The following is a 57,671-nucleotide window of genomic DNA, read 5'->3' on the forward strand; positions in this document are numbered from 1 at the left end:
CACGCTCTACAAAGGCTGGAAAAAAGCAGTAAAACGCTCATTTGATTGGGAGAAGTGAAATTGATTTTAGAAAAACAACAGGAAGGCACAATGCTAAGTTGTGCCTTCCTGTTGTTTTTTTATCAGACCGAAAACAAAATCTCGTCTTGCATTGCTTTGTCATACTTTTCTTTATCAAATCTGTATAAGAATGGAGATTTGAATGCACCACCTGTGCGTTTTTCGGGGAGTTTTTCGAGAATATCATAACTAAGCATCAGCTTCTGAAAATTGCGACGGTCGAGCTGTTTGCCTAAAATAGTTTCGTACAAACGTTGTAGCTCAGGCATTGTAAATTTCTCAGGAAGCAGGTTATAGCCTATTGGCTGATAGCTTAATTGTCGCCTTAGTGCTTTTAGTGCCCGTTCAATCATTTCGTTATGGTCGAAAAGTAACTCAGGTATAGCCGATATTTCCCACCATTTGCATTCATCGGTATACCAATCTGGGGTAGTTACAGCTTGTTCAAAGTCTGCTAATGCCATATAACCCATTGAAACATTGCGTTTCATGTATTTTTCATCATAAAAATCGTCACCAAAAAGCTGCTCTAGTTTTTCTCGTAGGCCTTGAGACGGAGTATTTTTATAGCGATCATTACCCCCAAATGTGTAAAACTGTTGTAAAAATATTTCTTTCAACCCTGTTCTTTCTTGAAGGATACGCACAACGGCATCATCGGCCGACTCTTCCAGATAAATTCGTCCTCCGGGCAAGCTCCACCACTCTGTTCCTTTCCACTTCAAAAGTAAAACTTTCAATTCTCCTTCATGAAAACCGAAAATAACACAGTCAATAGAAACTTCTTTCAGGGTTTTTTCAAGGTATGTAATAAATCTCGGATCCATATATGTTGTGCCTATTAAGAATAGCAAAATTAAAATAAATCTTTGTGTTTTTTGTACACAATGAAATTTTTTATATTATTGCGTAGTTTTTACACATTAAAGAACCTAATTGTTTTATTATGAAAAAAATCCTTTCCTTTCTGAGTTAAGAGTTTCCTTCCCTATTATACTTTCAAGGCATAAAATGCCTTAATAACTAACAATTTATCTTACTTTTTTTAACTATGAAAACACTAGTCAAAGGTCTTCTGATAGGGCTTTTACCTTTGTCACTATTAGCACAGGTACCCGAAGAAAACCGCTTTCAGAAAGTAGTGCTTACAGAAAACCTCAACGAGCCTCTTGAGTTAGCTGTCTTGCCCGACGAAAGAGTGCTATTTATTGAGCGTCACGGCTTGGTAAAAATGTATAGCCCTCTTACAAAGAAAACGACAGTTATTGCATCAATTCCGGTAAGTACTAAATACAATATTGCCGACGGAGGCCAACCAGAGGCAGAAGATGGGCTATTAGGGCTTAACATAGACCCTGATTTTGCCAAAAACCATTGGGTGTATCTGTATTATTCTCCGGCAGGCACTGAGCCTAAAAATATACTGGCTCGTTTTGAGCTCAAAGGGAACGCATTAGACCTTAACAGCAAAAAAGTTTTATTGGAGATTCCGACCCAAAGAGACCAATGTTGCCATACAGGTGGCTCAATAGATTGGGACTCGGCAGGTAATCTTTACTTGTCTACTGGTGATAACACAAGCCCGAGGGCATCAGACGGTTATGCTCCTATCGACGAAAGACCGGGTATGAGTCCGTTTGATGCGCAAAAATCATCTTCTAACACTAATGATTTAAGAGGCAAAATCGTCCGTATTCATCCTGAGCCAAATGGCACCTATACCATTCCAGAGGGTAATTTATTCCCGAAAGGCATGGCAAAAACCCGTCCTGAAATTTATACGATGGGCCATAGAAACCCTTATCGTATTTCGGTCGATAAAAAGAATGGTTTCTTGTATTGGGGAGATGTAGGCCCCGATGCAGGCAAAGATTCAACAGGCTTAGGGCCTGCGGCAGAAGATGAGTTCGGACAAGCTCGCAAAGCGGGTAATTTTGGCTGGCCTTATTTTGTCGGAGACAACAAAGCCTACTGGGACTTTGATTTTGCTACCAAAAAATCAGGAGAGAAGTTTAATCCTGAAAAGCCAATAAACAACTCACCAAACAATACTGGTTTGCAAGAGCTGCCGCCTGCTGAAAAGGCTTTCATCTGGTATCCTGCGGCCGAATCGAAGAAATTTCCTTTACTAGGCGCTGGTGGGCGTAGTGCTATGGCTGGGCCAGTATATCATAAAGAGCTTTTCCAGAACGCCAAAAGGGCTTTCCCTGACTACTACGACAACAAGTTGTTTATTTATGAATGGATGCGTGACTGGATAATTGCCGTGACCATGAATGATAAGGGCGATTATGTAAAAATGGAACGTTTTCTACCTAACCTGAAACTAGAGCACCCAATCGATATGGCATTTGGCCCTAATGGCGACTTATACATGATAGAATACGGTCAAGGCTGGTTTGTAGGCAATCCTGAATCGAAAATAATACGAATTGAATATAACGGCGGCAATCGTAAACCACTGGTAGTAGCTAAAGTTGATAAACAAGCAGGTGCATTGCCTCTGTCAGTTCAGTTTTCGTCGGAAGGCACAAAAGATTATGACAACGACGAACTGAAGTATGAATGGAAACTAAGCTCACAGGCTGGAGGTACGCCTGTTGTTCTTAATGAACCTAGTCCTAGTTATACCTTCAAGAAATTAGGCACTTACAAGGCCGTTCTGACGGTAACTGATGCCCAAGGCTTAAAAGACTCAAAAGAACTGACTGTAAAGGTCGGAAACGAGCCTCCGCAGGTTTCTCTTGAATTGACAGCAGGAAATCAAACGTTCTTTTTCCCTGATAAAGAAGTTGCCTATGAGGTAAAAGTATCAGATAAAGAAGATGGAAGTTTAGAAAACAAGCGTATTCCGGCCTCAAAGGTAAAAATCACCGCTACTTATCAAGACGCTGAAGATGCGCCACAAAGTCTGCAAGGTCATCAGGCAGCTCCTGTTACTTTTACAGCAGGCAAGAACCTGATTGACAAAAGCGATTGTAAAGCCTGCCATTTTCAGGATAAAAAATCAATAGGCCCAGCATTTACTGAGGTTGCCAAAAAATACAAATCTAATAGTAATGCTGTTGCGTTGCTTTCAGACAAAATCATCAAAGGCGGAGCAGGTGTATGGGGCGATGTAGCCATGTCGGCACATCCGAATATAGGTTTGCCTGAGGCTGGTCAGATGGTGCAGTATATCCTGAGCCTTGGTGATAAGAAAACCCCTCCTGCGCTTTTACCTCCTAAAGGTAGCGTAACTACTAAAATACCAGCGGGTGGCGATCCAAATAAAGGTATTTACAAGCTATTGGCATCGTATACCGACAAAGGGGCAAACGGTTTACCTGCGCAAACAGTTGAACGCTTGTTGGTACTGAAAAATCCTACTTTACTATTGGGCAATGCTGAAGAGACTTCAAAAAACACAATGAAGTTTAAAATGGGCGAAACAAACCTTCTGATTGTGATGGGTGCAAATACTTATGCCGCTGCCAAGAAAATTGACCTGACAAATATAAAAACGCTTAGCTTTATAGTAGCAGCGCCTAAACAACAATTAAACTCGCAAGGTGGTATTGTAGAAGTGCACACAGGCTCACCTGATGGCCCACTATTAGGGCAAACCGAGTTTATTGAGCCAAGCGATGATGCTAGCGCTTTTACAGGCGGAAAACCTCCGAAGCCTTATAAAGTTAGTATTGCGCCTATCAATGGATTCCATGATTTATATTTTGTTTTCAAAAACGATAAAGCAAAAGGCGCTTTATTTGTACCATTTTCAGTAACTTTTGAACCATAATCTTATTCACTCATAATATTAATTCTATGAACACCCGTCGTGAATTTCTTAGCCAATTAGGACTTGCTACTGCTGGTCTTGGCTTATCTGCTTTAGTTCCAGAATCTCTTTTTGCGGCAGAAGCTGCCAAAAAATTTACATTTGAAATATCGCTTGCCGAATTCTCTTTTGCCTCCGAATTATTTACAGGTAAAATGAAAAACATGGATTTTCCTGCAAGAGCCAAAAATGAATTTGGTGTTTCGGTGTTAGAATATGTATCAGGCTTTTTCAACAATAAACACACCGACCAAACTTATTTGAAAGAGCTTAAGCAACGTTGCGATGATTTAGGCATGAAAAACCACCTGATTATGGTTGATGGTGAAAATATTGCTTCACTTGATGCAGCCAAACGCCAGAAGGCCGCTGAGGCGCACCACGCTTGGATTGATGCCGCTAAATATCTAGGTTGCTCGTCTATTCGTGTGAACTTAGGTGATGCCATGTCGGCATTATCTGGTAAAGGCGAAGAAGGCACTATGGAAGAAGTTGGCAAAGCTGCTGCAGATGGTTACCAGAAAGTATGCGAGTACGCAGGCACAGTAGGTTTGAATGTTATTGTAGAAAATCACTTTGGCTACTCAACAGACCCTGACTGGCTGGTGGGCGTAATGAAACAGGTAAAAGCCAAAAACAAAGGTTTCTTGCCTGATTTTGGTAATTTCTGTGCTGAAAGAAGCAAACCTGCCTCGATGGATTTGAAAGGTATTATGGCCACTAAATGTGTAAAAGAACATGATAAGTACGAAGGTACCAAAAAGATGATGCCTTATACAAAAGGTATAAGTGCCAAAACACATAAGTTTGATGCCAACGGGAATGACATTGATACTGATTTCATAAAGATGTTTAAAATCATCAAAGCTTCAGGCTGGACCGGCGGGTATGTTGGTATAGAATACGAAGGTGGCTTAATGAGAGATTTAGGCGGCGATACCAGCTATTTACCAAATGCCGAGGGTATTATGGCTACTAAAAAATTATTAGAAAGAGTACAGAAAGAATTAGCTTAATTGTCAGGAATCTTTCTTTATTTACAGCCATTATCTTCTAAAAAGGTAATGGCTATTTTTTTAACTGAAAAACTGAAATGTTTCAGCCATATTTACTGTTTCATAATAGATACCTCTGCAAAACGCAATTTATTATATTATAGAACGTTTTTTTGCAAATACAACATCATTTATACGCATCACAACCCTATTTTCAGATGACAAAAATACTTTTATCTGCTACCTTATTTTTTGTTTCTTATTTTACTTTCGCTCAGGGTATTTCGTGGGAGCCAACCATAGAAGGAGCTTTTGCTAAAGCTAAAGCACAGAACAAACCTGTTTTTGTAGAGTGTTATCATCCCAACTGCCCAATCTGTATGAGCTTAGAGCCTACTTTAAAAAACGCCGAAGTGGGTAAATTCTACAACCAGAATTTTATTAATTACAAACTAAACCTGAGCGATGCCAAACAGGTGAAGTTTTTAGACAAAAAGAGAATCCACCTACCAGGCTTCCCTTTGTTTTTGTATTTCGATAAAAACCAGAATATCCAACACCATACCGACCCTATTAATACACCCAAAGATTTGGTTGAGCATGGTAAAGCCGCTCTTAACCCTAATATTCAGTCGGGTACTGCCTGGAAACGATACCAAGCTGGTAGTCGTGATGTTAGTATGCTATCGAGTCTGGCTTATTTGTTTCGTATTACACAAGATACAAGCCGCAATATTAAAATTGCAAACGACCTATATGCTGCGTATCCTAAAAACAAGCTTGGTTCAATAGAAAGCTGGGAAATTACAAAAAAATGCCTGATGGATATAGATAATGGTTTTGCCGAATACTGGTTAAGAAATATAGCAACAGCACGCAAATACGAAACCGAAAAAGGCCATGCAGGTAATGAAGCCAATGCGCTAGGTATGCTTGTACAAATGGCAATTTATAGCCCTAAAGCAAGTAAATATTCGTTGGCTAAAGTAAATAAACTTAAGCAATATATGGGCGTGATAGGCGCCGGGCAATACGTAACAAGTAACACCTGGCAGATTGAAGCACAAGCTCTGATTCGTGAACAAGGGCAAGATAAAGCTATGACCTTTGTGCAGAATCTTGTGAGCCAAACCTCACAGCCGCAGATGTTAATCTATTATGTTACTTTCTTCAATACAAATTTCCCTGATGGTAAATATGCGGCACAAGTGCGCAATTGGGTAAAAACAGCCGAGCCTCAATTAAAAGCACCGCTTGATATTGCCAATGCCAAATACGAGTCGGCACGTTTGTACAAAAAAGCAGGCGATGCCGCCAAAGCTAAACAAGAATTAGCCCTAGCTAAAACAAACCTTGCAAGTGCAAGAGCTAAAATCACAGATGCCAACGGTAAAAAAGTAGTTGAAAACATTGGCAACAGCATTAATAAATTGGCCAGCGAGCTGAACTAAAAATAATTCTAAACAACTTCAAAGCAAAAGCCGCAGAAACGTATTTCTGCGGCTTTTTATATTTAACTCTAAGAATTAATTATTTCTTTGGAGCTGCTGGCGTTGCTGCTGGAGTATTAGCTGCTGCTGTTTTAGATGGAGGAGTAACACCTAATTTTTTAAATACTAAATCAGAGATGTTATCTGCATCTGGAGCAACTAACAAAATTGGTGTAGTTCCTGGGCCAGCATCCGTATTGAATACATAAACATAGCCGTTTTCTTTAGCTACATCTTTGATAGTTTTATCAATTTTGTCTAATACCGGAGCCAACAATTGTTGTTGTTTTTGTTGCAATGCAGTTTCAGAATTTTGTTGGAATTCCTGAATTGCATTTTGTCCGTTTTGTAATTCTTTCTCACGGTCAGCTTTGATTACCGGCGACATAGTAGCTACATTTTTTTGATAATCTTCATATTTTTTCTGAAAATCACCTACTTTGTCTTGCAACAATTTGTCATATTGTGCTTTTTCGGTTTTCAATTTGTTCTCTATATCCTTAGCGTCTGGTAGGTTGTTAAGAATGAAATCAACATTGGTATATCCTATTTTTTGTTGAGCATTCGCAGTAATACCGACAAACATTAAAGCCACAATAAAAGAGGCAAAAAACTTTGTTTTCATTTTGTTACTAATTTTTTGGTTTGGTTACTTGGTTATTTTGAGTTTTATCTTCCTTTAACGAAATTCCTAACGACTCCATCACATAATCGGTATAATCATGGCGGGGGTCTGTATAAATCATGCTTATATCTGAGGCTTTGTCAAAAATAAACATCAATTGTTTCTGGCGTGCTACCTTTGCACAGGCTTTGTAAATATCGTCCATGATAGGCTTCATTATTTCCTTTTTCTTAGCAAATAACATCCCATTCATGCCAAAAACTTTATTATTCAACTCTTTTACTTCTTTCTCTTTATCTTCAAGGGCTTTCAGCCTTTCACGTTTCATTTCAGCAGTTAATAGTATTTCTTCCTGTTGAAATTGCTGGCGCATTTTTTCTAAATCTGTATACCTGGTTTGTATATCCTGCACCCATTTTTCTGAATACTTTTCCATCTCTTCCTGAGCCTTTTTATAATCCGGCATTTTACTTGTAATAAACTCCGAATCAATGTACCCAAACTTTTGCGCAAATGACTGCACAGAAAAGAGTGTCAAAAATAGCAAAATTATTGTCTTTTTCATTCAAAAATAATTATGAATGGATAATATTGGTTAATATTTTTATCCGTTGGTCAAATACTAACGTGTTTTCAGGTGCTTAATTGCCTTATTAACGCAAGATACACAAAGCCCGTATAATATTAACAGATTTTAACAAAAGCTATTTTATCTGATTTGCTGACCGATACTAAATGTAAACGATTTCAAACCACGATTAGGTATTCCCGGAATCGGGTCAAAGCCCTGTCCGAAGTCAAGTCCTAGCAAACCAAATGCAGGCATGAAGATTCTTGCACCTACCCCTGCCGTACGACGTAGCTTGAAAGGGTTAATGTCTTTATAGCTACCCCAGCTATTACCAGCCTCGGCAAATACTTGCAAGAAGATAGTAGCCTGTGGGTTCAATGACACCGGATAACGGATTTCGGCAGTGTACTTGCTATAAGCCAAACCACCCAAACGGCTCAAAGTAATCTCACCTTTTCTGAATCTCTCAGCTTCATCCATTGATAATTCGTGAACTACACCTTCGTCATATCCACGTAGCCCGATTAGGTCAGCACCAACGTTCATGGCATTTTGCATACCTAAACCTGCCCCCCCTAATATAAAACGGCCAAACGGGCTATATGCTGAGCTAGCACTGTATTTACCCAAGAAACCTAAGTTTGCTTTGGCGTGTAATACAAACTTACCTACAATTGGCGTGTACCAGTCGCCATCAAACATCCACTTGTGGCCTTCAATCCATTTGAATCTATCGGCAGCGGGAGCCCCTCTAAGTATCGAGTATGGAGGGTTAAAAGTAGCTGTTAAAGTAAACTGAGAACCCGAACGTGTAAACTGTGGATTATCAAGGTAATATCTCGAGATTGAGGTAATCAACGAAAGGTCGTTGGCTACACCCTTCTGGAAACCAGGGATGAAGTAACTATTATCAACGTTATATCTTTGGTATGATAAGGAAGCATTGAAGCTAAAATTTCTATCAGGCCAGTTCAAACGCTTACCGTATGTAACTGATGCCCCTGTATTTTTGAAATATCCGTTATAGATACTACTAGCACCACCATACATAGCAAGCAATGCAGAGTTAGAACCATATTGGCGCTCTAAGGCTCTCTGATATGCTCTGTTGTCAGAAGATGTATGGAATATACTAACCGTAAATGAATTTGGTTTTTTACCACCCAACCAAGGCTCAGTAAATGATATTGAATAGGTTTGGTAGAATCGACCACTGGCTTGCAAACGTAACGCTAATTTTTGTCCGTCTCCAGCTGGTAATGGTCTCCATTTTGATAAATTAGTGATATTTTTGGCCGAAAAGTTATTAAACACAACCCCAAAAGTACCAACAAAACCTTGCAAACCACCCCAACCACCAGATAACTCGATGTTATCACTTGGTTTTTCTTCTACATTATATTCAATATCTACAGTACCATCAGCTTGTGGAATTGGTTTTGGCTCAATCTTCTGAGGGTCAAAATAGTTCATTCTGGCCAATATCTGCTGCGACTCAATCAACTCTGTCTTACTGAATTTCTGACCCGGACGAGTCAAAAGCTCTCTCATCACAACGTGGTCGCTGGTTTTGGTATTACCATTTAATATAATGCGGTTGATAGTAGCTTGCTTACCTTCCATTATACGCATTTCAATATCAATAGAGTCTCCGTCAACAGCTACCTCAACAGGTGTACAGTTAAAGAATAAGTAGCCATCATCCATATAAGCCGAGCTCACGTCTCCTTGCGGAATACCGTTGATTCTTTTGTTCAACTCTTCCGGATTATAAATGTCGCCTTTCTCAATAGCCAATATTCTTTGCAGGTCTTCGGTTTTACGAAGGTAGTTACCTGTCCAGGTAATGTTACGATAATAAAAACGGTGACCTTCGTTAATTCTCATTACTATCTTCAAATTCTTACCATCAGGCGAGAAAGTAGAGTCAAAAGTAATCTGAGCATCACGATACCCTTTCTTGTTATAGTATTCTATAAGTTTCTCTTTATCTTCTTCAAATTTCTTAGGTACAAACTTTGAAGGAGTAAAGATTCTTAAAGGAGCTTTTATTTTAGTGCTTTTCAGTTTTGCCAGCACTCGCCAATCAGGCATTTCTTCAACGCCTTGTAGCTCAATATCGTTAATCTTTACTTTGTTTTTCTTATCAACATTTATAATCAAAGCTGCATTATTGGCACGAATAGTATCCAATACTTGTTTGATTTGGACACTTGTATTCAAGAAACCCTTATCAACGTATATTTTCTTGATAGTCAACTGAATGTTTTTAATCAAAGCATCGGTGATAACCTTACCCTTATTTGATTTTACTTTGTCGTTTACGGTTTCAATTTCTCCTTTACGTAGGCCCTTAAAAGTAAACTTGTTCAGACGTGGACGCTCGCGCAGGTTAATATCCAGTTCTACTTTATCGCCGTCTATTTTTGTGATATTTATAGCCGCCTCTTCAATGATACCTTGCTCCATTAATCGACGGATAGCCGTGCTGATTCTTTCGCCCGGAATAGAGACTTTATCGTTTACACTTAAACCCGAAACCGAAATAAGTGTGTTAGGGTCAAGGAATTTGATGCCACTTACGGTAATTTTCGAAATAGTATATTCTTGTGGCCTCTCGTAAGACACAATACTATTTGCGGCTTGGTCGGCCCGCCCTACACCAATTCTTAATTGAGCAAATACTCCTGCAGAAGAAAATAGGAGTGCAATGAAAAGGATGCTTTTTCTGATTCTGGTAGTGTTTCTCCCGAAAGAGGGTTGGTTAAACTGCGACTTTTTACTTATAAAAATCATTATCATATATTTTATACCTCTTTAAGGGTAGAAGGTAATTGCTCACTCGTTTTTCCGAAGCGTCTTTCACGCTGTTGATATTCATAAATAGCCTCGAACAAATGGTGTCGACGAAACTCAGGCCAATATAAGTCGTCCATAAAATACAATTCGGCATAAGCTATTTGCCAGAGTAGATAATTACTTATCCGGTGATCTCCACCCGTGCGAATCATAAGGTCTACATCCGGGGCGTCTTCTGTAGCTAAAAATTTAGCAAATACATCTTCTGTTATCTCGTCAATAGCCAATGCTCCTGATTTTATCTCTTGAGCAATTTTTTTGGTTGCCTGTACAATTTCCCATTTGCCGCTATAACTCAAGGCAAGGGTCAAGGTAAGGCCAGTATTATGCTTTGTTAACTCGATTGAGTCTAATAATTTTTTTCGTGCAGATTTGGGTAGCGATTCAATGTCACCGATAGCTTTCAGGCGCACATTGTTTTTGTTTAAATCGGGTACTTCTTCACCAATTGTTTTAATAAGCAACTGCATTATGCCATCTACTTCGAGCTTGGGACGATTCCAGTTCTCGGTCGAGAAAGTGTACATTGTCAGGTATTTAACCCCCAATTCTACACAGCCTTCAACAGTATCACGAACCGATTTAATACCATGATGATGGCCAAATATGCGCAACGCTCCTTGTTTTTTAGCCCAGCGCCCATTACCATCCATTATAACGGCTATATGTTTGGGTAAATTGCTTAAATTAATGTTTTCTTTCACTTGAAAAACAATTATCAATTGGTGAATATTAATCAACAATTATGTTAATTAATAAAAAGGATTGCAAAGTTAGGAAAAAAGAACTTTGTTTGATAAGTTTTTACAGATTTGTAGACTTTTGTTATAATTTTTTAACAAAAAACAGCAGAATCTTTCGCAGATATACTCAAAATAGATTAATTATCTTCTGGGCGGGCAATGAACTTTGTAGAATAAATAGCTAATTGAGATATTTGTATAATAATACATGTCTTTAGCTCTGGTACCCGGCACCTGTCTTTTAAGGTTTAGTAATACTCCCGGGTCAATACTGGCAGGTGGAGTTCCACTATCATACTTACCATCTTTATTATATCCTAAACCATCCAGAAAGTCGTCATTAATCCACCTTGTGCCAAACTCCATTCCCCAATTCCAACGGGGACTCAATTCTTTCTTGAAACCAATCCCTAAAATCCATGAGTTCACTCTTGTATCGCTACTGCCTGATGTATAACTAACAGTAGGCGGATTAGGTGGAGTACTATAGGTCAACTCTTTAATCCTATAGTTGGTGCTTCGCATAGTATAAGCTCCTCCAGCAAACACATAGGGCGACCAGTTGTTTACAATCCGAGAGGCTGTAGTTCTAAAATTCATGAAGTTATATTCTATCTGCCCTCCAAACTCCATTATATTAGCGGTAAAGCTAAATCCTCTACTCTTATGATAGGGGTCACCCATTGCCTCATCATTTCCATGAATTTTTCCTATTACAGCATTGGCTTTTAATGAGAGCGAGCGGCTGTAGTTTAGTCTGACAAATGCATTTGCACCCGGGCCTACAACAAAGGGTTTGAATTTAGGCATTACATCGCCTTTATAGTTCATTCCACCTACTCCGGCACCAACTTCCCACATCTGAGCGTGTAATTCAGGTATTGCTCCAATAAGCAGAATCAGAAAAAGGCTTTTTTTCACTGATAAAATCAACTTAAACTAAATGATAGATTTATTATTAAAGGTATTATTTAATTGGTGGGCACTTAATACCGCTACCTCCGATGTTATAACTAAGCGTAAACTGTGTTACGATGTAACTATCCCAAGTAGCTCCACCTCTTGGCTTTCCAGCACCAAAACCTACGTATTTTTCACCATCAAGGCTTGGTGAAGGAGTTGTACTAGCACCTGCGTAACCATATCTGGCAATTATATCCTGAAAGATTTGTACACGGCTCTGTCCGGTTCTTGCAGCAATATCTTCGTCAGCCCTATTCGAAAAACGCAAACCATCCGGATTGCTTGTTCTCATGGCAACCGGACTAGGGTAATTAGCTCTACCAACGTCATCTAAATAATCAAACGGTGTTATTCTTAAACCTCCTTCAATATTTAAATCTAATTTCTCAGTAAGTTTCACTTTTAGACCTAAACTAATCGGAAATACAACCTGCAAAAGAGAATAAGGTTTAGGTGCTGCAGCATCTATAGTCTGCCCTGATGTTTGTAGTTCTTTAAGAGGTACGTACTTGGTCACAGCATCTCCTACGCCAATACTATCTCTGGCTTGGGGCTGATGTCCATAAAAACCTATTCCAAGCGTTGCAAAAGGCATTACCTTTCTTCGGCCTTGCTGTCCTTTACCTGTTTGCGGTAAAAGATTAAATATACCAGAAAGGGCAAACTCTTTAATATCGTTTCTGAAATGCAGATTTCTTAAAAAATTTCCATGATACTTGTCAAGATTTCTTTTTGCATAAGTAAAATCATCACCAACGATTCTAGCCCAAGTAAAACTTGCTCTTGCGGCAAATTGTGGCGAAAACTGGCGTGTATAATTAATTGTCCCGTTCCACTGCACATTGGTATACAAAGCATAATAAAATGTTTTATAAGGTGATAAGTCACCGAAATAATGCGAAGTGCCACCACCAATACTAATATAAGAGTATTGGTTTAGCTTATTTTTCTTACTAAAAACCCCTCCCTGGGCAAAGTTTTCTTCCGTAATCAAAAGCACAAAAGAAAAACACAGTAAACCTTTTAATAATGCTTTTTGTATATTTAAGAATCTCATATGGAATAGCAATGTTTATCTGAATTGTTTAACGTAAGATTAAAAGAATTATTATCAGTTACGGGCATCAACCCCCCATTTTAGTTTACTTCTTAGTGTATTTAAAAAATTATTGCCGTCTACTCTTATCATTCTTGCCTTAAATTTCTCTTTCTTTACCGTGATAATTGCTTCTTCGTCAGAGGCTATAATTTTTGCTCTTGAGTCCATCGAAACAAGGCAATTATTACTTCTACTTTCTACTTTCAACGAAATAATGCTATCGTCTGATACAATCATGGGTCTTACAAATAGATTGTGCGGACAAATAGGTGTAATGATAAAATTGGCCGAATGTGGCATTACCAATGGCCCTCCACAACTTAACGAATATCCTGTTGAACCCGTAGCTGTTGCCACCATAAGGCCATCAGCCCAATAAGTATTCAGAAACTCTCCGTTTATGTAAGCATGTACCACAATCATTGAAGAAGTATCTGTTTTGGTGATGGCTACTTCATTTAAGGCAAAATTCATGCCCTCTTCAAACAACTCGGTTTCAGATGTTGCGGCAAGCATGGTTCGTTCGTCAATATCATATCGGCCTTCTACCAACTGAGCTATTGAGGCTTCTATTTGCTCGTACGAAACAGCGGCTAAAAAGCCCAACCTACCAAAATTAAAACCAAGAATCGGAATTTCTCTTTTGCCTACGTGTGAGAGTGTTTCAAGAAAAGTGCCATCTCCGCCAAGACTAAATGCAATATCAGCATTAAAAATCTCCTGAGACGTAGTGTAGACATTTTTACAGTTTAGCTGAATACCCGATTGCAGCAAAACACGTTTGAAGGATTCTGATAGTTGAACTTCAACTTTATATCTGTCTAATTCATCAAAAACCTGCTGTACATAAGGTACAGACTCCACATTGAATTTTCGTCCGTGAATGGCGATTTTCATTTGGAAAGTATATTAAGTGCTATAAATCATAGCAAATGAAGTGCAAAGATGTTAATTATCTGTAACATCTGAAATTTTTATACAAAGCTATGATTATTTTCTCAATTCGGGAAAGTTTCGTTGTCTAACAAAAACTTTCCCGAATTGCCATAAAGTAGTTGTTTCCTGTAAATGACAATACTATAATTCAAATCCCTCGCCCTGCGCAGGTATCAGTATCTCATTAAAACCTGCTAGCAACAAACGATTTTTAAAAGCTAACTGATTAGGAAGCTCACCATGTACTAAAAATAGCTTTTTTACATCTGTGGCTTTCTGGCATCCTAAATAAGCTAATAGCTCAACGTAATCGGCATGTGCCGAAAACGAATCCATTACTTCTATTTTGGCATTCACTTTATGTACTTCGCCAAATATCTTCACGGTTTCAGGTTGTGCTTTCAAAACAGCACCTAATGTTTCGGGTGAGCAATAGCCAACCAACAATATAGTATTGTTGGGGTTTTCAACATTATTGGCTATATGGTGCTTGACACGCCCTGCCTCTGCCATACCCGATGCCGATATAATAATACAAGGCCCTTTGCGAGAATTTAAAGCCTTAGATTGATTCACATCGCTTATATAATGTAGATTATCAAAGCCAAAGGCATCGCCATCGTGCTTGATATAGGCCAGAATTTCAGGATTAAAACATTCTTCATTGTCTTTCATGGCCATAGTCGCTTTTACCGAAAGCGGACTATCTACATAAACAGGTATTTTAGGCAGCCTGCCCTCGCTGGCTAGTTGGTCTAGCGCATATACCAGCTCTTGTGTACGGTCAACGGCAAAAGCAGGAATGATGAGTTTCCCTTGGCGCACTACACAGGTATCATGTACCACCTGTAATAGATGAGCTTTCATATCAATCTCTGGCTCATGCAAACGGTTTCCGTAGGTTGACTCGCAAATAATATAGTTAGCCTGCGGGAATGCCTCCGGGCTACGCAGTATTTTATCGTTAGGGCGCCCAACATCGCCCGTAAAGAATAAGGTTTTTATACCTGTTTCTTCTTCAAAAGTCAGATATATGCCTGCGCTTCCGAGAATATGACCCGTATCGTAATATTCAGCAGTTACACCCGGTTCTAATTCAAAAGACTCATGATACTTTACAGTTTCAAATAAGGCCAGCGCATTTTTTACATCTTCTTCGCCATATAATAGTTCCAGAAGCGGCTCACCTCGTTTTTTTCTTCTCTCATTTACACGCTCAAGGTCTTTTTCCTGGATATAGGCCGAATCGTACAACATGATATTGCACAAATCTTTGGTAGCATGCGTAGAAAATATTTTACCCGAAAACCCCTTCTTTACTAATCTTGGTACTAACCCTGTATGGTCTATATGGGCATGGCTCAGTATCAGAATATCTATTTCTTTAGGGTCAAAACCAAATTGCAGGTTTAGTTCAGAAGTGTTAATGCCTTGAAATAAACCACAATCGAGCAAAATCTTTGTTCCTTTTTGGGTGGTAATGAGGTGTTTGCTTCCGGTTACACGCTGCGCTGCGCCGTAGAATTGAATTTTCATGAGTCCTTTTCAAATAATATTTTACGATAGATAAAACATTCATGCTAAATAAATAAGGCAAATACTACTATGCATGAAGGTATTTAGGTTTAAATAACTTCATTTTGACAAATGTATTTAGAAATATTTTTACTTACAGATTTGCCTGCTAATTTTGACGAAAATTTAAGAATTAGGCAACAAATTTAATCCATTAATTTTCTATAAAATGTTTCGTCTCGATAATAAAGTAGCCATCGTAACCGGAGGTGCAAGCGGCATAGGCCTTTCGATTTCCAGACTTTTTGCTAAACAAGGAGCAGCAGTACATATATTTGAATTGAACGTTGACCAGGCAGAGCGTGAGGCAGACCTCATAAATGCCAATGGTGGAGAAGCGTATTTCCATAAAGTTGATGTATCAAATCAGAAAGAAGTAAAAAAAGCAATTGATAAAATTGCTAAAGAAAATACCATTGATATTCTGGTAAACAATGCCGGAATTGCCCATATTGGCACTGTTGAAACTACGAGCGAAGAAGATTTCGACAAAGTGTTTAAAGTGAATGTTAAAGGTACTTATAACTGTTTGCAGGCGGTTATTCCGTATTTCAAAAATAAAGGCGGGGTTATTCTGAATATTGCTTCTATTGCTGCCACGGTTGGGATTCCGGACAGATTTGCTTATTCGATGAGCAAAGGCGCAATTTATACCATGACCCTACAAGTAGCAAAAGACTACCTAAAACATAATATCCGTTGTAATAGTATTTCTCCGGCTCGTGTACACACACCATTTGTTGATGGTTTCCTGAAAAAAACGTATCCGGGAAAAGAAAAAGAAATGTTTGATAAACTTTCAAAAACTCAACCAATAGGCCGTATGGCTAAACCCGAAGAAATCGGCTCATTGGCGGTTTATCTCTGTTCTGACGAAGCAGGTTTTATTACCGGCTGCGATTATCTGATTGACGGAGGATTTGTAAAACTCAACAATTAAGAGTATGTTTATTAAGGTTCAAGAGATAAACGTTCTTTAATTTTTTACAATATAATTTTCAAAGGAGCACAAAGAGGCTGTCTCAAAAGTTTTTTGTACCAAATAATATTTGGAAAAGACCCCACCCTAACCCTCCCCAACAATGGGGAGGGGACAAAAAAGCCCCTCTCCCCACAGTTGGGGAGAGGGGTTGGGGAGTGGGGTCAGTGTCTTGCCAAATAATATTTTGTGCTATTTTCTTTTGAGACGGCCTCACAGCCAGGCATTCTAAAGAACTTTTATTTTGTGAATCCTAATAAACCAATGCTAACATTTGAATAACCTAAAAGACCGCTACTCAATAAGTTTTTATTGAAAAATATTCAAATTTTATCTCGATGCAAAAAGTAGATTTTTTAGTGATAGGATCCGGTATTGCGGGCTTAAGTTTTGCACTTAAAGCAGCTGCTAAAGGAAAAGTTTTAGTGTTGACTAAGGTAAACGCTGACGAAACCAACACAAAATATGCCCAAGGTGGTATAGCTGCTGTTTTTGACGCCGAAACCGACTCTTTCGAAAAACATATTAACGATACACTGATTGCCGGAGACGGCTTATGTGACCGCAAAACTGTAGAAATTGTGGTAACCGAAGGCCCCGACCGTATTCAGGAATTGATAGACTATGGCACCAATTTCGATAAACATGGCTCAGAATATGATCTGACTCGTGAAGGAGGCCACTCTGAAAAGAGGATTCTACACTATAAAGACATTACAGGCAAAGAGATTGAGCGAGCCTTATTGGAAGAAGTAAGCAAAAACCCTAATATTGAGATTCTGACGCATTATTATGCTGTTGAAATTATTACGCAACACCATTTGGGTATACAGGTAACACGCGAAACCAACGATATTACCTGCTTTGGTGTATATGCACTGAATGTGCACACAGGCCATGTTGAAACCATTCTATCAAAAATTACACTGATGGCTACAGGTGGTGCGGGCAATATTTACTCTGCAACAACAAACCCTGTAATTGCAACCGGCGATGGTATTGCGATGGCATATAGAGCCAAAGGCCGAGTAAGAGACATGGAAATGATTCAGTTTCACCCAACCTCACTCTATAATCCGGGCGAGTATCCTAGTTTCTTGATTACAGAGGCTGTAAGGGGCGAAGGCGGTGTATTGAAAAATAAGCGGGGCGAAGAGTTTATGCAAAACTATGACCCTAGAGGCTCGCTTGCTCCACGTGACATAGTGGCCCGTTCGATTGATGCCGAAATGAAAAAATCGGGTGAAGACCATGTATATCTTGATATTTCGTTCAAGCCTAAAGAACTTATATTACAACATTTCCCTAATATCTATGAGAAATGCCTAAGCATTGGGCTTGATATTACCAAAGATATGATTCCCGTTGTACCTGCAGCCCATTACTTATGTGGAGGTATATTGGTTGATGAGTATGGGCTTTCAACTATTCATCGTTTGTATGCTTGCGGTGAGTGTTCGTCTACTGGTTTGCATGGTGCCAACCGTTTGGCTTCAAACTCATTGTTGGAAGCGGCGGTTTTTGGACACCGTATCGCTATTCAGGCCGTTGAAGAAGTAGACAAAATAAGATTCCAGGAAAATGTGCCTGACTGGGACGAATTCGGCACTGAACAATCGAACGAAGAGATTCTGGTTACGCACAATTTACGTGAGTTACAACGCATGATGTCAGACTACGTAGGTATCGTTCGCTCCGATTTCCGTCTCGAACGAGCATTACGCAGGCTGAAACTTATTAAAGACGAAACAGAAGAATTTTATAAGAAAACAAAACTTTCGGTTAAACTCTGTGAATTACGTAACCTTGTTCAATGCGCCGAGTTGGTAATTCGTTGCGCCATGAAACGCAAAGAAAGCAGAGGCTTGCACTATACAACCGATTACCCATATAAATTGGGCGGTAAACCTGAGAATTCGGTACTGTAGATACTGGTAAGTGTATCAGAATTTGAGTATATTTGGTTTCTATTCAACAAAGTTGTTTAGTTAAACAACTTTAATTATAAACTACTGTATTCAATTCTATGAAACTCTTACTTCTTATTTTACCCGTGGCTGTGTTTGCACAGGCACCGCCAAATGTTGAAAGTACTTTAGAGACAATCAACATAAAATCTGGCAAACGAACGGTGATACTTAAGGAAAAACGCCATTTTGAAGCTCCCAACTGGTCGAGAGATGGCAAATACTTTATTATCAACTCAAAAGGTTTATTAGAGAAAATTTCGACTAGCGGCGAAAAACTCGGTATTATCAATACCGACTTCGCTAATCGGTGCAATAACGACCACGGCATCAGTTTTGATGGCAAGATGCTTATCATCAGCCACAACGATAACCGTATGAAAAATACCTCAGGAGGGAATTCACGTATCTTTACGCTTCCTATAGAGGGCGGCACACCCACACTTATTACCGAAAATGCGCCATCTTACTGGCATGGCATTTCGCCTGACGGACAAACCTTAGTTTATTGTGCCTCCAGAAACGGAGAATTTGATGTATACAGCATACCTGTAACTGGCGGAGAAGAGAAAAGGTTGACCAATGCTCCCAGCCTGGACGACGGGCCTGAGTATTCGTACGATGGTAAATATATCTATTTCAATTCGCATCGCACAGGCAAAATGCATATTTACCGTATGAAACCCGATGGCAGCGAGCAAGAACAATTAACCAACGATGAGTACAGCAATTGGTTTGCTCACCCCTCGCCCAATGGCAAATGGATTGTCTTTATTACTTATATAGAAGACCAGAAAGCGAATCACCCTTTTGGTAAAGATGTTAAGCTTCGCCTGATGGATTTAAAAACCCGCAAAATTAAAGACTTAACTGATGTGTTTTTTGGAGGTCAAGGCACTATCAATGTACCAAGCTGGTCGCCCGATAGTAAACAACTGGCTTTTGTAACTTACCATATCGACAAATAATCTATTTAAATCATATTCTAATGGCCGAAAATCAATCTCGTCGTTCGTTTATCCAAAACCTGGGTGTCGGTCTTGGCACTACGGCGGCAGCATTTGCTGTTCCATCGCTTGTAAGTATTCCTGAGTCTAAATCTAAGCCTAAACATGAAGGTAAAAAACTAGGCATTGCATTGGTTGGTTTAGGAAGCTACGCAAAAAATCAGCTAGCTGTGGGTTTAGAGCAAACACCCAATTGTTATCTGGCTGGTATTGTAACGGGCACGCCAGCCAAAGCTGAAGAGTGGATGAAGAAATACAACATTCCTAAAAAGAATGTGTATAACTACCAGAATTTCGACCAGATAGCTGACAACAAAGATATTGATATTATATACGTGGTATTGCCAAACTCTATGCACCACGAATACGTAATAAGAGCAGCTAAGGCCGGCAAGCACGTAATGTGCGAAAAACCGCTGGCCAATACCCCAAAAGAATGTGAAGAAATGATAAAAGCCTGTAAAGATGCAGGCGTGCAGCTTGGTGTGGGGTATCGAATGCACTTTGAGCCTTTTACAAAAGAGGTAATCAGAATGAGCCGTGAGAAAGTTTTTGGTGATGTAAGGTTTATCCAGACAAATTTCGGCTTCAGAATCGGCGACCCGACACAATGGCGCTTGAAAAAAGCAATGGCTGGTGGTGGCCCACTAATGGATGTTGGCGTTTATTGTGTGCAAGGTGCACGTTACATAACGGGCAGAGAACCGCTTGCCGTAACGGCTCAATTTGGCCCGATTACAGATCCAGAACGTTTCAAAGATGTAGAAGAGTCGCTCTCATGGCAATTTGATTTCCCTGATGCTGTTACGGTAAATGGTTTTACTTCTTATAAAACCAATATTGAGCAATTGTTTACAACCTACGACAAAGGCTTTATTCATTTAAGCCCTGCTTATAGTTATGGGCCAATTAAAGGCCGCACTAGCCAAGGAGAACTGAATCTGCCTATTGTGCACCACCAAGCCAACATGCTAGAAGCCATTGTGCGTGAGTTTCAGGAAACCAAGTTATTTCCAAGCCATATTTCGGGCGAAGAAGGTTTGAAAGATATGAAAATTCTATCGGCTATTTATGAAGCGGCTCAAACTGGTAAGAAGATTAGTTTAGTGTAGTCTTCAATAAAACCTTATAACAAAAATCGTTGGCTTGGTAGTCAACGATTTTTGTATTTATATACCGCTTTGTTACTTATTATTAAAGCTTAGGCGCAGCAGGCTTATTAGGTGAATCAAAAGTATTTGCTCCTTTTACCTTCACTTTTCTGCGATACACCTTATCAACACAAGTAATATACATAATATCAAAATTCGGCCCACCGAAACATACATTTGACACTTGTCCTTTAGTTTTAGGTACCGGCAAAATAGCATTTACACGGCCTGTCTGGTCTAGTACTTGTATGCCTGTAAGCGTAGTAACATATATTCTGCCGTCTTTATCACATTTCAGCCCATCAGACCACGCATTTTCGTCTACGTCTCTCACATGCAGCCAACCATATCTTTGTTTATGGGCTAATGCACCATCAGCTTGAATCTGATATACCCACACCCAATGCGAAGCCGATTCGGTTACATATAACTGTGTCTGGTCGGGCGATAAGGTTAAGCCGTTAGCAAACTTTAATCCTTGATCTACTTCTACTTTTTCGCCATTGGGTTTTATCAGATACAATTTACTAGGATTGCTTACTCCATTTGGCGCAGTGAAATAGATGTTGCCATTTTTGGCAACCACAATATCGTTTCCCGTTTGGTCGTCCGCTACAACTGTTTCTTTTCCTGTTGGGTCATAGCTGATAATCTGCTTTGCACCACCTGCTACTACATAGCGTTTTCCGTCTGGGCTGAATGCCGTACCGCTGGCTTTTTTTGCATCTAAATCAAGTACCGTAAGTTTTCCATCTAAACCCACCTTATAGGTTTTTGAGTTAGGAATATCCTGATAAAATACCTCGCCTGCTGCATTAGTAGCTGTTCCCTCTGTAAATCCATAGCCCTCTCCTACCAACTCCCAATTTTCATTTTCGATAAGAATATCGCTCAAAAACTGATTCTGAGATTTAGCTGTCGCTACAGGTTTTGGATAATCTTTCCATAACCAGCGCATAGCATCGGGGAAAACAGCGGTTCCATGTTTGCCATTGTGGGCGCCTTCGCCCCATACGTGTTTTACTTCATAGCCTGCAAAGGTCAACGCTCGCTCCATCATTTCGTTAGATTTCCACCAGTCGCCAGCATAGATATTCAAATCATTGATTCCATCTTGCAGATAAACCCTTATTGGCTTTGGCTCATATTTGCGTATCAAGGTTGGGTATTCGTTCGCCCCTCGTAAACCTACATACGTGCCAATAGCACTAAAAACCCGCGTAAAAGCATCGGGACGCTCCCATGCAGCCGTAAAAGCACAAACCGCACCACTACTAGCTCCACCAATGGCTCTATCATTTCCATTTTTTGATAGACGAATCGGTCGCCCATCACTTGCTTTTTGTTTTTCTACTTCGGGCAAAATTTCTTCCAAAAGAAACCTTGCATAATTATCTCCTAAACCATCATATTCAAAGCTACGGTTAAAGCGGTCGAGGGCAGTTTCGGCATTAGCTGCTTTTACTCGCCCATGCATTACAAAAACACCTATTGTTACAGGCATTTCTTTTTTATGAATCAGGTTATCGAATACCGTTGGGGCTTTCCACTGAACACCATCTTGATTTATATAAACACAAGCGGGTTTTTCAGGCTTGTATTGCGCCGGAATATAGACCCAATATTCACGCCATGTACCGGGGAAAATCTTGGAATCGGCAAATTCAAATTTTAATACTTCTCCTTTAGGTACGCCGGCTTGCTCAACAGAGGCGGGGTCTTCAGGATAGTTTTCAACAGGGTTTTGCGCAAAGGCATTTACTTGCCAACAAACAAGCATTGTAAAGATTACTTTTTTCATAGACGAGCTTTAGAAGAGGTAGAATAGAATAATCAAATATAGTAAAATATATGAGATAAAAGGCTGATGCACCAGTAGAATAAAGCAGTTTTAATCAGATTATTTCTTAGCACCACTTCTAAGATGGAACATCAAAATTGAGCGGAACAATATTCTTATTTTGGCTTAAAATAATCAGCTCCGACCTTTCAGTAAATTTTAGAGATGAATCTCCTGCAAAAATTTATTCTTACTCAACAGATTACCTTTATTAGCATGATTTTCCGAGTTTCCCATTTTGTCATGCTAAATAAAATTAATCAATAAAAATATGAAAACCGTTTCTTTTTTAGTCAGTTTGCTTTTTGTTACAGCTAGCTCTTTTGCTCAGGTGTCGAATGAGAATACAATGAGTGTTATGATTAATGGTACTGAGTATAAAACGCAACCCCGCCAAATTAAGATTGGCAATTATGCTTATTTTACGGGTAATGCTACAAAGCCAGATAAAATGCTGAGAATATGGCTAGGTGATTTTTATGGTCGTTCGGCTGTTGAGTCGGGCACTTACTTGATTGTAAATGCTGATAAACCTGATACTAAAGCAAACATCAAAAAAGCACAGGAATCAGGAAACTATAAAGGTATTGCAGCTATCAGGTATGTAGAAGAAATTAAGACTCCTCGCATGGAATACCACATGGGCGAGTCTCAAAATAATGATGAGACCTTGGAAGTAAAAAATAACGGCGATGGTTTTGTAGAAATTACTTTTAACAGCAAACTAGAAGGTACTTATTGGAAAGAAAAAGCCACAGCTACGGCGTTTGGTGGGTTAGGCAGGCTTAGAGACAAAGTAGAAAATAAGATTATTACTCAAGCTACAGGTTTCGACTCAAATATTGACCCTGAGGGTAATGGTTATAAAAAACAAGAGAAAAAAGATGAAATAGTATTAACCAATGGCAAAATGAGAATGAAAAACAACTGAGTTATTTGACACATAAGCTAAACCTAGAAGGGGGAAATTCTATTTCTCCCTTTTTTTTATGTTAGCCTGTGCATGGCTCTCAGTATTTTCTACATAAATAATATCAATATCCACAATAAAATAAGGGTTCGTACATAGATTAAATAAAATTATCCAAATAAAATTTATATTAACAACAAATTATCCTAATTTTGTACAGAATTTAGAAAAACCAACTAAATTAACAATTCATTAAGGATAAATTAACTTAAAAGATAATGTCAGCAACAAAGAATTACATTCCTTACAAAGTAAAAGACATTTCCCTTGCCGATTGGGGTCGTAAAGAAATCAAATTAGCCGAAGCAGAAATGCCGGGCTTGATGTCGATCCGTAAAGAATATGGCCCATCAAAACCACTAGCAGGTGCACGTGTAGCAGGTTGTTTACACATGACAATCCAGACTGCGGTTTTGATTGAAACATTGGTAGAATTAGGTGCTGAAGTAACTTGGTCATCGTGTAATATTTTCTCAACGCAAGACCACGCCGCTGCTGCTATTGCTGCTGCTGGTATTCAGGTTTATGCTTGGAAAGGCCAAACTGCCGAAGAGTTTGACTGGTGTATTGAGCAAACTTTGTTTTTTGGTGAAGAACAAAAACCATTAAACATGATTCTTGACGATGGTGGTGATTTAACAAATATGGTATTTGACAAATACCCTGAGTTAATCGGCGACATCAAAGGTTTATCAGAAGAAACAACTACGGGTGTACACCGTTTATATGAGCGCCAAAGAAATGGCACTTTGCACTTACCGGCTATTAACGTAAACGACTCTGTAACAAAATCGAAATTTGATAACAAATACGGTTGTCGTGAGTCATTAGTTGATGCGATTCGTCGTGCAACTGACTTGATGCTTGCTGGTAAAGTTGCAGTTGTTGCTGGTTATGGCGACGTAGGTAAAGGTTCGGCAGATTCGTTACGTGGAGCAGGTTGTAGAGTGTTGGTAACTGAAATTGACCCTATCTGTGCGCTACAAGCTGCTATGGATGGCTACGAAGTAGTAACAATGGACGAGGCTGCCACACGTGCTAATATCTTTGTAACGGCTACTGGTAACATCGACATTATCCGTGACCGTCATTTCAAAGCCATGCGTGATAAAGCTGTTGTTTGTAACATTGGTCACTTCGATAACGAAATCGATATGGCTTGGTTAAACGACAACTACGGACACACTAAGTCTACTATCAAACCACAAGTTGATATGTATGAAGTAGATGGCAAAGAAATCATTATCTTAGCTGAAGGACGTTTAGTTAACTTAGGTTGTGCTATGGGTCACCCATCTTTTGTAATGTCGTGCTCGTTCTCAAACCAAACTTTGGCACAACTTGAATTGTGGAACAACAGCGATAAATACGAGAAAAAAGTATATGTATTGCCTAAGCAACTAGATGAGAAAGTAGCTGCTTTCCACCTTGCTCACGTAGGTGCGAAACTAGATACTTTAAATGCTGACCAAGCTGCTTACATTGGTGTAGCGGTTGAAGGTCCGTTCAAAGCAGAAATGTACCGTTATTAATATTGTTGATTTTTCAACGCACAGAGAGGGATTCAGCCGGATTCCTCTCTTTTGTTTTTATTCAGGCTTAATAGTTACCCAAATGCTACTACTCCGGCCTTTATCATCTGTACACGAGATTTTTAGTTTACCAGCCGTAGGCATAAAAAACACAGGTTGGTTAGCTTTAGCTTTTTTAAGTAACTTATCATTTAAGTACCAATACACCTCTTTTACATCGTTAGCCGCCTGGCAAGCCAATTGCATTTGTTGAGGGTCTTTGGTATTGACATAATATTCGCTTCCGTTGTTAGGATTTGTAATAACAGGCAGATTGTTAGATGCGCCAAACACCCTTGTACAAGCCGGATTATGAGCTGGAATCTTCTCATAAAGAATATGCTTTAACTCATAAAAGCTGATTAACTCTGGCGCATAATTCATGTAGTTTTTCTGCTTATAATTACCATCAATGGGTAAGCATTGCGTACAGTAACTCATGGTTTCGGCATGATTAACAAAAAACTGCTTGATATGGGCGCATTTGCGGGTATGAGAGATATTCCGGATAGAATAATCAAGAATTTTATTGCTACAATAATCATTCGGCAAATCGCCTGATTCGGCGCATACCTGCCGAGACACTACATTATCAGGTTGTTTAAACCACTCGTTTGTTGAGTTGTAATCAATACTATTAAAAACCTGAAACAACAAGGGCGTTGCTATTTCTGCCCCGCTCAATTCGGGAACACCTTCGCCCGAAAAATTACCTACCCACACGCCTATTGTGTATTTTTTGTTATAACCTATACTCCAGGCATCACGTTTCCCAAAAGACGTGCCCGTTTTCCATGCTATTTTGGGCAGGCGATATGTATAATCGAAATTATTCGGCAAATCAGGTCTTTTGATTTGCGATAAAATCTGCGTGATTAAGAAACACGATTCTTTAGAAATCAGAGGCGACGCACCTCTGCTCTCTTTCGCCTGTTTTTTTAAGCTCATTCTCTCCCAATTCCCCTGATTGGCAAAAACGGCATATAGTTGTGTCATTTCTTCGAGTGTTACGCCGCAGCCTCCCAAAACTATCGACAAACCCAAGTCTTTCTCTTGCTTCTTTACCGTCTGGAAGTTTGCTTTTTTCAATACATCAATCAGCTCTTTTTTGCCTAAATCTCTTACTACCTTCACGGCCGGAATATTCAAAGAATTAGCCAGCGCAAACTCAACTGTTACTTTACCATTAAACTTCTTATCAAAGTTTTCGGGCTCAAATCCGCTGAAATTGGTGGGTACGTCATTAATAATGTTTTTAGGCGTAATTATGCCCTTATCGAAAGCCGTAGCGTATAACACAGGTTTCAGGGCACTTCCGGGTGAGCGTATGGCCTGTATGCCATCTACTTGCCCACCATCAGTCTTATTATTGAAATTGGCAGAACCAACGTAGGTTTCAACCTGCATGGTTTCGTTGTTAATAACCAGAACTGCCGCATTATGGATATTCATCGCCCGAATACGGTTCGCATAATTCCCGACTATTTGCTCTACTTTTGATTGTACAGGCAATTTGATGTAAGTCTGGATAGTAGGTTCATCAGGGAACTGTTTTTTCAGTCTGAGAGCCAGATGTGGTATCAGCTTTGGGGCTTCATGGCGGCTTACATTAAGAGGCTCTCGCAGAGCATCGTTTATTACCTGGCTTTCAAATGCTCTTTCAAGTTTAAAACGCTCAAGCCATTTGTTTCTTTCCTGCACAATAAAAGGGTTTCTTGTCCCCAATTGCAAACTTGTAGGTCGGTTAGGAATAATAGCCAGCGTGGTTACTTCGGCCAGACTTAATCTATCGGGCGATTTCTGAAAATATAGATAAGAGGCAGATTTGATACCTTCGATATTAGAACCATAGGGCACCAAATTAAGATATAATTGCAGAATCTCATCTTTTGAGTAAAAAAGTTCTAATTGCATTGCCCTACCTATTTCTGACAGCTTATTCAGGTAAGTCCTCTCTCCAGGATATAGCAAGCGCACAACCTGCATGGTTATAGTACTTGCACCCGAAGTACGCCGATTTTTAGTAAAATTATTATAAAATGCCCTTACCACAGCAATAGGATTAACCCCAAAATGATAATAGAAATATTTATCTTCTTTGGTAATAATAGCTTTGCGGAGTGTTGGGGTAATTTCTTTCAGTTCTACGTACATCCGCCATTTATCGTCAGGACTCAGAAAAGCGTGTAGTAGTGTGCCATCAGAAGCTGTAATAAGCGTAGAATACCTCGTGTTTATTTTTAGTGGAAAAAAAAGGTTCAGCAAAATCAGTACTCCCAGCAGTATTAAAGCTATTTTTCCATAAATACTTTTAAACAAGAAGGAGAAAAGTTTTTGAGAGAGAGACTTAAACACGAATTTATTTTTTAAAATTTGTCATGAATTAAACGAATTTAAACGAATATTGTGTTTCAAACTACCTTAATTTTTCATGAATCTAAAATTAAAATCTAAGCTTCGTAAAATCACTACCTTTATTTTTGATATTGACGGCGTACTGACCGACTCTACCATAATAGCCCTGAGAGGCGGCGAACTAGCCCGTACTTTCAATGTAAAAGACGGCTATGCTATGGGAAAAGCCGTGAGGTCCGGCTATAATATCGCTATTATTTCAGGAGGAAAAGAAGAAAGTGTAAGGGAGCGCCTTGCACCACTAGGGGTAAAAGATATTTTTCTGGGAATAAGAACAGACCAGAAACTTTCTGTTTTTGACCAGTATCTGATAGATAATAATCTCACAGCCGAGCAAACAGTATATATGGGAGACGATTTGCCCGATTGGGAAATCATGAAGTATCGAAATGTACTTTCTGTTTGCCCTGCCGATGCCGTTGACGAAATCCAAGAAGTAGCTTTGTATCGTACAAAAAAAGACGGCGGAAAAGCCGCCGTAAGGGAGGTTATAGAAATGGTAATGAAAGAACAAGGCAAGTGGATGAAGATTTTTTAAAAATATAGATTATTTTGCCTCTATAATACAAAAAAGCCTATCTTCCTATTGTGGAAAGATGGGCTTTTTGTACCTACTCTATTTAACAAAAGAATTGATTTTATTAAAAGGAATACTTATACGTAAAGATTTTTTATATTTGTTTATAATAAGCACCTTCTCCTATTAATTGTTATGCGTTTAAACCGTCTTTTGCTATGAAAAAAGGTCTATTGCTCTGTTCTCTTTTTCTGGGCTTGTCAATTGTATCATATTCTCAGACAATTATCAGATTTGTCCCTGATAAATCATTAAAAAGTAGCAGTTCGCAAGTTTTAGTTAGCGGGCAAATAAAGCAAATAGGCAATGATTTCAGCCATGCAATACAACTTGAATTACCCGACCGTAAGCTTAATCTGCAATTCAGACCGAGTGCAATTAAGCAATACGAGAAAATCTATACATCAGACGGCGAACTACCAAGCCAGGCAGAACTGTATGAAGCATCTAGTGGTACACAAAAATATTACCTCACAAGTATTCATAAACAATTTCATGGGCTGTTTTTTTCAGAAAACGAGGAGTACTGGAGTATTGACAAACAAAATGACTCTTTTTATACTTATCAGAAAATACCTAAAGCCGGAGGTTTTGAAAGTACATGTGCCTATGATTTGCCAGAGCAATCTATCAGTAAAACTAAAACCCGATTTAAACCTTCTGCCCTGGCAACTTGCGTTGAGTTTTCTATAGGCTTTGTATGTGATTATAAGCAATACCTATCATCTGGTTCTAATGTTGCTCTCTTAGAAGCCGAAAACCTTAAAAGGCTTGCCATTACACAACTTATTTTCGCACCCTTTACCTTTAAGACTGATATTGTTTTTAAAGCAATCGGGCATATAATTTATACTAATGAAGATTCTTCTCCGTGGACAACCAATGCTACTAAGACTTTAATCGAATCTTCTGCCGATTTACATTTCAATTGGCAAAAACCAGAAGCATGGAAGAAGCATAAATCACTTATTGTAATTGGCCTAACCGGCATAAATTTTTCAGGTAGAATTATAGGCTATGCCAGATATTATCGAAATGAGCTTGGAATAGGAACATTTATCATGAAAGGTTTTCTTGATGCCTCTCAATCAATATGGGTAGCGGCCCATGAAATGGGGCACGTTCTTGGTGCTGAGCACGATAGTATACAGGATGACGGAGGAGCATCGCTAATGCAACCAAATTATAGCAAAACTAATTGGAGCTCTCGAAGTAAACAAGCTATTAATGCTCTATTAGACGAATTAGATCAAAAGAAGTTAATTTATGAGTGTTCAAAAATTTCGCTTAGCTATGAATTGGAAAAAGATACTATTTCATTCAAATGGGAAACCAACTATGAAGATGTAGAAGATAAGTTTATTATCGAATTCAGCTCTGATAAAGAAAAAACCTGGCATGAATTAAGCTCAAAAGCGTCAAAAGGAGCTTTTACTTATCAATACAACTTTATCAGCCCGAAGCCTTTGAGTGAAGTTACTTATTATCGGGTACGTCAACAAGGATTCAATGAAATAACATCAAACAGCGTAGCTATTGCTATTACATCTACCGAAAACTTGCCTGAAAACATCAAGGTCTTTCCAAACCCTTTTGTAAGCCAAATTCAGATAGAGTTACTGATTCCTGATGATATAAGTATCTATAATATAAGCGGAAAGCGTATAGTAAATACAGCACATAAACAAAGCCAATACACTATTGATACATCTGCTTGGCCTGAAGGCACTTACTTTATTCAAGCCAAGGGTAGTCAGAGAGTACATAAAGTTGTCAAGTAAAGACGTTATCTTAAAACCCAACAGGTTTCAGTTTCAAACCGGCTGTTTCGTCGAAACCAAAAATAAGATTCATGTTTTGCACTGCCTGTCCCGATGCTCCCTTCGTAAGGTTATCAATAATACTGCTTATCAAGAGGTTATCCCCATGTTTTTCAAGGTGCAAAATACACTTGTTAGTATTTACTACTTGTTTCAGGTCTATTTCTGCCTCATCGCTTATGTAAGTAAAAGGATGAGCCGCGTAGTAATCCTGATATAGTTGATAGGCTTGTTCTATTGAACCCTCAAACTTGGTATATAAATTCGCCATGATTCCTCTCGTGAAGTTCCCACGGTATGGAATAAAATTAATTGCTTTACTGAAATCAGGCTGTAATGACTTAATGCTTTGGTTGATTTCTTTAAGATGCTGATGCGTAAAGGCTTTATATATCGAAATATTGTTGTTTCTCCAGCTAAAATGCGTAGTTGCCGAAAGAGATTGTCCTGCGCCCGTGCTACCCGTAATGGCACTTATATGCACATCTTCGTTCAGAAGCCCCGCTTGTGCCAAAGGCAAAAGCGCAAGTTCTATACTCGTGGCAAAACACCCCGGATTCGCAATTTTATTGGCTGATTTAATCTTGTCTTTTTGTAGCTCAGGCAAACCGTATGTAAAGCCATTGGTTTCGTCACGGAAGTCGGTGCTGAGGTCAATAATTTTTATGTTTTCCGGAATAGCATTTTCTGCCAGAAACTTTTTTGATTCGTTATGCCCTGAGCATAAAAACAAAACATCTGCTTTACTGAAATCCTGTTCATCGGCAAAAGTAAGGTCTGTTTCGCCCAACAAGTCGCCATGAGTAGCATAAACGGGCTTTCCGGCCTGGCTTTTAGAATTAACAAAAGCGATGTTTGTATTAGGGTGATTCAATAAGATTCTAAGTAATTCTCCTCCTGTATAACCTGCGCCGCCAATGATTCCGATATTAATTTTCATAAAAAGACTAAAATTTAAAGCAATGTTATTCTCTGATAAGCCACTTGCCTACCAGTAATGAATGTTAAAATATTGTTAGAACGATAATATTTTGCCTGATTACCGAGATATGTAGTATAACAACAGATAGTTTGTAGAAGTTTCTGCCGCAATTTACGAATTTTACGTCTATCTATCGGATAAAACTTATAATTTTGAAAAAAAATCAAACACCTATAAAATGATATTTTTAGAAATCCCGTGGAATGTCAATCCGATTATTACAAAATTAGGCGGATTTGAATTACGTTGGTATGGACTATTATTTGCCTCTGGCTTCCTGATTGGCTACCAGATTATGGCCCATATATTTAAAAAAGAACATAAACCAGAAAAAGACCTGGATGCCCTTTTATTTGTAATGATTATAGCTACTGTAATAGGGGCTCGCTTTGGCCATTATTTCTTTTATGAATTTGACAGTTTTAAACAAGACCCCGGTAAGTTTCTGATAGATATGATTGTTCCGCCTTATACAGGTCTTGCCAGCCACGGTGCGGCGATAGGTATTCTTACTGCCATGTTTATCTACGGACGGAAACATAAAGACCAGCCTTTCTTATGGGTAACCGATAGGGTCGTTATAACCGTTGCCTTAGGTGGTGCTTTTATCCGCTTAGGAAACCTGATGAACCATGAGATACTTGGTAAACCAAGTAATTTGCCCTGGGCATTTCGCTTCAATACCTTTACCATGAATGCCGACGGTTCATTAAAAATGACCCCCGAAGCATTTACTCGCCATCCTGCGCAATTATATGAAGCAATTTCTTGCTTCATATTATGTGGTTTATTGTTTTATTTGTGGAATCGATTTAAAGAAAAAACACCTCACGGCCTTTTGTTAGGTATATTTCTTATCTGGGTATTTACTCTAAGGTTCTTTTACGAGTTTTTGAAAGAAAATCAGGAACAATTTGAAGATGCAATGACCTATAATATGGGGCAGATACTGAGTATTCCGGCGGTTTTGTTAGGTATCGGTATTTTGGTGTATGCCTTTACCAAAGGTAAAAAAGATGCAGAATATTACTCAACACATAAGTTTGAAACCGGGAAGGCTTAAACAAGCCAGGTTTATAAAAAGAATGGCTCGTAAGATTATCTTACGAGCCATTCTTTTTATAATCTTAGCCGATTTTTTAATATTAGCTCGCCATTAAGAAGCCTTTGATAAAGTCATCAATTTCTCCATTTAAAACGGCTTCGGTGTTCGATGTCTGAATATTAGTACGATGGTCTTTCACGCGGCGGTCGTCTAATACATAGCTACGAATCTGCGAGCCCCACTCAATCTTCATTTTGCCGGCTTCTGTTTCAGCTTTTGCAGCATTACGTTTTTCAACTTCAAGCTGGTAAAGTTTCGATTTCAGCATTTGCATGGCGTGCTCACGGTTGGCATGCTGGCTGCGCTCTATCTGGCAGGTAATCATGATACCCGTAGGTTTGTGCGTAAGCTGTACTTTGGTTTCCACCTTGTTTACGTTCTGCCCACCAGCACCACCCGAGCGAGAAGTCTGGATTTCGATGTCGGCGTCTCTTATTTCAATCTCAATTGAGTCATCAACCAATGGATAGGCATAAACAGATGCAAACGAGGTATGACGACGTGCATTAGAATCAAAAGGAGATACCCTTACCAAACGATGTACGCCATTTTCTGATTTCAAGAAACCATAAGCCATAGGGCCTTCAATCTGTAATGAAACCGATTTTACACCAGCTGTGTCTCCATCCTGATAATCAAGTTCTGACACTTTATAGCCTTTTTTATTGGCCCACATCATATACATACGCATCAACATACTCGTCCAGTCCTGGCTTTCTGTTCCACCTGCGCCTGCATTTATCTCAAGTACTGCACTAAACTGGTCTTCTTCATTCGAAAGCATTTTTTTCAGCTCCAGTTCTTCCAGTATTAAATCAAATTTTTTTGCTTCTTCGTCTACTTCCTCTTCAGTAGCTTCGCCCAGCGTATAAAACTCATGCAAAGTTTCAAGGTCACCAATAGCACTTTCTGCCTTTTCGTAGCCTACTGTCCAGCCTTTCAGGGCACGTACCTGTTTCATTACACTCTCGGCTTTTTCGGCATCTGTCCAGAACTCAGGTTGAGCCGTCTGGTTTTCGAGGTCGTCTAGTTGTTCTTTCTTACTATCGTAGTCAAAGATACCCCCTTAAAGCCGCTACTCTGGCTTTTAACTCCTTCAATTGTTCGGTAGTCATATTATTGTTTTAAAAAATATTTACAATTATAAAGGCAACATTACCTTTTCAGAATCAGGGTGCAAAATTAGTCAAATTTATTCATTATCTTCAAAGTTGCATCTATATAAAAGCCGAAACATTAAATTTAAAACATCTTTGGCTTTTTTGTGTTATACCTATACTATTATAAGAGTATGTTTAATTTTTTGTAAAACCCTAAAATTTTAAGTAAAACCTACGAAATAATGAGTAACTACTCCATACGAGATTTAGAATACCTTTCAGGTATTAAGGCTCACACCCTCAGAATCTGGGAGCAACGTTATAATATTATCACTCCTAAAAGAACAGATACTAATATACGTATTTATGACGACCAAGACTTAAAACTGGTTCTGAATATTGCTTTACTGAAGGAACATGAATATAAGATTTCTGAAATTGCCAAATTCTCGGCCGAAAAGCTCTCGAAAGAAATAATAAGTATTTCAGAAAAAAAACATGGTTATCCAGACCAGATTCATGCGTTAACTATTGCTATGATAGACCTCGACGAGGCCCAGTTTGAGAAAATAATGGCTACTAATACGTTGAAGTTTGGTTTTGAAGATATGATGATTAACATCATTTATCCGTTTCTGAGTCGGATTGGTATTTTATGGGTAACAGGCTCAATTGGCCCTGCTCAAGAACATTTCATCTCGAATCTTATTCGTCAGAAACTTATTGTGGCTATTGACGGGCAAGTTATGAGACACAACCCGCACTCGAAAAACTTTGTTTTATACCTACCCGAAGGCGAATTGCACGAGCTTTCGTTATTGTTTGCCAACTATATTTTAAGGGCTCGTAATCATAAGGTAATTTATCTAGGCCAAACCCTACCTTTTGACGAATTGGTGTTTGTATGTGAATCGCAAAAACCTGATTATATCTTTACTGCTATCACCTCTACACCGGCAAACGACGAAACACAGGTATATGTAAGTAAGCTTGAGAAAAAATTCCCTGATGTTAAAATTCTGCTTACGGGCTATCAGGTAATAGGCCAGGGAATAGAAACCAGACCAGATACTCAAATCATTACGCATATTAATAAGTTGATAGAACTTGCTGAGCAGAAAGAATAAATTTTATTGCTCTTTGCCATACAAGCAAAACGCCCCGACCTTTGCAAGTCGGGGCGTTTTGCTATATAAATTGTGATATATTAAGCTTTTTTAGATTTTTTAGTTTCAACAACTGCTGGAGTTGCGGCTAATTTCTCTGCATCTTTTTTCATATCACGTTGCATACCATCTACTACAATTGGCGTAGCTACGAATAGTGAAGAATAAGTACCTACGATTACACCAATGAACATGGCGAATACGAAACCACGGATACTTTCACCACCGAAAATCAATAATACTAAAAGTATCAATAAAGTAGAGAAACCTGTAACGGCGGTTCTACTTAAAGTACTATTTAAGGCATTGTTGATTACAGTTGGAATATCTTCTTTCACATCGCGTTTTTCGGATAAATACTCACGAACACGGTCAAATACTACCACGGTATCGTTCATTGAATAACCCATGATTGTTAGAACTGCACCTACAAAAGCCTGGTCAACATCTAGTGAGAATGGTAAGAAACCACGCAAAATAGAGAATACACCAAGGATAATGAGTACGTCGTGCGACAAGGCTACTAATGCACCATAACCAAAAGCAAGTTTACGGAATCGGATATAGATGTAGGCAAATACTAATATTATCGATAATAGTACTGCTTTTACTGCACCCCAGATAGCATCGTTGGCAATAGTTGGCCCCACTTTAGATGAGCTTACCAGTTTACCTTTGTTGCCATTAACATTTGCTAATGCCTGAGTTACTTTTGTTTGAATATCCTTCTCAACTTCTGTATCAGTATTTTCGATTTGGTAAGGAGTAGTAATTTTAACCTGATCGAAACCACCAAAAGTTTTCACCTCAATTGCTTGTCCTTCGAAAGTTGGTTTTAATGCGCTTTCGATTTCTTCAGTGTTTACTGTTTTCTCAAACTTAGCAATGTAGGTACGGCCACCCAAGAAATCGACACCTAAACCAAAGCCTTTTACTGCAATAGAAATAACCCCTGCAATAATAATAGCACTTGAAATAGTGTAGTAAAGCTTACGTTTAGAAACGAAATCGAACTGAGAATCTTTGAAAAGTTTCTCTGACCATCTTGTAGTAAACGAAATCGTTTTTCCTTTGCCAATGTAATATTCGAACAATAATCTCGAAACAAAAATAGCTGAGAATAATGATGTAAAGATACCAATCAACAATGTAGTTGCAAAACCAAGAATAAGACCAGTACCAAAAGCAAATAATACAATACCGGTAATAAGTGTTGTTACGTTTGAGTCAATGATTGACGACATGGCATTTTTGAAACCATCTCTTACCGCATCTTTAAAAGTTTTACCAAGCGCCAACTCTTCTTTGATACGCTCATAAATAAGTACGTTTGCATCAACTGATACCCCTACCGAAAGAACCATACCCGCAATACCCGGAAGCGTAAGTGTTGCACCAAATGATGCCATTACACCTAATAGTAAGAATAAGTTTACAATTAGGGCTACGTTAGCAATTACACCCGCTTTGTTGTAATAAATTAATACAAAACCTAAGACAACCAATAAACCTATCAATGATGATATAATACCCGCTTGTGCAGCTTCAGAACCTACTGTTGCACCTACGATGTCTTCAGAGATGATGTTTGTTGGTGCTGGTAATTTACCGGCTTTCAATACGTTTGCCAAGTCTTGTGCTTCTTCTATCGAGAAATTACCCGAAATGCTTGAACGACCACCAGAGATTTCGCTATTTACGTTTGGTGCCGAATATACATAGTTATCAAGAATGATAGCAATCGGGCGACCAATGTTTGCACCTGTAAGGGCTTTCCATTTTCTGGCACCTTCTGCATTCATTTGCATTTCAACCGCTGGTTTTCCACGCTCGTCATAATCCTGGTTAGCATTTGTAACCACATCACCTTCGATAGGCGCTTTACCTAAGTCTTTTACAAAATACATATCCACAATCTCTTCGTTCACGTTTGTACCGTTAGGACGTGGTTTAATATCAAACACATAGCTTGAATTAGCAGGGAACAAAGCACGAACATCTGAACGATCCATCACTTCTCTTACCTTGCCAATATCTTTTGTACGAACAGCTACACCATAACCTGTTGGAATGAAAAGGTTACTGAATGCATTGTTTTGGCGTTGTGCCAAAGAAGCTGAATCTTTTTTGGTAGAGTCGCCTTTTGCACCACCGCCTGCAAGCTGTGCACTCAAGCTGTTTTTAGATGTATCTGTGCTTGCTGCTGTAGCAGTTGCAGTAGTATCTTTTTTAGTAGTACCAGTTGTTGCTTTACCTTTTGCATCAATATCCATTTGTAACAAGATACCCGCAAGGCCATCGAACGAAGGCGCAATTTCTTGCATTGTGTACACTTCGCAGAACTCAAGTTTTGCGGCACCTGATAATAATTTACGAACACGGTCTGGGTTATCAACACCCGGTAACTCAACCTGAATACGGTTTGTACCTGATAGTCTTTGTAAGTTAGGGTTAGCTACACCAAATTTATCAACACGTGTCTGGATAATTCTGAAGGCACGGTCAAATGCACCATCTACTTCTTTTTTAATGTAGTTGATTACCTGGCTGTCAGAAGACTCCAAGCTTAAAGTACCACGGTTAGAGCTATTTGAGAATACTCTTGCCAGTTTTGTATCTGAATCAAGTTTTTTGAATTCGTCAGCAAACAAATCAACAAAGTTTGTGTTGTTTGTAAGCGCTCTTTTTTGTGCATTAGCAATAGCCGTAGCAACTTTAGGGTCTCTTGAACCACCAGCCAAAGAACGAACGATTTCGGCAGGAGATACCTCAAGAATTACACTCATACCACCTTGTAGGTCAAGACCTAAACCTAGCTCTTGTCTGGTAAGGTTTTCGGTTGTAGTACCTAAAAACACCGGTTGTTTCCACAAAGAGTCAAGGTATCTTTGTTTTTTTTCTAAATCTACTTTGCCTGTTTTGGCATCAGTAGCAAACGCGATAGCATCGTTTCGGATGTCGTTTGCTTTCCAGGTACGTAATAAAAAGTAAGCACTCAGGCCTAAAAAAGCCACTAAAAGTGCTATAATTCCACCTCTGTTGTTCATTATAGGGAATATTTAAGAAATAAAATTGAATTAATGATTGAGTTCATGAAGGGCTCATGAATAAAAAGAAAGATATACCCTTTTACAGGGGTCAGAAAACTAAGGGGCGTTGGGAGCAATATGGTGCTCGTACAGTTTTTCGAAATAAGATAACCTATAAAGAGGTTTTGTAATGGTTTTAACCGAAGTTTCAACAATTACATAAATAACCTGCGGAAGCGGTAAAAGAATAGCATAATGGCCAAAATCAAAAGCATGGCTAGGCACTACCACCTCTAAAGATACCTCGCTCACAACAGCTTTTTGTTGGGGCTGCTCTTGTTTGTCAGGACTTACTTTTTTAACGGCAACAGGTGCTTCTTCTGAATGCTTGTGGTAAATTTGTTTACCCAAAACACTCGTCAGAACCACCATTATGAACATTAAAAGTCCGAATGAACGTGATATGTAGGAGTTTTTACTCATTTAGGGTTGCAAAGCTACAAGATTTTCTCTGAATAAGTCAAATTTAGAACCAAAATTTTGAAAACCCTAAAACTAAAACGTGCTTTGTTTCAGACGATTATCGCCGAAACAAAGCACGTTTAGGTGTATTTTCCCTAAAAAATTATTTCAATACAACCACACCCGAAGCCTTCATTTTATCAACTTCCTGGCTAGGGAGTGTCCAGTCGTTATTAAATCTTCCGCCGGCTACTACATTGTTGATAGTACCTTTGAACAGTACGAAGTCCTGAAATCTGCCTATAACATTCATTGGGGCAGGTGTATTCTGGCGAGATGCCGCATTCGGATTATCGCTCAGTGTCCACCAAGGTAAGCCCGAATTAACCAGCACATAACGGTTGCCCACAGGAAACACATAAGCAAGACCATAATCATTAACTGAGGCTTTTAATGATACAGGTAACTTATCGCTGTATTTTTCAATCAGGCTATTGGTTTCTTTTGTACCGAATAAAATCAGGTTTGAACTTTCAATGTCGCTCGGGCGTACTTCCTTATCGCTCAACAAACGAGGGAATACCATTACCCGACCAATGAAATCACCTCTGTAAACCGACCATTCCATCGCTTTTTGTGCTTCGGCGCGTCTTTTAGCTAATTCATCAGCCGATGGGCTTCCGCCTGTGCCATATACATATATGTGTCGGTCGGCAATGGCTTCCGACATAGGGCCTTCTGCGCCTGCTTTCTTGGCCGATGTTAAAGTATTTAGGGTATTAACTGCCCAAGCATCACCACTTTGGGTAAGCGTAAGCAAAGTGCCTGCTTCTGCTCTAATCGTTTGCCCGTTAATCACTAGCTCTAATGGCGATTTTGCTTTGAAACTAGGATGATTTGCCAGATTAAGCGTAAAAGTTTTCAAACCTTTTGTGCTAATCTCTACCCGATTTTTTGTGGTAAACTTTGCATCTATCGAAGCCGTTGTGCCCGGTGTAAACTCGTCTAAAGTTACCCAATAAGCCTTGTTATGTTTATATTGGCTAGTAGCAAAACGTACACGCTCCGGGTAAGGGTTACGTTTAAACTTGGCAAACCAATCGAAAATAAACTCGTCTTTATAGGCATTCACCCAACTATCGTGTTTTACTCCCGGATACTCGGTGTATTCTACCTGCGTACCAGCATCTTTCAGGCGTTGTACCCATTTGCGGGTTGAATCTACTTTTACAGCAGGGTCAGCATCGCCCTGAAAGAAATATACCGGATAATTAAGCGCATTAGGCACTAATTCAAGCGTACCGCCCGGAGGAGCAGGACAAACCGGAGCAATAGCAGCCCATATATCAGGGTAGCTCAGGCCAATCCACATCGTTCCGCCGCCACCCATCGATAAACCTGTGAGATACGTGCGGTTTTCATCAATCGAAAAGCGTTTTTTTGCATCGGCAAGCATATCCATTACATCTTTCTCTGCTACCCCTTGGTAGCCCATTGTACCTCGTGCAAAAGCACTTATTACAATATAATCAACATCTTTCCACTCAGGGAAATAACGGCTTGCTTCTACGTCTGACTCTCCTTCGGCGTTGCTTTTACCAAATACACGGCGCAAAGCCAGCCTATGGTTAGACCCCGCACCATGTAACATCACTACAAGCGGGTACTTTTTCTTAGGATTATAGTTTTTAGGCAGATACAAGCCATAAGGCTGCTCTGTGTCATCGACATCAGAATGAAAAGTAAGTACCTGTGGGCCTGAAGCCAGCTTCTGCCCGAAAGACACCGAACAGAATGCTAAAAAGACAAGCCCTAGCACAATAGTTTTGTACTGTTTGATTTTCATAATATTAGTAGGTTAAATAGTTGAAATAGGTTACAAGTTAGCGTTACTTTTAAAATCTATTCCCATTACCTGCATTAATATTTGTGTTGATAAGGCTTTATCGTTTTTAAACACAAAGTACACATCGTGCACACCGCTTGCTGAATTTTTTACCGATGCCTTTGTTGCTCCTCTTCTAAGCATGGCATTTATATCAGGCATTCCCGAGGCTGGCGCAGGAGCAGCCGCTGGTGCAGTAGCCGGTTTTTGTTGAGTACCCGCAGCAGGAGCCGGAGCAGCCGCAGGCGGACGGAACGGAACAGGCTCTTTTACTTCTATCATATCTGTTTTACCTACCAATGGCCCTGTCGGAGAGTCAAGGTGAATCTCTATTACACCACCAGCCGCACCTACACGTGTGGTTGCTTGCACTATAAGGTCTATGTGGCTAATATTAGTCAGGTCTATTTTATCGTAAGCAATGTACCCGTCAGAACCTACCATAAAGAATGATTTTGAAGGTGTCATTACTTTCTGTGTTCCTTTGGCTTTGTTGGCAAGCTCAGGGTCAAGAAATGGGTGTCTTAGTACAATTGTTTCTTCCGAAGCTAAAGCGGGCATCAGTTTAGTTCCTCTATCTTTATAAGAAGCTCTTAACACAAAAGACCCATTTGCTTTTTGACCTTCTGGAACTGTGATTGTATAACTACCTTTTATAGGATACTTTTTAACATCTTTTTTCTCGCCAATGCTTAAAATATATTCAACCATTGATGTAGCATCGGTTTGTGAAAGTTGCGGGTGCGCACTCATGGCGTGTTCGCCCCATACACCCATACCACCATTGATTACTTTTTTGGCCAATTGCTCTACAATACCGGCGTTGCCTTTATACTTATTGGCAATATCGTTGTAGCTTGGGCCAACCGATTTCTTGTCAATTACGTGGCAGGCTTTACAGTCGCTGGCTTCTATTAAACGTTGGCCTGTTGAAGCAAAAGCGGCAGCATCGGCACCTCTGTGGTTTTGTGACACTTCAATTTTATCATAACCAATCGGCATGTAATCTATGTTAACGGCTACTTGCTCTGGTTTGATTTTTCCATTGCTCAGGCTACCGTCTTCTTTGTCTTCTACTTTTACATCATACTCTATTGGCTCATTCGGGAAATAGAATGTTTTGTTTCCTTTCAGAATATCAAATGCTACTACCGGAGGCTCATTACCTACTTTTATATCTAAAGACTTGCTGTTTTTGGCACCTTTGGCATCAGTTACAGTTAGTGTGGCCTTATAAACACCCGGTTTATCGAAACTTACTGTTGGGTTAGCCGTTTTAAAAGTTCTTGTCCCGGCAGTTTTGTTGCTCACTTTCCAGTCATAAGTTAAAGCATCTCCATCAGCATCTGTTGTTCCGGCTGATGAGAAATTTACTTTCAACGGAATCGCTCCACCTGTTTTATCGGCAGCAATCTGTACTTCCGGTTTACGATTACCTGCATTGTATTCAACTTTTACTAAACGGGCATTATCGTTACCTCTAAACCACGCTGTTCCGTATTCTAACACATACAAGTCGCCATCTGGCGCAAAGTCAATATCAATGGCACTACCAAAGTCGGTATTTGGCATAAAACGCTCCATTGATTTATAATTGCCGTTTTCGTCCATTGTTACGCTCATTATCCAACCACGCATAAACTCTACAATCAACCATTTACCTTCATAATAATCAGGGAATGCACGTTTAGCCAGCGGAAAATCAGAACGGTGATATACAGGCCCGCCCGTTGCGCTACGCCCTGAGCTTCCTACTAACGGAAACTCTTCTGAAATAGCATAAGGATACCAGATAAAGGCTTTTTGTGCCGGAGGTAATTCTTTTAAACCTGTGTTGTTAGGAGAATCGTTGATAGGTTTTGCAGGGTCAAATTTCGAATCTGCCTTGATTTTGTTTGTTGTAAAATCCCAATCGGCGTATGCTTTATTATCGCCGATAAAATAAGGCCAGCCAAAGAACCCCGGGCCTTTTGCCTGATTAAATTCATCATAACCACGAGGCCCACGTTCTGAATCTTTTGAGGCATCGGGGCCTACTTCTCCCCAATACAAATAGCCTGTTTTACTATCAATACTTGGTCTCCACGGATTACGGTGACCCATTGTATAAATCTCAGGGCGAGTATTTGGTGTTCCTTCAGGGAAAAGGTTTCCTTTCGGGATAGAATAAGTGCCATTTGCTTCGGGTTTTATTCTCAGTATTTTTCCACGTAAATCGTTCGTATTGGCAGCACCACGTTGGTCGTCCCAAGTACTTTGATTGGCACGCTCATCAATAGGTGCATAGCCATCAGAGTTGCTGTTACTTGTGTTATTACCTACTGTAAGGTACAAGTTTCCTGATTTATCGAAAACCATTCCACCACCTGTATGGCAACACTCTTCTCTTTGCGTAGCTACTTCAAGAAGGATTTTCTTTGAAGACTCTACTAGTTCTTCGCCTTTTAGTTCCCAACGAGCCAATATGTGCTTAGGTTGGTCGGTATCGGCATAGTACATGTAAATCCAGTGATTTTTCTCAAAATCAGGGTCTTGTACCAAGCCCATTAAACCTTCTTCGGCTTCACGCTTTACTCCTTCTCGGTTGGTATATTTGGTATTAACCGGAATCGTCGCTAAAGTTTTTACTTCTTTAGTTGTCGGATTATATTGTTTCAATGCTCCCTTACGCTCTACAAAAAGCACACGGCCATCTTTCAACAAGGCCATTTCCATTGGCTCGTCTAGTTTTTCGGTCAGTACTACTTTGGTGAAACGGTTTTCTTCAGGAGCTTGTGCAAGGCTTTGCAGGGCAACAAAAAGCCCCCCTACAAAGAGCTTAGTAAACTTCTTGTACTTCATCATAGTAAAATAAATTGTTAAACGGGTTTTATTTAGAGTAATTCAATAATTTCAATAACTCATCAATACTCGATTCACTTACCGGAATATCGTGTGTGCCTATCTTGATGCGCTGCCCTCTGATTGATTCTATTTTGTCAAGATTGACTATAAAAGATTTATGTATACGCATAAACTGTTTAGAAGGCAGTTTTTCTTCAATTGCCTTCATGGTCGATTTGGTAAGAATAGGCTTGGCCTGGGTTGTAAGAAAAATTTTGATGTAATCTTTCAGCCCCTCTATATGCGTAATATCTTTAATAGTAATTTTTACTAAAGAGTATTCAACATTGATAAAGAAAAACTCTGGAAACTCTTCAGTCTTAGTTGCCTCTGCAAATGCAACAGGAGTAGCAGACGATGCAACTGCATTGTTTTTATTATGCAGTTCTAAGGCTTTATAGGCTGCTTTTGTAAATCTTTCAAGACTTACAGGTTTCATAAGGTAGTCTACCACATCTAAATCGTAGCTTTCTACAGCATAGTTAGAATAAGCAGTTACAAAAACTACCAATGGTTTTTCTCTTAAACTCTGCAAAAATTTGGTACCTAACATACCCGGCATCTGAATATCCAGAAACATCAAGTCTATTTTTTCTTCCTGCAAAGCCTGCATAGCTTCAAAAGGATTTTTGCAGGTACGAACCAACTCTAAAAATGGTATTTGTTTGATGTTTTCTTCCAAGAGTTTTCTTCCCATACTCTCGTCGTCAACGGCAATACATCTGAGTGTCATGAGCCAATTGTTTTTAATTGTAAAAATAGAGAAACAATAAACCAATTATCCTCTTTCTTAATCTCTAATTTGTGCTTATCGGCATATAAAAGCTCCAAACGTCGTTTTACATTCTTTAAGCCAATCCCTGAGCTGCTGTCTTTGTCTTCGGGCAATTCGGGTGCTATTTTGTTTCTTACTTCGTAATATAACTCTTTGCTATTACACCTTACGAGCACATCAATTATTGGTGTATCTATCATACCTACACCATGTTTAAATGCATTTTCTACAAACGGAATCAATAACATAGGTTCTATAATCTGTGAGCCTATATTACCTTCTACATTCATGTTTATTTCCACATCCTCTTCAAACCTTACTCGCTGTAGCTCAATGTAATTGTTGAGATAATTGATTTCTTTATCTAAAGATACCTGCACGTCGTCGGCTTCGTACAACATATATCTCATTAACTCTGATAGCTGAATTGTAACAGGCTCGGCAGCATTTGATTTGGTACGAATGAGATACACAATGCTATTTAAGACATTAAAAATGAAATGCGGACTTATCTGAGAACGCAAAAAAGATAATTCGGCCTGGAGTTTCTCTTGTTTTTCGTCTCGTTTTATTTTTTCCTGATCAGCCATGTAAATGATCAGACCATAAACAGTACTGGTGGCACTCACAAAAAGGATTGGGAAGATGGTCTTGAAATCGAAAAAATTTACCTCATGGCCGTTCATATCTACTGCATTATCCCATAGCACCAATTTGAAGAAATACTGTACTATTAAACATACAAAACTTAGCACAAGCACCGAAAACACATAAGAGCCAACCCCTTTTTTACGTAAAAAATAAGGCATCAATACTAAGGTATTTACAAAAAACTGAGGAATATGTGTAATCGATAAGGGAACAATGTGTGTTATATACCATCTGTCTCTTTCTGTATCGTTCATATATGCGTTTATAATAGGCCACACAAGCCAAACACCCCAAAATAACACATGAAACAGCAAGCGAAAGAGATATTCTACAGATATTTTTTTATTGAATATAGTCATCAATTGTTTAATTGTTTTGATATTTTTTTGCACTTTTTTAATGTACCTATATGGTGAAGCGTTGTGGGGGAGATAGTACAAAGCGTAAACAAATCTATACTATTAAAATAATTCAATTATAATTAAGCAGACCAAAGCACTAAGTTCGACGACAAAAATCCGTAAAGCGCAATCAAAATACCTTTTCAAGCTGTTTCATCTGGTTTTTCTGCCTACATAAGCACCTTTTTATCTTTCATCTTCAATCTTGTGTATTTCATCTATTCAATAAAAATGTACAAAAAACTCACGTTTATTTTGTGTCGTTAAATCAATGACACCGAAAAGAACAAATTATAAAAAATAAAACAATGAAAACGTTTATCACTATTCTAAGTTTGCTTGCCTTTGTTGGTACTTCTGCATTCGCACAGTTTCCTGGTGGGAGGCCTGGCGGACAAGGCAGGGGCGATGGAAACGGCAGACCTAATAACCAACAACAAACTCCAACATTAAACCTTGAAGGAAATGCGCCAAAAGGTAATTCTAAAATTACAGGTTTTGTGGTTGATGAAGCAGTAACAACTGCAGTAGAGTTTGCCAGCATTGCGCTTCATAATAAAGAAACCAATAAAGTAGTAGACGGCACAATGGCCGACGAAAAAGGGAAGTTCTCTTTGACAAGAGTAGCAGCCGGAGAGTATAAACTAGTGATAACATTTATTGGCTATACCGATAAAACTGTTGACAACATAAAAGTTGAAAAAGGTAAAGACATTGATTTAGGTGTTATTAAATTATCGACAAGCACAAAACAACTAGACGAAGTTACGGTAACTGCCGAGAAATCAATGATTGAAGAGAAAGTTGACCGTCTGGTTTATAATGCCGAGAAAGATATAACTTCAAAAGGTGGCGACGCTGCCGATGTATTGCGTAAAGTACCTTTATTGACAGTTGATTTAGATGGTAACGTTTCGTTGCGTGGTACTTCAAACATCAGGGTTTTAATTAACAACAAACCTTCTACTATTATAGCCAGCAGCATTGCTGATGCCTTGAAAATGATTCCTTCTGATTTAATAAAATCGGTAGAAGTAATTACTTCTCCGTCAGCTAAATACGATGCTGAAGGCTCGGGGGGTATTATTAACATCATTACTAAAAAGAGTACTATTCAGGGTTTAACGCTTAATGTAGATGCTGGTGCTGGTATCCGTGGGTCTAACTTAGGTTTGAATGGCAGTTTCCGTAAAGGTAAGCTAGGCGTATCAATGGGTGGCGGTGGCCGTGCTTTTTATAACAGAGCAGGTACATCTCTCGACCAAAGCACGCTTGTAAATGGTAATACAGTGTTAACCAAACAAACTGCCGATGCATTTGATAACGGGTTATTTGGCCGCTACAATTTAGGATTCGACTATGATATTTCTAAAAATCAGGCACTGACAGCAGGTGTTAATTTTGGTACACGTAACTTTATCAGAACTCAAGACTACACAACCAATCTTTACACAAACAATGTATTAAATTCTATTGCTTATAGAAATGTAGACAGTAAAGATTTATCTAACTCGGTTGATGTTAACCTTGATTATATTCGCACATTTAAGCCTTCGCAAGAATGGTCGGTATCAACACAGTATAGCAAGAGTAATCTTAAAAATAACTTTCTGGCCGATTTATTAGATGATTCGAAATATACAACGAGCCGCCAGAGAAACCTTAACAGTAATGTGAATCAGGAATTTACGGTACAGACCGACTTCCAGACACCAATCAAGACAAATCAGATGTTTGAAGTAGGTGTAAAAGGAATCTTCCGTCAGGTAAATAGTGATTTCAGTTATCTGGTTGCAGGCCCTACTGGTGATTTTGCTTCTGATGTAAGAAACCCTGCAGGTTTGTTAGATTACTCACAAAATATTGCTTCTGGTTATTTGTCTTATACGTACTCTACCAAAAACAAATATACTTTTAAAGTAGGTACTCGTTATGAATATACTACCATTGAAGCCAAGGACCAAGTAAAAAATATTGATATTCCGGCTTATGGAAACCTTGTGCCGAGTGTAAACGTTTCGAAAACTTTTGGTAATACTACGCTGAAAGCAGCCTATAACAAACGTATTCAACGCCCGGGTTTACAACAATTGAATCCGAACTTCAATTTAGCTAACCCTCAGAATATCACGATTGGTAACCCGAGCCTTCGTCCGGAAATAACTGATAACTTTGAGTTAAGCGCAAGTTCAAATATCAAAAAGGTGTATCTGAATGCCTCAGTATTTGGTCGTATGACAAATAACTCAATCCTTCGTTTAAGTGCTCCTTCTGATACCTTGATTGGTGCAATTGTAACAACATTCGAAAACATAGGTACACAACAAATGTTTGGTACTAACGTATTCGGTAATTTCAATATCACGCCAAAATGGTCGGTAAATGGTGGTTTAGATTTGTATTACAACTATTTGGAAGGGCAAATACAAGGTGCTGACGGTAAATCAATGCTGACAAGTAATACGGGTGTGGTAATTGGTGGTCGTCTGCAATCACAAATACAATTGAAAAATGGCTGGGGAATTCAAGCGTTTAGCTTTTTCAGAGGCCGACAAGTACAATTACAAGGTACACAAGGTAGCTTCTATATGTATTCGGTTGGTTTCAGAAAAGACTTCAAAAACAAAAAAGGAAGCCTTGGCTTAGCTACAGAAAACTTCTTGGGTGGAATGGTAATCAGATCGACCTTGCAGTCGCCTCAATTTAACCAAACTAGTATCAACAATGTATATAACCAAAACGTGAAACTGACATTCAGCTACAAAATTGGTAACATGAGAATGGTTGAGCAAAAGAAAACTAAATCGGTGAAGAATGATGATGTGAAGGCTGGAGAAAGCAATATGAACAACTAAGGATTTTCAAAATTAGGTTTTTTATAGTTTTGTTTTAGTAAAGGAGCTATCAATGATTGATAGCTCTCTTTCTTATTTAGCAGGTTTAATACTTTTAATAACCTCTGATTTTTTTATTACTATACTCCAGATAGCAAAGCCCGAATCATCACTAAAACAAAGTTTCCCTATTCCTTTGTCTGCCCCGATAGGAGCTGTATAAACAAAGAGAGATTCATCTAAAGGCTGGATATTGTTGCTCATTGGCAGTTTTCGCATGGCATTATCAGCATAGGCTTCTAATACCTCTTTTTCTTTTGGATACAGGCTATTGTTACTACCAATATCAGGCTGGCCTAACAAGCGAATTGTCAAATCATACTTTTTGGTTAATGAATCTATTACCCGCATATTTTTGAGCTGGCATATTTCTTCGGTACGAGCCTTAGAAACATCTTTCATTTGTTTCTCAAAGTCTTTAGTTAAGGTGCTGGCAATCTGGCTACCCAGAATTTCGACCTGCTCCATAATCTGAGCAGGCGAAACCCTTTTTATCTTATGGCTTTCTACTTCTTCTTTTACTTCGGTGGTATCCAGGCGGTCTACGTTTGTACATCCCATTTGCGCCAGAACAAGGCCAATTATATAAATACTTTTTCTTTTCATGTTTCTTTTAAACAAACTTAGGAGCTATGTTTCCGGCTGTTGATACAAACTCTTTCACTTTTTGCTCGTCTTCTTTGCGGCAAATCATAAGTACATTATCATATTCGGCTACAATGAAGCCGTCTAAGCCATTAACAACTACCAGCCTGTCTTGTGGCGTTTTAATGATACAGTTTCTTGTATCATACAATAAAGTTTGCCCATCAAGCACATTCTGGTTTTCGTCTTTTTCTGATATATCATACAACGACTTCCAAGTTCCTAAATCAGACCAACCTATATCCGAAAGCACCACAAATACATTCTCGGCTTTTTCCATTACACCATTATCTATCGAAATATTTTTGCATTGTGGATATGCCCTTTTCAAGGCATCGGCTTCACGATTTGTATAAAAGTCGCCTTTTATTTCCTCAAAGGCCTCGGCCATTTCCGGTAAGAAGGCCTCAAAGCTTTGTTTGATGGTTTTTACGTTCCAGATAAATATACCTGCGTTCCAAACAAACTCTCCAGTTTCTACAAACTTAATAGCCCACTCTAAATTAGGTTTTTCGGTAAATGTACGTACACGCTTAATATCACCTTCCGACTCCGTAAACTGAATATATCCATAGCCTGTATCAGGGCGGGTTGGTTTAATACCCAAAGTAACAAGCACATCATTTTTGGCTGAAAAATGTAAAGCTATATTCACTCTTGCACGAAACTCGTCTTCTTTCAGAATAATGTGGTCGGCAGGAGCAACTACAACATTGGCATTCGGATTTTTAGAAGCTATTTTATAACAGGCATAGCCAATACATGGAGCCGTATTTCTACGGCTTGGCTCTAGTAATATCTGGTCGTCAGACAGATACGGCAATTGCTCTTTGGTGATATTATAATATTCTTCGCTGGTAACGATATATATATTTTCTTTTGGACAGATACCTTCAAAACGTTCAACAGTTTGTTGTATCATGGTTTTCCCAACACCTAAAACATCATGAAATTGTTTTGGATTGGTACTACGGCTAAAAGGCCAGAATCTGGTTCCAACGCCCCCCGCCATTATAATAACGTAATTATCTTTCATTAATTAATGCTCTAGTGTTAAAATGATAAGCCAGTGGTAATTTATAATTATAAGCTAAGTAAATTCTAATTTAATAGTCAACCTTTAATGCGATTAACACAAAAGTTGTTTTCAGAGTTTCAGGCAATATTGTTAAACATACAAGCCTTATTTATACTAATAGAAGTAAAAAAATAAGTTTTTATTGTTGATGAAAGTATCTTTCTACTCGTAAAGTTACGTTTTCTCTGATATTCATCCAAAATAAGTTTATATCAGCCCGGTGCCATATTTTAGTGCGTAAGAATGCCCGCCCTCTTACATAAGGCTTGTTAATCCATAAAACTCCGTCATGTACCTGTGCGTCGGCAGCTTCTTTCACAAACGTAAATTTTAAGCCCACTCCGCCTTTGTTTTCTGTTTTAGACACAAAATCATTGTTCAGTTTCCATGACAATGGATTGGTACATACTGCGCTATTGAGGCCGTCTTTATAATAGGGTGGCAGGTAATCTCGGGCGAAGGTATTCCACGAAACAAAACCGCCAATTTCTTCGGCCGACTGGCTGGGTTTAATACTATTAAATGTATTGGGTGCTGTGGCAATGCCTATCAGGTAGGCTTCTACCAATTGCTTCTGCAAAGGCTTTTCATCAAAAAACTCCTGAAGCAGGCGCTTGGCTAAAACAGTACCTTGGCTATGAGAGGCAATAATAATAGGCCGCCCCTGATTCCAGTTTTGAAGATAAAACTCAAATGCTCGTTTTACATCAGCATAAGCCAAATCAAGTGCTTGCTTTTTGTCGGTGGCGTTTGGTGTCAGAAAACTATAATAATGCGCCTGTCGGTATCTTGGCGCATATACCTTACAGGCACCATTAAATGCCGTGGCCTGATTGAGTATAGTTGAGTTGTCAACCAACTTATTTAGTTCTTCATCATTCACATCGGCATTCCAAATGTATTTGTTTGTTGGTTTGTAGGTATAAATAGTAGGATGCAAAAAGAAAACATCGGCTTTTGCTTCTTTCTGGCCATCTTTCAGGTTTGATTTCAGTGGAATTTTATCGGCTGCATCCTCTTTATCAGGCAAGGCCGCCCATGTGTCTTTAATGCTGTAGTCAGGTATTGGGGGCACATTTGTAGAGTCAAATCCTGTGCTAAGAATTACGTACTTTTGAGCATATAAATTAGCCTTGAAGAAGCAGAAAAACAAAAATAAATATGAAAAAAAAGCATTTCTCATCTTATATAATTATTTTTTGGTAAAGTTGTAAAATTTTTATAAAATCTAGTAATAGTATGCTTGCATATTACTATTTTCTTTTCTATGTTTGACACAAAATTACGTTTTGTTAACTCACTAACCAAAACCCTCATGTATAAACTTTCCGTAAAAAAAATATTGTTCGGAATCTGCTGCTTACTGCTCACTCAGGTGGCTTTAGCACAAACTAAAGTTTCGGGTACAATAACAGATGCTGTTACAAAAGAACCGCTGATTGGCGTAAGTGTGCAGGTAAAAGGAAAAGTAATAGGTACTATCACTGATGTGAAGGGGAGTTTCTCTTTTAGTACCTCAACACCACCTCCTTTCACCTTGTTAATTACCTCGGTTGGCTATGAAAGTCAGGAAGTAAATGTTTCGGGCGATAACGCCGCTATTAATATTTTATTGAAAGAACAAGCCATTCTTGGCCAGGAAGTAGTAGTAGCTGCATCGCGTGTTGAAGAAACAGTAATGAAATCACCGGTAGCTGTTGAGAAAATGGACATACGTGCCATTCGTGAAGCAGCGGCACCATCATTTTATGATGCCCTTTCAACCATGAAAGGCGTTGACATGACCACTCAGGGTCTATTGTTTAAATCTATCAATATGCGTGGCTTTGGCGCAACCGGAAACCCTCGTACTGTACAAATGATTGACGGTATGGACAACCAGGCTCCTGGCCTTAATTTCCCGGTTGATAACATTGTAGGTATGCCTGAATTAGACGTTGAAAGCGTTGAGGTATTACCAGGTGCAGCATCTGCGTTATATGGCCCGAATGCTATAAATGGTTTGATACTAATGAACAGCAAAAGCCCATTCTTATATCAGGGTCTAAGTGCTACTGCTAAAGGCGGTGTAATGCATGCTTCAAACCGTTCTACTGCCACTACTCCATTTTATGATTTGTCGCTGCGCTATGCGAAAGCTTTTAACGATAAGTTTGCCTTCAAAGTAAACCTTTCTTATATCACAGCAAAAGACTGGGAAGCCAACAACTATACCAACCTTAACTTAGGCGGTGTACAAAACGGTACTCGTGGCGCAGGCGTAAAAACCGACTACGATGGTATGAACATCTATGGTGATGAGATACAAGCAAGTATGGGCACAGTATTAAACGGTTTATTTGCAAATCAAAGCTTAAAAGCTACAGACACTACAGGGCTTAATTTCCCTGTAAACACCAATGTGAGTAGAACAGGTTACAATGAAAGAGACATGGTTGACTATAATACCAAGAGTTTTAAAACCAATGTTGCCCTACACTACCGCATTAACGAAAAAATTGAGGCTATTGCTCAGGTAAACTATGGTTATGGAACTACAGTTTATACAGGGACAGGCCGTTATTCGCTGAGAAATTTCAACCTTACACAAGCTAAATTAGAGTTAAAAGGAGACAACTTTACTCTTAGGGCTTATACAACACAAGAGCGCTCGGGGCAGTCTTATTTTGCTGGTTTAACGGCTGTTGCTATGTTAAATGATTTCAAAAGTAACAATAACTGGTTTGGCCAATATGTAGGAGCTTTTATTGATGCAAAGAAAAACAATCCGTCTGAAGAGCAAGCCCATATAGCAGCCCGTGCATTTGCTGACCAAGGTATGCCTCAACCAGGAACAGCCGCTTATCAGGCATTACTGGATAAATACAGAGAATTGCCAATTGTAGAAGGTGGTGGTGCATTCTTAGATAAAACTAACCTGTACCATGCAGAAGGTGTGTATAACTTCAAAAATCAAATTAAGTTTATAGACCTTTTGGCCGGAGCTAACTACAGACAATATCAATTACGCTCAGACGGAACGCTATTTGCAGATAGAAAAGATGGCAGAAATGGTACTATAAATATTGGAGAATATGGTGCGTTTATACAGGCGGCAAAAAGTTTCTTCAAAGACCACTTCAAGCTATCGGCTTCGGTGAGATATGATAAAAACGAGAACTTCGAAGGGCAGTTTACGCCTCGTGTTTCTGGGGTTGCTACTTTCGGAGATCACAATATCCGCTTATCATACCAATCAGGATTTAGAATTCCGACTACTCAAAACCAATACATTGATCTAAGAACACCTGCGGGTACTTTGGTTGGCGGTTTGCCTGAGTTCAATTCAAGATATAACCTAAGCAATGGTATTTCATTAGCCGTTCTAAACGATTTTCAGGCGAACCCATTAAAATATATTACGCCTGAAATACTACAACAAGCACAGGCTTATGCAACGCAGGCAGTTACGGCACAAGCAACACCAGTTATTAAAGCGGCTGTAGAAGCGGCAATTACTCAACAAGTAACTGCGGCTGTTACTGCGGCAATTACCCAACAAGTAACTGCGGCTGTTACTGCACAAGTAAATGCAGCTGTTACTGCAGGTCAGATTCCTGCTGCTGCTGCTCCCGCTGCTATTGAGGCCGGTGTTGCACAAAACTTACCGGGGGCATTAGCACAAAACTTGCAACCAGGTGTTGACGCAAACTTACCTGCAGCAATGGCGGCTAATTTCCAACCTGCTTTCAACTCTGAACTACAAAAAGTATTGGTTGCCAATGTGCCTGGCGTAACCCAACAAGTTACCCCTGCTTTTGCGCTTGCCAAATTGCCTAAGTATTCAGCAAAAACTCTTCAACCAGAGCGTATCCAATCAATCGAAATTGGTTATAAAGGCTTGATTGCTAAAAAATTATTTGTTGATGCTTATTACTACACAAGCACATACAGAAACTTTATTGGTGGTGTATCGGTAGTTGTGCCAACTGCTCCGGCGGCTCCTGGCTTACCTATCGAATCGGGTGTGTCTAGTGCTTCTACCAGATTAGGTTATTCAAGACCAGCCAATACATCAGAAGAAATAAAAGTAAATGGTTGGGCATTAAGTCTTAATTACTCTTTACAAAAAGGTTTCTTTATTAATGGTAACATTGCAAACAACGAGTTGAAAAGATTCGTACCGAGCGCAGAACAACAATATGCAGGTTTCAATACGCCTGACTACCGTTATAATCTTGGTTTCGGTAAGAGAATCACTAGTGGCAGTAAATTTGGTTTCAATATTAATTTCAGACACCAAAATGCTTTCTTGTGGGAAGCTAGTTTTAACCAACCAACTACTACAGGCTTACAATTCTTTACTAACACTACTGTGCCGGCTATCAACAATATCGATGCACAGGTTAGCATGAAATTGCCAAGCATGAAGTCTATCCTTAAAGTAGGTGGCACAAATATTGGTGGCAAACCATATATGCAAGCATACGGTAGTGCATTTGTAGGCTCTATGTACTACGTATCATTATCGTTTGATGAACTTCTGAATAAATAAGATTTTATTAATTTTCATAATTTTCTTTGGTTTAAGTTAAAAAGGGCTTCCGATTGGAAGCTCTTTTTTTATCTAATTCAACAGAAAATTTGATTTAATTAATAATTTTTCGCATTCTGTTTATAACTTTACAACCGTATTTATTAATTAAACACATTATCATGACTAAGATTAAAGTAGCAAATCCCGTTGTTGAATTAGACGGAGACGAGATGACTAGAATCATCTGGCGTTTTATTAAAGAAAAATTGATTCTACCATATATTGATGTAGATATTAAATATTATGACCTTGGTGTTGAATATCGTGATGAAACCAACGACCAGGTTACCGTTGATGCAGCGAATGCTATTAGAGAATATGGTGTAGGTATTAAATGTGCTACTATCACTCCTGACGAAGCACGTGTTACAGAGTTTAACCTAAAACAAATGTGGAAATCACCAAATGGTACTATCCGTAATATTCTTGATGGTACTGTTTTCCGTGAGCCAATCGTTTGCCAGAATGTGCCTCGTTTAGTTTCAAACTGGACGTCCCCAATCATCGTTGGTCGTCATGCTTTTGGTGATCAATACCGTGCTACCGATTTCGTAGTAGATGGCCCTGGTAAATTAACAATGAAATTTGAAGGCGAAGACGGAACAGTAAAAGAGTTTGACGTTTACAACTTCAAAGGAGGCGGAGTAGCTATGGGTATGTACAACACTGATGAATCGATCCGTGGTTTTGCACACTCTTGTTTCAATGTTGCCCTTAACAAAAAATGGCCTCTATACTTATCTACTAAAAACACCATCTTGAAAAAATATGATGGTCGTTTCAAAGATATTTTTGAAGAAATCTACCAAGCAGACTATAAAGCTAAGTTTGAAGCAGCCGGTATTGTTTACGAACACCGTCTGATTGATGACATGGTAGCTTCTGCCTTGAAATGGAATGGCTCATTTGTATGGGCTTGTAAAAACTACGATGGAGACGTACAGTCTGACTCAGTAGCACAAGGCTTTGGTTCACTTGGTTTGATGACTTCTGTATTGGTTACGCCAGATGGCGAAACTATGGAAGCAGAAGCAGCACACGGAACTGTAACACGTCACTACCGTGACCACCAGGCTGGTAAACCAACTTCTACAAACCCTATTGCTTCTATCTTTGCATGGACTCGTGGATTAGAATTCCGCGGTAAAAAAGATGGCAACCAAGAGCTAATCGATTTCTGCCAGGCTTTAGAGCAAGTTTGTGTTGAAACGGTTGAATCAGGTAAAATGACTAAAGACTTAGCAGTTTGTATTCATGGTAACAAAGTTAGCCACGGCGAACACTACCTATATACAGAAGAGTTTTTGGAAGCATTAGACCAAAACTTGAAAATCAAATTAGGTAAATAAGATTTTTATTAATACGGTGCCCCACTAAACGCCTTGACTCTCGTGGTCAGGGCGTTTTCTTTTTTGCGGCTGTGCGGTATTAAAACACTTTGTGGGCTTATCATGGAATCAATGAAGCAAGATTCGCCACAAAACAGGTTCTCGGCTAAGCAAAATATTAAAAAACAAGGAATCTATTTTTGGTTTATGAAACAACAGAAGAAACTTATTGTTCTATAAGCAGAATTATCATTACATTTAAGTTTATATTCAGCGCAAATCAGACGTTTATCTGATTTTATACTTTACGAAAATGGTGAAACCAACAAGATGGGGTATTATAGGTCTTGGAAAAATTGCAGAGAAATTTGCAAACGACCTGATAAAAGTACCTAATACAAGCTTACATGCTGTTGCATCTACGTCGTCAGAACGGGCTCAGGACTTTGCACAGAAATTCCAGGTGCCTTATCATTACGATTCGTATGAGGCTATTTTTAAAACGCCCGACTTAGATGTTATTTATATAGCTACGCCCCATACTTCACATGCCGAAAATGCTATTCTTTGTCTGAAGAATAAAATGCCTGTGCTTTGTGAAAAGCCTTTTGCTATGAATCTGAAGCAGGTAGAGCAAATGGTAACGATTGCCCGAGAAAACGATACTTTTCTGATGGAAGCCATGTGGACCCGCTTCTTGCCTGTAATTATGAAAACGCAAGAACTGATTGCTGAAGACCGAATAGGGAAAGTAAAGACTATTCATGCTGATTTTGGCTTTGTAGCTCCGTTTACCCCAGAAAGACGAACACTAAATCCTAGTCTTGGAGGCGGTGCTTTACTCGACATCGGGATTTATCCGGCATATTTAAGCCTTTTGTTATTGGGTTATCCGACAGATGTGCATGCTTTGAGCACATTCGGGCAAACAGGTGTAGACGAAACCACAAGTTTTATTTTTAAGTACCCTCAGGCAACAGCTTTAATGAATGCGACATTTGCCTCTCGTACACGAACCGAGGCACTTATCTACGGCGATAAAGGGTACATTCACTTACCTGAACGCTTTCATGAAAGCAAAACCCTGACACTTTTTGAAACAGATAAAGAACCCGTTACTTTTTCGTTTGACAGAGAAACAAGGGGTTATAATTTTGAGATTGAAGAGGTAAACAATTGTTTGCGGAATAATAAAAAAGAAAGTGTAAAAATGCCGCTTTCGATGAGTGTTAAACTCATGAGCTTGTTAGATGAAATACGCCAGAAAGCTGGCATTTTCTACGATGGGATTGACTGATAGAGTTCTGAAAAATATGACATAAATTAATAAACCCTGCCAGCATGCTAGCAGGGTTTATTTTTAAGCAATTAATCAGGCTGATTAGTATTGCTCTATTACTCCGAAGAAAAACGAGCCTTCAATAGCTGCATTTTCATCAGAATCTGAGCCATGAATAGCGTTCTCGCTTAAAGATTTAGCGTATATTTTACGAATAGTTCCTTCTGCTGCATTTTCAGGATTGGTTGCACCTATTAAAGTACGAAAATCGGCTACTGCGTTTTCTTTCTCTAAAATTATCGGAACGATTGGCCCTGACGACATCATTTCACATAATTCAGCATAAAAACCTCTCTCTTTATGTACTTCATAAAACTTACCTGCTAATGCTGGTGTAAGTTGTGTTTTTTTCATCGCCACAATTCTAAATCCGGCAGCTTCAATCATAGCTATAATTCCTCCAATATTGTTATCAGCTACCGCATGAGGTTTAATCATTGTGAAAGTTTTGTTACTTGCCATATCTGTCTTTATTTTTAATTTTTTGCTAAAATACTTATTTTGCTACACTCCACGAACTGTTTATCGATTTTTTACGTATAATGCAGCTACTTCATTAAATAAGCCCACTTGCTTTGCTAAAGTCAAATGGGCTTTGAATATTGGTTATCAACCGCAAATATCAACCGTATCCACCACGGAACTTATAGGTGCTGGCAACTTTATCGATAGCCACAATATAAGCAGCCAGACGCATTGATACTTTATGTTTCTGTGATGTCTCAAATACTTTATCAAAAGCATCTTTCATCATGCGGTCGCAACGGCGGTTGATTCTGTCTAGCGTCCATTTATAACCGATACGGTTTTGTACCCATTCAAAATAAGATACAGTTACCCCACCAGCATTTGCCAGAATATCAGGTACCACCATAATACCCTTCTCGTTGATAATATCATCGGCACTGGCAGAAGTTGGCCCGTTTGCACCTTCAACAATTAGTTTTGCCTGAATTCTGGCTGCGTTTTCATGCGTAATTACGTCTTCTTTCGCTGCCGGAACCAATACATCAACATTCAGTGCCAATAATTCTTCATTACTGATAAGTTCTGCGTCTCCAAAGCCTTCCAAGCTGCCCTTGTTGGCATTTCTGTATGCAATGGCTTTTTCAATATCAATACCCTTTGCATTGTAGTAAGCGCCTGATATATCGCTGATACCACAGATAGTTACGCCTTTTTCTTGCAATAGCTGTGCCGCGTGTGAGCCTACATTACCAAAGCCCTGCACAGCAGCAGTAGTTCTGTAAGGATTCAGGCGTAGCTTCTCCATACCTGTTAATGCCGATACCATTACACCACGGCCGGTTGCTTCTGTGCGGCCTAATGAGCCACCAAG

Annotated in this window: 42 protein-coding genes (2 of these 42 cut by a window edge); 18 read left to right on the forward strand and 24 right to left on the reverse strand. The window is 39.1% G+C overall.

Annotated elements, in window-relative coordinates; genetic code table 11:
- Nucleotides 1-58, forward strand: partial view of a glycerol kinase GlpK gene (glpK, locus tag WAE64_RS01740; RefSeq protein ID WP_340233808.1) — the 3' end only. 1,439 nt of this gene lie to the left of the window's left edge; only the last 58 of its 1,497 coding nucleotides appear in the window; its start codon lies off the left edge, out of view; it ends in the stop codon at nt 56-58.
- Between the two features lie 64 nt (nt 59-122).
- On the opposite strand, the gene WAE64_RS01745 is transcribed toward glpK, so the two are convergent.
- A complete protein-coding gene (locus WAE64_RS01745) occupies nt 123-887 on the reverse strand; it encodes an NUDIX hydrolase (protein ID WP_340233810.1) in 765 nt (254 codons plus the stop codon).
- A gap of 224 nt (nt 888-1,111) precedes the next feature.
- Between WAE64_RS01745 and WAE64_RS01750 the strand changes: the two genes are divergently transcribed.
- The 3 genes from WAE64_RS01750 (at nt 1,112) to WAE64_RS01760 (ending at nt 6,326) form a co-directional block, all read left to right on the forward strand.
- Entirely contained in the window at nt 1,112-3,841 is a 2,730-nt protein-coding gene (locus tag WAE64_RS01750; RefSeq protein ID WP_340233812.1) for a PQQ-dependent sugar dehydrogenase, read from the forward strand.
- A gap of 26 nt (nt 3,842-3,867) precedes the next feature.
- Complete coding sequence (locus WAE64_RS01755) at nt 3,868-4,896, forward strand: sugar phosphate isomerase/epimerase family protein (RefSeq protein ID WP_340233815.1); 1,029 nt, start codon at nt 3,868-3,870, stop codon at nt 4,894-4,896.
- A 197-nt stretch (nt 4,897-5,093) separates the two neighbouring features.
- Nucleotides 5,094-6,326, forward strand: coding sequence for a thioredoxin family protein (locus WAE64_RS01760; RefSeq protein ID WP_340233817.1), 1,233 nt, complete (start codon nt 5,094-5,096; stop codon nt 6,324-6,326).
- 79 nt (nt 6,327-6,405) lie between these two features.
- Here the strand turns inward: WAE64_RS01760 and WAE64_RS01765 are convergent, their stop codons facing one another.
- From WAE64_RS01765 to WAE64_RS01800, 8 genes are all read right to left on the reverse strand, one after another.
- The gene (locus WAE64_RS01765) at nt 6,406-6,990 is read right to left on the reverse strand and encodes an OmpH/Skp family outer membrane protein (RefSeq protein WP_340233819.1); all 585 of its coding nucleotides are present in this window, start codon (nt 6,988-6,990) and stop codon (nt 6,406-6,408) included.
- 7 nt (nt 6,991-6,997) lie between these two features.
- Nucleotides 6,998-7,555: an OmpH/Skp family outer membrane protein gene (locus WAE64_RS01770; protein ID WP_340233821.1), complete on the reverse strand. Its 558-nt coding sequence runs from the start codon at nt 7,553-7,555 to the stop codon at nt 6,998-7,000.
- A 144-nt stretch (nt 7,556-7,699) separates the two neighbouring features.
- The gene (gene bamA / locus WAE64_RS01775) at nt 7,700-10,357 is read right to left on the reverse strand and encodes an outer membrane protein assembly factor BamA (RefSeq protein ID WP_340233823.1); all 2,658 of its coding nucleotides are present in this window, start codon (nt 10,355-10,357) and stop codon (nt 7,700-7,702) included.
- A gap of 11 nt (nt 10,358-10,368) precedes the next feature.
- On the reverse strand, nt 10,369-11,124 hold the full coding sequence (locus WAE64_RS01780; RefSeq protein ID WP_340233825.1) for an isoprenyl transferase: 756 nt from the start codon (nt 11,122-11,124) through the stop codon (nt 10,369-10,371).
- A gap of 180 nt (nt 11,125-11,304) precedes the next feature.
- Complete coding sequence (porG, locus tag WAE64_RS01785) at nt 11,305-12,084, reverse strand: type IX secretion system protein PorG (RefSeq protein WP_340233827.1); 780 nt, start codon at nt 12,082-12,084, stop codon at nt 11,305-11,307.
- Nucleotides 12,085-12,130: 46 nt separating this feature from the next.
- Nucleotides 12,131-13,183, reverse strand: coding sequence for a hypothetical protein (locus WAE64_RS01790; RefSeq protein ID WP_340233829.1), 1,053 nt, complete (start codon nt 13,181-13,183; stop codon nt 12,131-12,133).
- A 54-nt stretch (nt 13,184-13,237) separates the two neighbouring features.
- The gene (locus tag WAE64_RS01795) at nt 13,238-14,122 is read right to left on the reverse strand and encodes an NAD kinase (RefSeq protein WP_340233831.1); all 885 of its coding nucleotides are present in this window, start codon (nt 14,120-14,122) and stop codon (nt 13,238-13,240) included.
- Between the two features lie 180 nt (nt 14,123-14,302).
- Nucleotides 14,303-15,697: an MBL fold metallo-hydrolase RNA specificity domain-containing protein gene (locus WAE64_RS01800; RefSeq protein WP_340233834.1), complete on the reverse strand. Its 1,395-nt coding sequence runs from the start codon at nt 15,695-15,697 to the stop codon at nt 14,303-14,305.
- 208 nt (nt 15,698-15,905) lie between these two features.
- On the opposite strand from WAE64_RS01800, the gene WAE64_RS01805 reads away from it, so the two are divergent.
- The 4 genes from WAE64_RS01805 to WAE64_RS01820 all read left to right on the forward strand — a co-directional run bounded on the left by WAE64_RS01805 (nt 15,906) and on the right by WAE64_RS01820 (nt 20,801).
- Nucleotides 15,906-16,676: an SDR family NAD(P)-dependent oxidoreductase gene (locus WAE64_RS01805; RefSeq protein WP_340233836.1), complete on the forward strand. Its 771-nt coding sequence runs from the start codon at nt 15,906-15,908 to the stop codon at nt 16,674-16,676.
- A gap of 377 nt (nt 16,677-17,053) precedes the next feature.
- A complete protein-coding gene (nadB, locus tag WAE64_RS01810; protein WP_340233838.1) occupies nt 17,054-18,643 on the forward strand; it encodes an L-aspartate oxidase in 1,590 nt (529 codons plus the stop codon).
- Nucleotides 18,644-18,741: 98 nt separating this feature from the next.
- Nucleotides 18,742-19,650: a TolB family protein gene (locus tag WAE64_RS01815; RefSeq protein WP_340233840.1), complete on the forward strand. Its 909-nt coding sequence runs from the start codon at nt 18,742-18,744 to the stop codon at nt 19,648-19,650.
- 20 nt (nt 19,651-19,670) lie between these two features.
- A complete protein-coding gene (locus tag WAE64_RS01820) occupies nt 19,671-20,801 on the forward strand; it encodes a Gfo/Idh/MocA family protein (protein ID WP_340233842.1) in 1,131 nt (376 codons plus the stop codon).
- 82 nt (nt 20,802-20,883) lie between these two features.
- Here the strand turns inward: WAE64_RS01820 and WAE64_RS01825 are convergent, their stop codons facing one another.
- Nucleotides 20,884-22,641, reverse strand: coding sequence for an SMP-30/gluconolactonase/LRE family protein (locus WAE64_RS01825; RefSeq protein WP_340233845.1), 1,758 nt, complete (start codon nt 22,639-22,641; stop codon nt 20,884-20,886).
- Between the two features lie 310 nt (nt 22,642-22,951).
- On the opposite strand from WAE64_RS01825, the gene WAE64_RS01830 reads away from it, so the two are divergent.
- Nucleotides 22,952-23,611: a hypothetical protein gene (locus WAE64_RS01830; RefSeq protein ID WP_340233847.1), complete on the forward strand. Its 660-nt coding sequence runs from the start codon at nt 22,952-22,954 to the stop codon at nt 23,609-23,611.
- A gap of 257 nt (nt 23,612-23,868) precedes the next feature.
- The gene (gene ahcY / locus WAE64_RS01835; RefSeq protein WP_340233851.1) at nt 23,869-25,182 is read left to right on the forward strand and encodes an adenosylhomocysteinase; all 1,314 of its coding nucleotides are present in this window, start codon (nt 23,869-23,871) and stop codon (nt 25,180-25,182) included.
- 57 nt (nt 25,183-25,239) lie between these two features.
- Here the strand turns inward: ahcY and pbpC are convergent, their stop codons facing one another.
- A complete protein-coding gene (gene pbpC / locus WAE64_RS01840; RefSeq protein ID WP_340233856.1) occupies nt 25,240-27,540 on the reverse strand; it encodes a penicillin-binding protein 1C in 2,301 nt (766 codons plus the stop codon).
- Between the two features lie 112 nt (nt 27,541-27,652).
- Here pbpC and WAE64_RS01845 point away from each other — a divergent pair, with 112 nt between their 5' ends.
- Both WAE64_RS01845 and WAE64_RS01850 read left to right on the forward strand, forming a co-directional pair.
- Nucleotides 27,653-28,174: a KdsC family phosphatase gene (locus WAE64_RS01845; protein ID WP_340233858.1), complete on the forward strand. Its 522-nt coding sequence runs from the start codon at nt 27,653-27,655 to the stop codon at nt 28,172-28,174.
- A gap of 197 nt (nt 28,175-28,371) precedes the next feature.
- Nucleotides 28,372-29,994: a T9SS type A sorting domain-containing protein gene (locus WAE64_RS01850; RefSeq protein ID WP_340233860.1), complete on the forward strand. Its 1,623-nt coding sequence runs from the start codon at nt 28,372-28,374 to the stop codon at nt 29,992-29,994.
- A 10-nt stretch (nt 29,995-30,004) separates the two neighbouring features.
- Here WAE64_RS01850 and argC read toward each other — a convergent pair whose 3' ends face one another.
- Complete coding sequence (gene argC, locus WAE64_RS01855; RefSeq protein WP_340233862.1) at nt 30,005-30,973, reverse strand: N-acetyl-gamma-glutamyl-phosphate reductase; 969 nt, start codon at nt 30,971-30,973, stop codon at nt 30,005-30,007.
- Between the two features lie 220 nt (nt 30,974-31,193).
- Between argC and lgt the strand changes: the two genes are divergently transcribed.
- Nucleotides 31,194-32,078, forward strand: a complete 885-nt coding sequence (gene lgt, locus WAE64_RS01860) for a prolipoprotein diacylglyceryl transferase (protein WP_340233864.1) — start codon at nt 31,194-31,196, stop codon at nt 32,076-32,078.
- Nucleotides 32,079-32,160: 82 nt separating this feature from the next.
- Here lgt and prfB read toward each other — a convergent pair.
- Nucleotides 32,161-33,235 (reverse strand): peptide chain release factor 2 gene (prfB, locus tag WAE64_RS01865; RefSeq protein WP_340233869.1). Its coding sequence is split into 2 segments (ribosomal slippage): nt 32,161-33,174 and nt 33,176-33,235, totalling 1,074 coding nucleotides; the frame shifts between segments, so codons are not numbered across the junction.
- A gap of 227 nt (nt 33,236-33,462) precedes the next feature.
- Between prfB and WAE64_RS01870 the strand changes: the two genes are divergently transcribed.
- Nucleotides 33,463-34,347, forward strand: a complete 885-nt coding sequence (locus WAE64_RS01870) for a MerR family transcriptional regulator (RefSeq protein ID WP_340233871.1) — start codon at nt 33,463-33,465, stop codon at nt 34,345-34,347.
- An 80-nt stretch (nt 34,348-34,427) separates the two neighbouring features.
- Here the strand turns inward: WAE64_RS01870 and secDF are convergent, their stop codons facing one another.
- The 6 genes from secDF to WAE64_RS01900 all read right to left on the reverse strand — a co-directional run bounded on the left by secDF (nt 34,428) and on the right by WAE64_RS01900 (nt 44,325).
- Nucleotides 34,428-37,433 carry a protein translocase subunit SecDF gene (gene secDF, locus WAE64_RS01875; protein WP_340233873.1) on the reverse strand — a complete coding sequence of 1,002 codons (3,006 nt, stop codon included), beginning with the start codon at nt 37,431-37,433 and terminating at the stop codon, nt 34,428-34,430.
- Nucleotides 37,434-37,532: 99 nt separating this feature from the next.
- The gene (locus tag WAE64_RS01880) at nt 37,533-37,898 is read right to left on the reverse strand and encodes a hypothetical protein (protein WP_340233875.1); all 366 of its coding nucleotides are present in this window, start codon (nt 37,896-37,898) and stop codon (nt 37,533-37,535) included.
- A gap of 142 nt (nt 37,899-38,040) precedes the next feature.
- On the reverse strand, nt 38,041-39,723 hold the full coding sequence (locus WAE64_RS01885) for a carboxylesterase family protein (protein ID WP_340233877.1): 1,683 nt from the start codon (nt 39,721-39,723) through the stop codon (nt 38,041-38,043).
- Between the two features lie 30 nt (nt 39,724-39,753).
- Nucleotides 39,754-42,606, reverse strand: coding sequence for a PQQ-dependent sugar dehydrogenase (locus tag WAE64_RS01890; protein WP_340233879.1), 2,853 nt, complete (start codon nt 42,604-42,606; stop codon nt 39,754-39,756).
- Between the two features lie 25 nt (nt 42,607-42,631).
- Complete coding sequence (locus WAE64_RS01895) at nt 42,632-43,378, reverse strand: LytR/AlgR family response regulator transcription factor (protein WP_340233881.1); 747 nt, start codon at nt 43,376-43,378, stop codon at nt 42,632-42,634.
- Entirely contained in the window at nt 43,375-44,325 is a 951-nt protein-coding gene (locus WAE64_RS01900) for a sensor histidine kinase (protein ID WP_340233883.1), read from the reverse strand. Before WAE64_RS01900 ends, WAE64_RS01895 begins: the two co-directional genes overlap by 4 nt.
- 455 nt (nt 44,326-44,780) lie before the next feature.
- On the opposite strand from WAE64_RS01900, the gene WAE64_RS01905 reads away from it, so the two are divergent.
- Nucleotides 44,781-47,327 carry a TonB-dependent receptor gene (locus tag WAE64_RS01905; RefSeq protein WP_340233885.1) on the forward strand — a complete coding sequence of 849 codons (2,547 nt, stop codon included), beginning with the start codon at nt 44,781-44,783 and terminating at the stop codon, nt 47,325-47,327.
- Nucleotides 47,328-47,399: 72 nt separating this feature from the next.
- Here WAE64_RS01905 and WAE64_RS01910 read toward each other — a convergent pair whose 3' ends face one another.
- The 3 genes from WAE64_RS01910 to WAE64_RS01920 form a co-directional block, all read right to left on the reverse strand.
- On the reverse strand, nt 47,400-47,972 hold the full coding sequence (locus WAE64_RS01910) for a hypothetical protein (RefSeq protein ID WP_340233887.1): 573 nt from the start codon (nt 47,970-47,972) through the stop codon (nt 47,400-47,402).
- 7 nt (nt 47,973-47,979) lie between these two features.
- Nucleotides 47,980-49,047 (reverse strand): mannose-1-phosphate guanylyltransferase, encoded by a 1,068-nt coding sequence (locus WAE64_RS01915; RefSeq protein WP_340233889.1) that lies wholly within the window; start codon nt 49,045-49,047, stop codon nt 47,980-47,982.
- A gap of 181 nt (nt 49,048-49,228) precedes the next feature.
- Nucleotides 49,229-50,272 (reverse strand): DUF3089 domain-containing protein, encoded by a 1,044-nt coding sequence (locus WAE64_RS01920; protein ID WP_340233891.1) that lies wholly within the window; start codon nt 50,270-50,272, stop codon nt 49,229-49,231.
- Between the two features lie 132 nt (nt 50,273-50,404).
- Between WAE64_RS01920 and WAE64_RS01925 the strand changes: the two genes are divergently transcribed.
- From WAE64_RS01925 to WAE64_RS01935, 3 genes are all read left to right on the forward strand, one after another.
- Nucleotides 50,405-53,623, forward strand: a complete 3,219-nt coding sequence (locus WAE64_RS01925; protein ID WP_340233893.1) for a carboxypeptidase-like regulatory domain-containing protein — start codon at nt 50,405-50,407, stop codon at nt 53,621-53,623.
- 161 nt (nt 53,624-53,784) lie between these two features.
- Complete coding sequence (locus tag WAE64_RS01930; protein WP_340233895.1) at nt 53,785-55,014, forward strand: NADP-dependent isocitrate dehydrogenase; 1,230 nt, start codon at nt 53,785-53,787, stop codon at nt 55,012-55,014.
- A gap of 292 nt (nt 55,015-55,306) precedes the next feature.
- Nucleotides 55,307-56,290, forward strand: a complete 984-nt coding sequence (locus WAE64_RS01935) for a Gfo/Idh/MocA family protein (RefSeq protein ID WP_340233897.1) — start codon at nt 55,307-55,309, stop codon at nt 56,288-56,290.
- An 84-nt stretch (nt 56,291-56,374) separates the two neighbouring features.
- Here WAE64_RS01935 and WAE64_RS01940 read toward each other — a convergent pair whose 3' ends face one another.
- The gene (locus WAE64_RS01940; protein ID WP_340233899.1) at nt 56,375-56,794 is read right to left on the reverse strand and encodes a nucleoside-diphosphate kinase; all 420 of its coding nucleotides are present in this window, start codon (nt 56,792-56,794) and stop codon (nt 56,375-56,377) included.
- Nucleotides 56,795-56,954: 160 nt separating this feature from the next.
- Nucleotides 56,955-57,671: the 3' portion of a Glu/Leu/Phe/Val family dehydrogenase gene (locus WAE64_RS01945; RefSeq protein WP_340233901.1), read on the reverse strand. The gene runs 561 nt beyond the window's last position; 717 of the gene's 1,278 nt are visible here — the last part of the coding sequence; its start codon lies off the right edge, out of view — the gene reads right to left on this strand; the stop codon is at nt 56,955-56,957.

Origin of the sequence: Emticicia soli (assembly GCF_037860775.1) — a bacterium.
Classification (GTDB): domain Bacteria; phylum Bacteroidota; class Bacteroidia; order Cytophagales; family Spirosomataceae; genus Emticicia; species Emticicia soli.

Coding starts and splice junctions, on each gene's coding strand:
- WAE64_RS01745 (WP_340233810.1), bottom strand. CDS start 887: ATGGATCCGAGATTTATTACATACCTTGAAAAAACCCTGAAAGAAGTT.
- WAE64_RS01750 (WP_340233812.1), top strand. CDS start 1,112: ATGAAAACACTAGTCAAAGGTCTTCTGATAGGGCTTTTACCTTTGTCA.
- WAE64_RS01755 (WP_340233815.1), top strand. CDS start 3,868: ATGAACACCCGTCGTGAATTTCTTAGCCAATTAGGACTTGCTACTGCT.
- WAE64_RS01760 (WP_340233817.1), top strand. CDS start 5,094: ATGACAAAAATACTTTTATCTGCTACCTTATTTTTTGTTTCTTATTTT.
- WAE64_RS01765 (WP_340233819.1), bottom strand. CDS start 6,990: ATGAAAACAAAGTTTTTTGCCTCTTTTATTGTGGCTTTAATGTTTGTC.
- WAE64_RS01770 (WP_340233821.1), bottom strand. CDS start 7,555: ATGAAAAAGACAATAATTTTGCTATTTTTGACACTCTTTTCTGTGCAG.
- bamA (WP_340233823.1), bottom strand. CDS start 10,357: ATGATTTTTATAAGTAAAAAGTCGCAGTTTAACCAACCCTCTTTCGGG.
- WAE64_RS01790 (WP_340233829.1), bottom strand. CDS start 13,183: ATGAGATTCTTAAATATACAAAAAGCATTATTAAAAGGTTTACTGTGT.
- WAE64_RS01795 (WP_340233831.1), bottom strand. CDS start 14,122: ATGAAAATCGCCATTCACGGACGAAAATTCAATGTGGAGTCTGTACCT.
- WAE64_RS01800 (WP_340233834.1), bottom strand. CDS start 15,697: ATGAAAATTCAATTCTACGGCGCAGCGCAGCGTGTAACCGGAAGCAAA.
- WAE64_RS01805 (WP_340233836.1), top strand. CDS start 15,906: ATGTTTCGTCTCGATAATAAAGTAGCCATCGTAACCGGAGGTGCAAGC.
- nadB (WP_340233838.1), top strand. CDS start 17,054: ATGCAAAAAGTAGATTTTTTAGTGATAGGATCCGGTATTGCGGGCTTA.
- WAE64_RS01815 (WP_340233840.1), top strand. CDS start 18,742: ATGAAACTCTTACTTCTTATTTTACCCGTGGCTGTGTTTGCACAGGCA.
- WAE64_RS01820 (WP_340233842.1), top strand. CDS start 19,671: ATGGCCGAAAATCAATCTCGTCGTTCGTTTATCCAAAACCTGGGTGTC.
- WAE64_RS01825 (WP_340233845.1), bottom strand. CDS start 22,641: ATGAAAAAAGTAATCTTTACAATGCTTGTTTGTTGGCAAGTAAATGCC.
- WAE64_RS01830 (WP_340233847.1), top strand. CDS start 22,952: ATGAAAACCGTTTCTTTTTTAGTCAGTTTGCTTTTTGTTACAGCTAGC.
- ahcY (WP_340233851.1), top strand. CDS start 23,869: ATGTCAGCAACAAAGAATTACATTCCTTACAAAGTAAAAGACATTTCC.
- WAE64_RS01845 (WP_340233858.1), top strand. CDS start 27,653: ATGAATCTAAAATTAAAATCTAAGCTTCGTAAAATCACTACCTTTATT.
- WAE64_RS01850 (WP_340233860.1), top strand. CDS start 28,372: ATGAAAAAAGGTCTATTGCTCTGTTCTCTTTTTCTGGGCTTGTCAATT.
- argC (WP_340233862.1), bottom strand. CDS start 30,973: ATGAAAATTAATATCGGAATCATTGGCGGCGCAGGTTATACAGGAGGA.
- lgt (WP_340233864.1), top strand. CDS start 31,194: ATGATATTTTTAGAAATCCCGTGGAATGTCAATCCGATTATTACAAAA.
- WAE64_RS01870 (WP_340233871.1), top strand. CDS start 33,463: ATGAGTAACTACTCCATACGAGATTTAGAATACCTTTCAGGTATTAAG.
- secDF (WP_340233873.1), bottom strand. CDS start 37,433: ATGAACAACAGAGGTGGAATTATAGCACTTTTAGTGGCTTTTTTAGGC.
- WAE64_RS01880 (WP_340233875.1), bottom strand. CDS start 37,898: ATGAGTAAAAACTCCTACATATCACGTTCATTCGGACTTTTAATGTTC.
- WAE64_RS01885 (WP_340233877.1), bottom strand. CDS start 39,723: ATGAAAATCAAACAGTACAAAACTATTGTGCTAGGGCTTGTCTTTTTA.
- WAE64_RS01890 (WP_340233879.1), bottom strand. CDS start 42,606: ATGATGAAGTACAAGAAGTTTACTAAGCTCTTTGTAGGGGGGCTTTTT.
- WAE64_RS01895 (WP_340233881.1), bottom strand. CDS start 43,378: ATGACACTCAGATGTATTGCCGTTGACGACGAGAGTATGGGAAGAAAA.
- WAE64_RS01900 (WP_340233883.1), bottom strand. CDS start 44,325: ATGAACGATACAGAAAGAGACAGATGGTATATAACACACATTGTTCCC.
- WAE64_RS01905 (WP_340233885.1), top strand. CDS start 44,781: ATGAAAACGTTTATCACTATTCTAAGTTTGCTTGCCTTTGTTGGTACT.
- WAE64_RS01910 (WP_340233887.1), bottom strand. CDS start 47,972: ATGAAAAGAAAAAGTATTTATATAATTGGCCTTGTTCTGGCGCAAATG.
- WAE64_RS01915 (WP_340233889.1), bottom strand. CDS start 49,047: ATGAAAGATAATTACGTTATTATAATGGCGGGGGGCGTTGGAACCAGA.
- WAE64_RS01920 (WP_340233891.1), bottom strand. CDS start 50,272: ATGAGAAATGCTTTTTTTTCATATTTATTTTTGTTTTTCTGCTTCTTC.
- WAE64_RS01925 (WP_340233893.1), top strand. CDS start 50,405: ATGTATAAACTTTCCGTAAAAAAAATATTGTTCGGAATCTGCTGCTTA.
- WAE64_RS01930 (WP_340233895.1), top strand. CDS start 53,785: ATGACTAAGATTAAAGTAGCAAATCCCGTTGTTGAATTAGACGGAGAC.
- WAE64_RS01935 (WP_340233897.1), top strand. CDS start 55,307: ATGGTGAAACCAACAAGATGGGGTATTATAGGTCTTGGAAAAATTGCA.
- WAE64_RS01940 (WP_340233899.1), bottom strand. CDS start 56,794: ATGGCAAGTAACAAAACTTTCACAATGATTAAACCTCATGCGGTAGCT.